Here is a 57,206-nt window from a genome sequence, read left to right as displayed (position 1 = left end):
CCCTCGGCCTCGCGCGGCAGCAGCGCCCAGGTCTCGGTGTCGCCGTCCTGGAGGGCGAGGGTGAGGGTGCAGCGGTCGTCGGTGTCGCCGGTGCTCACCTTGATCGTGACGCCGGCCAGGTCGACGCCCGCGTCCCGGGCGGTGAGCAGGACCGTCGTCCCGTCGGAGGCGGCGACCGTCTTCGTCGACCGGTCGATGTTGGTGTTGTAGAACAGGCCCGTCAGCCGGTCCTGGTCATCGCGGTAGTAGAGCCCCAGATGGCCCGTGCCGCTCTCGGCGAGGTGGGGCGAGTCGCTGGTCACGGCGAAGTCGAGCAAGGCCCCCGACCAGCCCAGGCCCAGCCGGTCCTGGCCGATCCGGGCCATCGGCAGCGTGCGGTCGCTGCGCCCCGTGGTGTAGGCGGAGAGCCGGCCGAGTTCGTCCTCGTTCTTCTTGACGGCGGTGGTCAGGGAGGTGATCTGCGCGTTCCAGGCCCCGAACGCGGCATCGGCGTTGTTGACGGCATCGACCCGGGCGAGGGCCGCGGCGACCTCGGCGACGTTCTTGACCTGGTCGGCCCCGGCCGGGCTGACCGGGATCGCGTAGAGGTAGAAGGCGCCCCTGAGTCGGCGGTGCCCCCACTTCAGCCGCCCGTTCGACCACGCCGCCACCAGGGGGATCTCCTGGTGCGGTGAGTGGCTGTACAGCAATGCCCCGCTCGGTCGTTTCTTCGCCGGCTTCGGCGGCTTCGGCGCGGAGTCCCTGAGGACCAGAGAGTTCGGCTGCGAGCTGGGGCGCGGCCACAGCCCTGCCCCGTCGCCCAGCACGATGTCCTTGTCCGGGCCCTGACCGGTCAGGCTCTTGCCGGCCTTGACGCTCTTCAGCGTCTTGCCGTTGAACACCCACTGCGTGGCGGTGTTCCCGGCCGCCGGCGCGCCCTTCGACAGCGAGGGGCGGTAGCCGCCCTTCCCGTCGGGCACGACGGTCAGCACCGACACGACGTCACTGCGCCTGCTGGCGGTGTACTCGCGGCCGACGTAGGCGTAGGCGTAGGCGTAGGCGTCGGCGTAGGCGGTGGCGAAGTAGGTGGCGTAGAGCACGCAGGTGGTTCCCTGCGGGTCGGCGGTTTTCCCCGTCACCGCGGCCCTGCGCAGGGCGGCGGACAACGCCTTCTCCGCGTTATCCGGGTTGGCCCGGTCCTTCTTCAGCTGGGCCTTGCCCTGCCGGGCCGCCTTCAGCAGCGCCTTGTCGCGGAGGATGTCCGCCTTCAGCTGGTTCTGCCGGGCCGGATCGACCGCCTCGACGCTCGTGCCGATCACCGGCAGGTCGACCACATCGGTCAGCTGGGCCAGGCGGCCGTCCCGGCCGACCGCCACGTCCAGGGCCGCGATCCGCCCCTTGGTGTCACCGGCCGCGCTCGCGGTCCAGGTCAGCAGCACCCGGGCCTGGCGCTTGAGGGGCCGCACCGAACCGCTGCCGACGAGCCCCTCCTCCTGCTGGTGGTGCAGCACCGCCGACAGTCCGCCCACGACGGTACGCCCGGTGACCCGGAACGCGTCACGCCGGATGCCGGGGTGGTCGGCGACCGGGGCGTCGGAGGCCACCCAGCTGGTGGTGCCCTTCAGCGCGGCGTGGGCGGCACTGGGACTCTGGTCGTACGCGGTGCTCCCGAGGCCCTCGTCGAAGCGGTAGTACGCCACGAGCTCGGGCTCGTCGCCGACCAGACGCTCGCCGCGGGTCTGCGCCACGCGCGGCAGGCGCCGGGCCCGGGACCACACCCTGACCTCGTCCAGCACGCCCGCGAAGTGCCCGGCCGTCGTACTCGTCGTACTCGTCGTACTCGGCTCGCTCGCCGCGTCCGCCTCGCTCGCCGCATCCACCTCACTCGCCTCGCTCGCCGCATCCGTCGCGCCGAGCAGCAGCCTGCCGTCCTGGCCGGGCGCGGCGGCGACGGCCAGATCGCCGGTGGCGACGCGCGCGCCGTCGACGAGCAGGGTGGCCTGGGTGCCGTCGTACACGGCGGCGACATGGGTGAACACGCCGGCGCCGACCAGTCCGTCGTCCGTGTCCAGCGTGTCGGTGCCGTGCGCGAGGACCAGTGCCCCCTCGGCGCTCACCGACAGCGTCACACCGTCGGCACCGGTCGACAGGACCGTCCCGCCGGCCGCCTGCGGCTCGACCCACGCCTCGACCGTGTACGCAGCGGCGCCGAACCTGCTCGGTGCGGCGGCCTCGCCGTAGCCCTGCCCGGACGCGCCCGGCAGGCCGAGCGCCGATTCGGCGAACTCCGTCCTCGGCGCGACGGGCACGAGCGGCTGCTGCGTGAACGGGCAGGTGCCCGGGGCGCGTTCGAGGACCGAATCGCGGTACTGCGGGTCCGGGCTGGTCCACAGCCGGCTGCCCTGCGTGTGGAAGAGGCCGTCCTCGCCCTGCTCGACGTTGATCGCCTCGATGCTCCGCGACTGCGCGTTGTGGACGAACAGCTGCCAGCGGCTCGTCCCCGCGATCCCGGTCGGCACGAGCAGCACCGCGAACCGGCCCGCCTCGGGGCGGCCCGCGAAGCCCAGTTCCAGTGTCGGCTCGTGGAACGGGACGCCGTTCATGTCCTTGATGCCGAGGCCGTCCTTGGCCGAATCCGGCCGGGTCCGGTGCCGGCTGCGCCGGTAGCGCACCTCGACGACCGGCCGCAGCTCCCCGCCCGCGAGGACGAACCGGTCGCACAGCAGCGCCCCCGGCGCGACGGCGGTGACCTCGCCGGACGCGCCGGCTCCGGTCAGCGCGCCCGCACGGGTGCGGACCAGCGCGTCGGGGTCCCCTGCGGCGACGGCCTGACGGAAGACGAAGACGTGCTTGCCGTCCGACACGGCCTGAACGGCACCGCGGCGGTGAGCCGGGCCGTGCTCGACAGGAACGGGTCGATCTCGTCGCCCCGGAAGACGTCGTCGGGGCCCTCCTCGGCCCGCCCGCCCTGCCGCACCCGGGGCAGCCGGTCCGCGCCCAGCAGCGCGAACCCGGCGCGCGTCAGCTCGCGCGGGAAGGCCAGCTCCTTGGGGTCCTCGGACCAGTGCTGCACATCGAGGTCGGCCGCACCGCCCTCCGTGCCGCGCTGCGACGCGGTGACAGCGGAGTTCAGGTCGAGGACGCTGTAGAAGACGCGGCGGGTGTCGTCGAGCGCGAGGGCGACCGTGGTGCCCTGGTGCCGCACGAGGGTGGTGTGCAGGTAGGTGCGGTCGCTGTAGGTCTTGAGCCTGCCGCCGGCCGGGCGTTCTGCGGACACGTGGGAGTCTTCCTTCCGGCGAGGGCGCCTTCGGCCCGTCGCGCCCGGATCACTCCCCGACGGGTCCGTCCCGAACCCCCGAAGTGATCATATTGGCGGGATGTGGATCACGACGTGGGCCACTCCCCGTGGAGAAGGAGCAGGCGGGGAGGTTCGCGGACGACGGGACGCGGGAAACCGTCCGCTCACCTCTCGGCCGAAACACCCGTCACCCGAAAGAGTGAATGGTGAGCGCTGGCACGCCCGTCGGCCTCCGCCATGTACCGCGCCGCCAGGCCCAGGGCCGGCATTCCGCCGTGCCACCGCCTGCCGTGCCACCACCTCGTGCCACCGCCTGCCGCACCACCGAACCGCGCACCGGCCGGCGTCAGAGCGGGTTGGCTGTGAGCAGCCCGGTCCCGAGGGAGGTGAGGGCGTGGGCGACGCGTTGGCCGTCGCGGATCGAGGTGATCATTCCGGCCGCGCGCAGACTGGAGGCGTGCTGAGAAGCGGCAGGGGCGCTCACCCCGAGGCGGAGGGCGAGTTCGGTGGTGGTGCATCCCGTGCCGATCGCCCGCAGCGCGGCGGCCTTTCCTCTGCCGATGAGCGCGGTCAGGCCGTCGACGCCGGCGGGCGGCGGCAGGAGGGTCTCGGAAGCGGTGTAGGCGAAGAGGGGCTGCTGCCACGGGCTGGCGATCGCGGGGGAGAGCATGCCGCCGAGGAACAGGTTGGGGGACAGGACGAGCCCGGCGTCGGCGGTGCGTTCCAGATGCTCCGGAACGGTCGGGGCGAGGCCCAAGAGGGTGAGTTCGAAGCGGGTGGGGTCGCTGAAGGCCCTGTGGATGCCGGCCAGCATCCTGCCTGTGCCCTGGTCCCCCAGGATGGTTCGGCGCATGCTGATGTCGGCGTAGAGCAGCTTGTCCATGCCGGGCCAGTCATCGGCCAGGCAGGTGCTGTAGAGGGCGTGGACTGCGCCTAACAGGCGGTTCATCTGCACGGTGCCGCCGTCGAGCAGCTGTGCCACAGGCTTCGGTAGGGGGCCCAACTCGGCGTACCGGGCCAGCTCTCCCTGGACCTGCTCGGTGCTGACCGCGCTGATGGCGTCCAGTTCGTCGGCGATCGACACGCCGCCCGGGACCAGCGGTATCGGGGGAGTGAGGAAGTCCGGGATGCAGAGCCGGTTGGCCGTGACCAGTTCGATCAGGGGCAGGGCACGGGCCGGTACGCGGGAGCGGACCGCGCGCCACCACCGGCGGGCCGGCAGCGGAGCCGCGCCGTCCTGGTGGAGCCCGATCAGCCACCGACAGGCCGGCAGTGGAGCCCCGTTGTCCTGCTGGAGCCCGACCAGCAGGTGCTGAATCGGTGAGATCGCGAACCGTACGTTGGCCAAGTCCCGTGCCCCGAACGCCACAGCCACGCGCATGCTTCCCGATCCCCTCGGTCCGCTTAAGGCCAGGGCTTAATAGCTGTCCGTCCAGGCAAGCGTCAAACAGCATCTATCACAGACGCCACCGAGGCGGACGCCCGCAGGTTTCGCGGGCGAGCGGTGGCGCTCGCACGTTCGCACCGGGCCGCCACCCGGTGCCGCGGGCGTCGCTGCGCGGACAGGCCCGGGAGCCCGTGTGCCCCGGCCGGAGAGGAAGAGAAATGCGGAAGATGAACGCCAGGTCGAAAGCGGCCGCCGCCGTGCTCGCGATCGGAGTCACGGTCGGGGGCGTCGCGATGGCCGCGCCGGCGAACGCGGTCACCAGCGGCACCTACTGCGGGGCCACACAGCAATACGCCGGGGACGTTTACGCCCAGGCCTGCCTCATCGTGAGCGGGTACTCCGTGTACCCGTCGATCCATGTCACCAACCACGGCAACCACACGGTCACCGGGACGACTTGGATCAACCACCTCGGCGCCTACGAGGACTACGCCACCTGTAGCGGCATGACGGCGAGCGACCCCGGAGCCTGGTGCAACGCGGGGTGGGACTGGATCGGCAGCAACGGCTACGCCCAGGCCCAGGGCTCGCTCGTCATCGACGGCGTCACGTACGGCAAGGTGTTCTCTCCGTCCGAGTACATCAACTAGCCAGGAGCTGTCCGGCCGATCGTGCGGTCCGTACTCTTGCCTCGTGATTGATCACGGCATCGCTCTGCCCTACTACCGTCTCCATGTCGTGCCCGCGGTTGTGGCGCTGGCCAGCCCGACATGGCAGCGAGAGGTGTGGCTCGATCCGGATCAGTTCGAGAACCTTGACTACGCCGCGCATGTGCTCTTCGACGACTTCTGCGATGCGAGCAGTCCGCGGCCCTGGCTGGGGCAGTGCCTTCGCAGCGAGGAGGAAGTCGAGCTGATGGCGCGTCTTGGTGCGGCCTACAGCGCGGTACAGGACTCGGTCGGCGCCGCTGCCGGCGACGAGGTCTATCTGGACTCGCCAGGCTGGTCTGCCGTAGTCGCCGCGGCAGACCGGTTGGCCCAGGTGCTGGTGTCCAATGATCACTCGGCGTCGAGCAAGCTGCATGACGCCGGCTATCGCTGGCCGCTCGACACCGAGCCAGTTTCGTCCGGGACGGACGACGTGCACGTCGATTCATGACCGCAGCCAGATGACCAGGGCAGCGGCGGTGACCGTGCCGAGGAAGACGTACACGCGCCTGCCATACCTGGTCGGTGCGCCACGAGGCGTCATGGAGTCGAGTGAGGTGAGAGACCATCACCGCCGGGTTGTCGCAGCGACCTGGTTGAAGCTGGGGGCAGTTCGTCTCGGGGGATGCCGGGACGGGCGGTAAGCAGCCCTGACAATGTCGGGACGGACTGGCACTGCCAGACGGTTCGGGTTCGGCTATGAGCTTTGCAGACAGCTCAGAGCCGTAGCCGGCCAGGTGCGGGACGGCGGGTCAGCACTCCTCCTGGAGTTTCAGAAGGTCGTGAAACAGGCCCGGGTTGGTGGAGAGTTCGTTCCAGGATCCGACCTGTACCACTTGACCGTCCTGGAGGACGACGATCAGGTCCGCGGCGCGCGCGTTCGACAGCCGGTGCGTGACGAACACGGTGGTCCGGCCCGCCGCGAGGGATTTGAGGCGGTCGAACACCCTGCGCTCTGCCCTGGCGTCCATGGCGGCTGTCGGCTCGTCCAGGACGAGTACCGGGGCGTCGCGGTGGAAGGCGCGGGCGACCGCAAGGCGCTGCCACTGGCCGCCCGAGAGGTCGTGCCCGCCCCACCAGGAGCGGGCGAGGGAGGTGTCCAGGCCGTGGGGGAGCCGGGCGAGGACTTCGTCCGCCCCGGCGGCTTCGGCGGCGGCGAGGACCGCGGCGTCTCCGGTGGACATCGCCTGGCCGAGGGTGATGTTCTCCCGCGCGGCCAGCGGCCAGCGGGTGTAGTCCTGTGGGACAACGGCGAGTTGGCCGAACACGGTATCAGGGGTGACCCCGGCGAGGTCCTGGCCGTCCCAGGTGACGGTGCCCGCCGTCGGCAGGTACAGGCCGGTGAGGACCTTCGCGAGGGTGGTCTTCCCGGAACCGTTCTCGCCGATCAAGGCGACCATCTCGCCCCGGTGGACGGTGAGGTCGATGCCGTCGAGGGCGGGGCGACCTGTGCCGGGGTAGGTGAACTGGACGTTGGTGGCGGTGATGGCCGCCGGGGCTGCGGTGATCCGGGCGGCGCCGCGCCGGTTCGCCCAGGCAGCGGCGATCCGCAGGAAGGTGACCCAGTCGTCCAAGGCCAGGCAGGTGCGGAACAGCCCGGCCCCGGCGGCGAGCAGACCGGCGGAGGCCGCCGAGGCGGTGCGCAGGGCGAGCGCGGCGGCGCCGACGGCGGCCGGGTCGGTGCGACCGGTGGTGGCCAGCCACAGCAGCACGACCCAGGTCGCGAGAGTGGCCGCCGCAGTGAGTGTGTCACCAGCTCCCCTGGCCAGCAGGGCCCGGCGGGCTCCGGCGAGCTGTTCGGCCTCCAGCCGTGCGGAGACGGTGCGGTACTGCTCGGTGAGGTAGGGGCCCATTCCGTTGGCCCGGACCTCGTCGGCGGTGTTCCGGTCGGTGGTGTAGCCGCGGAAGACGCCGCGCAGCCGCGCATCGGCGAGGGTGCGGTGGTGCGCGGCGTGTTCGACCCGGGCGGCCCGCACTGCGCCCCACGCCGCGGGCAGAGAGGATACGAGCAGCAGCGGCAGCAACGCGGCGTGCAGGTAGGCGATGAACGCGGCGCCGGCGGCCAGACGGGCGGCGGCCGCAGTGAGACGCTGGGCGTCGATGATCAGGTCGCGGGCGCGGTCGGTGCTGTCGGCGGCGGCCTCGTACGCGTTCGAGAACGCCGGGTCCTCATAGGCGATCAGCTCCGCGCGGGTGGCGGCGGCGATCACCTGGAGGTCGGCTTCGCGGACGACCTTCGGGGCAAGGCGGGCGGCGGCGCCTTGGGCGGCGGCGTCCGCGAGGTAGCGCCCGCCAGTGGCCGCGCCGAGCAAGGCCGGCGGCCAGACGTTCGCGGCCAGCGCGGCGCCGAGGCCTCCGACGGCGAACAGGGCGGACAGGAGGCGGGTGGTGGCGCCGAGGGCGGTGACGGTCAGGGCGGCCGTCACCGCCTGTGCGGTGAGTAGCAGCAGAGCGGCGGGGCGGTCGGTGCGCCAGCCCAGGACCAGGGCCTGGCGCAGGGCGGCCGGCAGGCGGCGGACGATGGAGCCGGTGCTGACGGTGCGCGCGACGGCGTCGTGGCAGTCGGCCTCCAGCGCCATGTGCGGGACCTGGCCGGTCGGGGCCAGCGGGAGAGCGGGAGCGGTCACCCGCCCATCAGGGCCCGGAACCAGGCAAGCGGGCAACTGAATTCCCCAAGAGGCCAGGGAAACAAGCGAGTTCAGCGCACACCCGCGTCAGCTCTGCTATATGGGATTCACTCGATCGGGGAATCGCGCGACGGGTGTCCACGGCCGGTCGCCCGCGTCCCCGGTGTCCCGGCCCGCTGCTCCTCCCGGAACCTCGGCCCAGGCGTGCGCGGCGTCGGGGAGGAACCGGGCGCCGTAGACCAGGTCGGCTCGGCGGCCGGCCAGCGCACACGCCAGCACGGTGGCCAGGCCCACCTCCGTGCACGCGATCCGGCCCGGCCACCACCGGGGCACCACCGCGAGGACCGCGTCGTGCCGCTCCTGCAGCACGGCCGGGCTCGCGTACCGGGCGCGCCTCAGCGGGCGAAGTACCGCCACGCGGTGGCGCAGCGGCAGCCGGTGCAGTACCAGCGACGCGGCCAGCGCCAACACGGCAGTGAGCCGGGCACCCCGACGGGCGGCGGGCCTGGCGGCCGGTGTCATCACGGTCATCGCGGGCTCCCGATCCGGCGCCACCACGGCCGCCTGGGCAACGGCCTGTTCAGGTCGGTGAGCAGGCCGCGCTCGACCATGCCGACGAGGGCCGCCGCGATCTTCTCCCGGACGGCAGCCGGGTCCGCGCCGACGGGGACGGCGATCTCCTCGGCAAGCCCTTCGGTACCGCCGCGATGCACGATCGCCTGCCAGATCCGGGAGGCCGCCGGGTCGAGCATCACCCACCTCCCGACCCGTACGTCCAGGATGGCGGTCCGGCCTCCGACGGTGGCGTGCCGCACGTGCGGCGTGACGGTCAGCACGTCTCCGCCAACGGCACCGAGGCGGACACCGAACCGCGCAGCCACTGGCACATCACGACCAGGTGGTGGAGATCGGCGATCGCGTCGGCCGTGCGCCCTGCCACGGCCTCGGCGAGCGCGGAGCACACCGACCCCGCGTCGACCAACCCGGATGCGGCCAGGGCGCTGTCGGCCACCAGCTCCTCCAGCGCGCGGCGATGGCAGGCCAGACCCTGGATGCGCTGCGCCGTGAACGAGCCCTTCGAGCGGCGCCCGATCAGCCAGTCCGGTAGCTCCACCGCGGCGGCCAGAACCGGCTTGTAGGTGTAGGTGCCCCGGCGGCGGTACGCGGGGATCGCGAAGGCGGCGCGCACCACCTCGTTGTCGAGGAACGGGTGCACCGGCCGGACGCCGATGGCGTCGTACAGCGGGGCGGCGCGGGCATCGTCCCCGACCGCCCACAACGCCGCCCACTGGTCCACGTCGTCGGCGAAACCGTCGTGCACCGGCTCGCCCCACGCGCCATCCAGCAGGCGGGCGACGGCATGCCGCCCCGGGGCGGTCAGCCATCCGGCCCCCCGCCTCGGGCGGCACCATGCCCACCCGGGGGACGTCGGCGGCAGCCCTCCGGCCCGCAGCTGCCGCGCCGCCTCCGTTGCCGCCCGGGAGGGCGTGGAGGCCGCCGCCTGCTTGAGCGCCCGCCAGTACGGGCCGGGTGCCACGTTGCGCAGCCGCGCGAAGTCGTGCGCGCCGCGCCGGGCCTCGCCCGACATGCGGCGCTGGATCTGTCCGACCCAGCACGCCGCCGACGAGTCCAGCACCACATCCCCGCCGTGCCCGGTCAGGTGCACGGGCAGGCCTGCCACGGGCTCCAGGTAGCAGCGGTCCATCCCCAGGTTCACCACGGCCGCGGCGGGCTCCCCCGTGACCGGTGCGCCGTCCAGGCCGAACGGCAGCTCGCCCGTCCCGCCCTCCGCGATCTTGTGCCTGACCCCGGTGTGGGCCGCCACCCGCACCGCGTAGTGTGCGTCCTCCGCGCTGGTGAGGGCATCGGTGTAGGTGACCGCGTGCACCGGGCCGACCTCGGCGGCGAGCAGCACGGCCGCCGACGAGTCCAGCCCCCCGGACAGATCCGCCCCGACCAGCCCACCCGCCATCCGCACCCTACGTTGCACCGCCACGCGCAGCGCCTCACCGAGCCGTGCCGCCCCGGCCGCCAAGTCCTCCTCCGGCTCCACATCCCGCACGTCGACCAGGCGCACCCCGTTCCGGTCGAGGACCAGACCCCACCCGCCCGGCACCCGCTGAACCCCGGCCCACGGACTGCGGGCCGGCCAGTGCTGACCGCCAACCGCCAAGCGGGCGGCCAGCAACTCCAGGTCCACGGAGGCCCCGGTCCGGGCGGCCAGCCGGGCCGGGTCACTCGCCCACACCACCCCGGCAACCCGGTCCCGGGCGTGCCACAGCGCCCTCACGCCGGCCAGGTCCCCGCACGCGAAGCGGCTTCCGCCCACCTGCTCGGCCACCACCCAGTACGAACCCGACCAGCCCGTCAGCTCCGCCCAGCGTCCGGCGGCAACTGCATCCAGCGCGGCGCGCAGCTGCGTCTGTTCCGCTCCGCAGTCTCCGGCGACCGCCAACCGCCCCCGGTCGTCGCCGACCTCGCGCACCGCGACGCCGCCGCCGAACACCGGACGGCTGGACAGCCCCTGTCGGCCGTCTTCGACCCACTCGATCACAACGCCTCCTCCACCGATGACCGTTGCTGACGACCCGGGGGTCCGGCACGGCTTCCTGCCGTGCCGGACCCCCTGCTTGCCACTTGTCCCGGGCGCCCCGCGCGGGACGCCGGCGGTTACTCGAAGTAGTTGTCCTTGTCGGAGTCGTTCGACCGCTGGCGGCCGTTGGTCAGAGCATCGGCCTCGTGCTCGCCGAACTGCGGGTCGAAGACCTCGTCCGTCACCAGGTTCTCCATCGTGATCTCCTCTGGAAGGTGGACCGTCCGGCGCTCGCCGGCTGACCACCACGACACCGCATCCGGCTGCTGCGATGACAGGTGCGCGACTGCTGCACTCCCGTGCGGACCAGCACCGCGGCACCCGCCGCGGGCTGCTGCGTTTTGCTGCGAACAGCCGTTCAGTGCCACGTGGTTGACGGCCCGGGGCGTACGCTGATGACCCTGAACTGCACGGCACAGCGCCACCGAGCAGAGGGGGAGCCCCCGGTGCCCGCATCCGGACGACGCCCGAACAACGCCCTGGCCCACTGGGTCGCCCGCACCGGGGCGAGCCACGAGAGAGTCGTTCGGGAAGTCGGCAAGGTCGCCCGCGAGCACGGCCGGAACGACATCCAGCCCGACCGCTCCCGCGTGCCCCGGTGGATCACGGGCGAGGAGCCACGGGCACCCATCCCCGAGTACCTGGCCAAGGCGCTCGGACGCCTCAGCACTCCCCAGGTTCTCCTTGCCCCGGCCGACATCGGCATGACGGGCCGACCGACGGTCGGCATCGCCTCGGCCTGGTCGGGAGCGGCGGTCGTCGCAGCGATCATCGACACCACCCGGAGCGACGCCATGACCGACGACACCACCCCCAGCCGCGCCCGCCTCCTCGCCGGCCCAGAACTCCTCTCCGCCGTGCAGCCCTGGCTCCATCTCCCGGACGCCGAACTCCCCGCCCCCACCAGGCCGGGTCGTCTCGGCATGTCCGACGTCCAGAGAATCCGCGCCACCACTGATGCATTCCGCACGCTCGACAACGCGCACGGCGGCGGCCTCAGCAGGAGAGCCGTCGTCGGCCAGCTCCACGACGTCACCGAGCTCGCCAAGCAGGGACGCGGCAGCGACAAGGTCGGACGCGAGCTGTTCGTCGCCGTCGCCGACCTCGCCTCCGTCGCCGGTTGGATGACGCACGACACCGGACGGCACGCCGAGGCTCAGGAATACCTGCTGCTCGGCCTCCAAGCGGCCAAAGCCGCAGGGCCGGCGGGCGCCGGAATCGCCGGCCACCTCCTGAACTGCCTCGCCAGGCAGGCCAACCACCTGGGCCGGACGGCCGACGCCCTCGACCTCGTCCAGGCCGGGCTGTACGGAACCCGCAAACGGCCCGCCGACCGGCTGCGCGCAGTCCTCGCCACCCTGGAAGCCCGCTGCCACGCCACCCTTGGCGACCTGCCCGCCGTCGAGCGATCCATCGCGGTCGCCGAACACGCCCTCGACTCCGACACCGAGATCCCCACATGGGTGGCGTGGTTCGACCAGGCCGAGTACGAGGTCACCGTCGGCGTGTGCGAGCTGATCGCCGCCGAGCACGACAACGACCGGGCCCGACGGGCGATCACCGGCATCCAAGCGGGCACCGTGCTCCGACCGGCCGAGCGAACCCGCAGCAGGGCCTTCGATCAGATCGCCCTGGCACGCGCTTACGTCCGCGCCCGAGACCTCGACGGCGCTGACACCGCAACCGCAGAGGCCCTACACCTGTTCGGCCACGTCAACTCCACCCGGATCACCGACCGCCTCCACGAGCTCGACGAAGAACTCGCCGCTGTACCGGGGTCCAGCGCAGCCCGCTCCGCGCGCGACCGAATCCGCTCCGCAATCGCAGCCTGACCCTGTCACCGTGTGTTTTCGTCCGTTATGCGCTTGGTGAGGTTGTCGATCGAGGCGATGTGGATCACGGCTTCGGAGCTGGCCGGGAGGGTCTCGTAGTCGTGGGCGAGGCGCCGCTGTAGCATGATCCACCCGAGACTCCGTTCGACCACCCACCGCCTTTTCACAACATGGGATCCGGGGATGTCGGACTTCCGGTGGACGACTTCGACGTCGATTCCGAGGCCGGCTCCATGCTCGACCACGGCGTTCTTGAAGCCGGTGTCGACCCATGTCTTGGAGATGTTCGGATAGACCTTCTCGGCCTGATCAAGGAGCTGTATTCCCACGGCGTTCTCGGACAGACTCGCGGCGGTGACGACCACGGCGAGGATCAGGCCGATCGTGTCAGTGAGGATCCCCCGCTTCCGACCGACGATCTTCTTCGCGGCGTCGGTTCCCTGGCTGGTCACTCCGCCCTCGACTACATCCCGCCCGACGAATACGAACAGGCCTACTGGGCGCAACTGGAGCAAGTCCCACAGACCGCTTGATCACACGATTGCGGACTCCATGAAACTCGGGGCAGCTCACTTCTTCGATGCGCCGAGACTCGGCGTCGCTCATGCCGGGCTCAACCTCGCAACAGTCAGCGGTGGCGAGCAGATGCGCGGCCTCCGCCCCGAGTTCTGTTCCCTCAAGTGCCGTCACACCTCGAACAGCAGCTTTCCGAGGTCTTGGCGGTCAGGTGAATATCGAGGGCCTGTCACCTGGCACGAGGCCGACTCGGTGCGGCTCTGCGCCGTAGGTGGGCGAATGTCCGGCTCCGGGACCGCCTGCGGTCGGGACTGCGACACCTGGCCGGCAAGCGTCGGCTCGGCCGGTGGGTGGTGCGTCGGGGGCGGCGGCCGGGGGTGTCAGTTGTTGGGGAGGGTGAGTGCCAGTTTGCCGGTGGTGCGGGCGTCGAGGAGGTGGCGGACGGCTGTGGCGGTCTCGGTGAGGGGGTAGACGCGGGCCACGACGGGGCTGAGGGTGCCCGCGTCGATGAGTGCGGTCAGGTCGCGGAGGCCGTCGGCGTGTTCGGAGGCGATGAAGGTGCCCAGGCGCTGGCCGGTGAACGGGGAGAGGATCTGCGCGCGGAGCTGCCGGTCGGTGCCGCCGAGCCAGCGGCCGTTCGTCTCGCCGCCGGTGATGACCAGCCTTCCCCGGGGGGTGAGGGCGCGGCGCAGGTCGCGCAGGCTGCGGTTGCCCGCGATGTCGATGATGGTGTCGTAGCGTCGCGGGCCGGCGAGGAAGTCCTCGCGGGTGTAGTCGATCACGTGGTCGGCGCCCAGGGCTCGTACGGCGTCGAGCTTGGGGCTGCTCGCGACGGCCGTGACCAGGGCGCCGAGGGCGTGGGCGAGTTGGACGGCGAAGGTGCCCACGCCGCCGGCGGCTCCCGTGATCAGGACCTGCTGGCCCGGCTGGATCTCGCCCTTGTCGCGTACCGCCTGGAGTGCGGTGAGCGCGCTGACGGGCACCGTCGCCGCTTGCTCGAAGGTGAGCGCGGCCGGCTTGGGGGCGATCCGGTCGGGGCGGGCGACGGCGTATTCGGCGAACGCGGCGGCCGCCGTCCCGTACACCTCGTCGCCGGGGGCGAACCCGGTCACGCCGTGGCCGACCGCCTCGACGACACCGGCGAGATTGCGGCCGGGATTGGGGAGCTTCGGCCTGCGCAGCCCGCTGACGGGCCGGACCGCGTACGGCAGTCCGGCCATCAGGTGCCAGGTGCCCCGGTCGATGCTGGAGGCGCGCACCCGGACCAGTACCTCGCCGGGGCCGGCGCCGGGCCGGGGGAGGCGAGCCGTGCGCAGCACGGCTTCCGGCTGGGCGCCGTAGCGCTCCTGGACGACGGCCGCCATCGTCCCGGCCCCGCTGCTGCCTCCGCTGGTAGTCGCGGCCGGCTCACCCATGTCCCGCATCGTCGCTGCTCCCGCCCTCTGCCGACACTCACTTACGCTGTAAGTACAACACTTACGGCGTAAGCTCGCAACGATGGCAGGCCACCAGAGGAAGCGACCGTCCACCGTGCCCCGACGTACCGACCCGAAGCCGACCCCGACTCCGCCGTCGACTCCGCCGTCGACCCCTCCGCCGATCCGCCCGACCCTCACCCGCCAGCGGGTGCTCCGGGCCGCCATCGAACTGGCCGACGCCGGCGGCCTGGAGACGCTCAGCATGCGCAAGCTCGGCGAGGCCGTCGGAGTCGAGGCGATGTCCCTCTACAATCACGTGGCCAACAAGGAGGACCTGCTCGACGGCATGGTCGACCTGGTCTTCGACGAGGTCGAACCGCCCGCGCCCGGCGACGACTGGCGACGAGCGATGCGGCAGCGGGCGATCTCGCTGCGCCTCGCGCTGTCCCGCCACCGCTGGGCCATCGGGCTGATGGAGTCACGCTCCACTCCGGGCCCGGCCACCCTGCGCCACCACGACGCCGTCCTCGGCTGCCTGCGTCACGGCGGGTTCTCCCTCGCCCTGACCGCCCACGCCGTCTCGGTGCTCGACAGCTACATCTACGGGTTCGCCTTGCAGGAGAAGACCCTGCCCTTCGACTCCCCGGAGGAGACCGCCGAACTGGCAGAGTCCATCGTGAGCGGCTTCGGCGCCGGCGAATACCCGTACCTGGCCGAGATCGCGACCGCCCACGTCATGCGCCCCGGATACTCCTACGGCGACGAGTTCACCTTCGGACTGGACCTCATCCTCGACGGCCTCGGGCAAGCAGCACGCTGACGGGCCGACCGGCGACGCACGTCCTGCGCGCCCTCGCCGCGCGCCGCCCGCACCCTCTGCCGCGCACGCCCCACCACCTCTGTGCCATCGGCGAGTTGAAGCGGTTTGACGGTTGGTCAGACGAGATCTAGCTTCGATCTCGCACCGATCATCGCTCACTCGTTCGATGGCCCGGAGGGGTTTTCGCATGCCTCCTTATGAGCAGACTTTTGCCGGCATATCAGGAATTTTCGAGAATCAGTCGAAAACCTCCTACAAGGCGGGTGTCGACTCGGTCTCCCCTCCGGACCGGCGGGCCGGACTGGCGGATCAGGGGCAGTGCTTCCTCGGCGTCAGCCTGGAGAACGGCAACTTCGCTCCGGGCAAACTCGCCGCGATGCTCCGCTGGATAGCCGGCCGGTTCCCCCGTTGCACGGTGCTGGTCGGGGACAGCATCCACCGGATCACCCTGGCGTCCACCCGGGGCCTGTCGGAGGACGAGGCGCTCTCCCGGGCGTTGGCCCTGGGTGACCGTTTCATCGCCGACACCCGGGCCCTGTTCGCGGCCGAACGCGAGCAGGCCGAATTCACGTTCCTGCGCTGCTCCGAAGTGCAGCGATGGGATTCCTACGCGAAGCACCATCGAAGCCTCACCGACTACCACCGGGCCGACCGGAACTTCCGGGAGTCCGTCGATGCGTTCGGGCGGCGCTTTCACGCCAGGCATTCCGGTCGGCGCGCCGAGGTCGACCTGGAGAGGCGGGTCGAAATGTCCGCACAGTACTTTCTGGAGGAGTCCGCGATATTCGCGTGTCTTGTCCAGCAAGGCCTTTCTGTCATGGTCTACCCCGGTTCGTTCGGCACCCTTTCGGAGATCACCGACGGGAGGCACCCGGACGCGCCGGAGGAGCTGCGCCGGCTGACCGTCCTCTCGCTCGATCTGCGGAGGCGTTGACGGCGTCCCTCGTTCCGCCGAGCGCTCCGCCGAGCGCTCCGCCGAGCGCTCCGCCGGACCGCCGGACCGGCACGTCCAGGCCCGGGTGCCGTCGGCGTGACCGGTGGTCAATGGCCGGTTCTTAAGGACTTCTTAGGAGTCCTCCGTATCACTGTGTCATGCACACCGGTACTCATACGTCTTCCCTTGCGGGCCCCGCCCGCCGGTACGCTCCGCGCGCCGTTCTCGTCCTCGCCGTGGCCACCGCGCTGGTGTCCGCAACCGTGGCGAGCGCCACCGGCAGCTCCGCCTCGCCGATGCCGATGCCGATGAAGGTGCGGGTCCACGACGGGCGCGTCGACGTGCCGGTACGCGGCGGCACCGCCACCATCGACGCGGCCACGCTGCGGGCCGAGGCCCGGACCGAGGACGGGCGGGTGGTCCTGCTGTCCGCTCCGGCCGACCAGGCGCTGGGCAGGGCGAGCGCCCCGGTCAGGACGGCGAGCGGCGCCGCCTGGTCGTATCCGGAGAAGGGCCTGCGGGCCGAAGTCCGCGCCGACCACGGCCGGTTGCTGGTCACCCTCACCGGGACCGCCCTCACCGGGACCGCCCCCACCGGGACCGCCCCCACCGGGAGCGGCGGCACCTCGGTGCGGTGGCCGGTGACCGCCACCGATCCGGCCGCCGCCGAGGTCCAGCTCCCGCGCGGCGAGGGGCTGTCCCTTCCCGTCGACGACCCGTTCTGGAACTCCTCCGACGGGGCGCTGGTCGGCGAGGAACAGGAGCTCGGCTCGCAGCTGTCCATGCCGATGTGGGGCTACACGCTCCGCTCCGGCCGGGCAGGCGTCAGCTACATCGTCCCCACCGACATCGGCACGTCGCTGACGTTCGCCTCCCAGGACGGCCGGCTGCGGGCCACGGCCGAGCACGGATTCGCCGCCGGGAACGGCACCGGCGCGTACACCGTGGCCTTCTCCCTGACCGACGGCTCCCCGGTGGCCCCGGCCGTGGACTACCGCAACTGGCTCTCGGAGCACGGGCAGTTGGGCAGCCTGAGCGAGAAGATCAAGCAGAACCCGCAGACCGCGAAGCTGCTCGGCGCCTTCCACGCCTACGCCTGGGGCGGCGCCCGCCGGCCCGCCTACCTCGACCGTCTCAAGGAACTGGGCGTCTCCCGGCTCTGGCTCGGCTACGACTCCGACGACTCCCCGATGACGGGCGAGGACGTCAAGGCCGCCGAGGCCGCCGGCTACCTGGTCGGACCGTACGACTCCTTCGCCAACGGCCAGCAGAAGACGGACGACTCGTCCCCCAACTCCGTCTGGCCGGACGACGTCTACCCCCGGTTCTGCGTCCTCAGGGCCGACGGGACGCCGCAACCCGGCTTCCACAAGAAGGGCTGCTACCTCAGCTCGCAGGCGTTCGAGCAGGCCGAGCCGCAGCAGCACTACCTCGCCGACCGCACCCGCTCGCTGGTCGCCAACGGGGCCGACAGCTACTTCCTGGACGTGGACGCGGCGGGCGAGCTCTTCCGGGACTACGACCCCGGCCACGCGATGACCATGGACGAGGACCGCGCCAACCGGCTCGCCCGGATGCGGCGCCTGACGGACGACTCGTACGACGCGTCCACGGGCCGGCCCGCCCCGCTGGTCCTGGGCTCGGAGTCCGCCGGCGCCTGGGCCAACCAGGTGCTGGCCTTCGACCACGGCTCGGGCACCCCGGTGGACGGGCGGCTGTGGGCGATGGAGTCCGGGCACTTCGACAACGGGCCGCAGGACCCCAAGGACGACGGCGCCTGGGGCGGCTACGCCCCGGAACAGGCCGCCGCCACCTTCTTCAAGCCGGTGCGCACCACGGACTTCAAGCCCGAGCACCAGGCCCGGGTGGCCGCCGCCCTGAAGGCGATGTACGACCCGCGGTACCGGGTGCCGCTGTACGAGACGGCGCTGCACGGTTCGCTGGTCAACGTCGAACGCTGGGAACTGCCCTTCGGCAAGCTGCCGGAGCAGAAGACCACGCGTGCGCTGCTGGCGATGCTCTACAACACCCCGCTCAACTTCGTGCTCAGCGACAAGGACCCGCACGACGGGCAGAACATGCACGAACTGGCCGCGCTGCAGCAGTACTTCGCGCCGCTGCACCAGGCGGCCGGCACCCGGCAGCTGACCTCCTTCCGCTGGCTGACCGACGACCACCTGGTGCAGCGGACCGTCTTCGGCGACGGCACGCTGACCGTCACCGCCAACTTCGGCACCACCGTCCACGACGGCCTGCCGGGCGGCTGCGTGGACGCCGCAGTGCGCGGGCGCCCGGGCACCCAGCGGCTCTGCCCGGCTGACGTGGTCTCCTGACGACCGCAGCTGACGGGCTGACGGGCTGACGAGCCGGCGGGACAGGCGGCCTCGCCCGTCCCGCCTGGCCCCGCCTCGCCGCCGCGCCGCCTCGCCGCCGGTGTCGGGCGGACGCGGCGTGGTGGGTTAGCCTGCGCGGTGGGCCAGGTGCACGGGGGACGACCACGGGGTGTGCACGGACCGGCCGACGAACGACTACGGGGGGTTTCACATGTCCAGGATCATCACTGCCGCCATGCCCGCGCACGGGCACACCGCGCCGATGCTGGCGATCACCGCCGACCTGGTGGCGCGCGGGCACGAGGTGGTCTTCCTCGGCGGGGCGAGGTTCGCCGGGGCCGCCGAGGAGACCGGGGCACGTTTCACCGCCCTGCCGCCGGAGGCGGATTTCGACGACCGCCGGATCAACGACTCCTTCCCGGGGCGGGCCGAACTGCCGCCCGGGCCACAGCGGTTGGCCTTCGACGCCCGTAACATCTTCATCGATCCGGTGCCCGCGCAGTACCGGGCGCTGCGCGCGTTGCTGGCGGAGTTCCCGGCCACGGTGGTGCTCGGTGACTGCTTCTTCCACGGCGCGGTGGCTCTGGCGCTGGCCCATCCGCGCGGCGAGCGGCCGGCCGTGGTGGGCATCGGGGTGTCCCCGCCGATGCTGCAGAGTGTCGACACCGCGCCCTTCGGTCTCGCGCTGGCGCCCCAGGCGGGACCGGAAGGGCTGGCCCGCAACCGGGAGTTGAACGCCGAGGCGGCGCTGCGCGGCGAGCCGCTGCGGCGGTACGCGGCCGAGGTCTTCGCCGGGGTCGGGGTCGAACTGCCGCCGGGGCCGCGGGCGAACGCCGCCGTCACCGGGCCCGACCACTACCTGCAGCTGACCGTCCCGGGGTTCGAGTACCCGCGCAGCGACGCGCCGGCCTCGCTGCGCTACATCGGCGCGCTGGCGCCGCAGAACCATGGCAAGGTGGAACTGCCGCAATGGTGGCCGGAGTTGGAGTCCAGCCGCCCGGTCGTGGTGGTCACCCAGGGCACCCTGGCCAATGACGACCTGACCGAGCTGCTGGTCCCCGCGGTGCGGGCGCTGGCCGACCGCCCCGACCTGCTGGTGGTCGCGGCCACGGTCCGCCCGGACGGGCCCGAGCTGCTGGCACGGGCGCTCGGCGGCCTGCCGGACAACGTGCGGGCCGCCGGTTACCTGCCGTTCGACCGGCTCCTGCCGCACGCCGACGTGCTGATCAGCAACGGCGGCTACGGAGGTGTCCACACCGCGCTGGCCTTCGGGGTGCCGCTGGTGGTCGCGGGCGGCAGCGAGGACAAGCCCGAGGTCGCCGCCCGGGTGGCCTGGCGCGGTGTCGGCATCGACCTGCGCACCGGGCGCCCGGGTGAACCGGAGCTGCGCGAGGCCGTCGACCGGGTCCTGGCCGACCCGGCCTACCGCGCCAACGCCGCCGACCTGGCCGCCGAACTCGCGGCCCACCGGCCGCTGACGGCGATCGCCGAACTGGTGGACTCGCTCGGCTGACCGCCGCGGGCTGCGGGGCTCAGCGGATGCGACGGCCACGGCGAGCGCGAAGCCGATTTCCTTGATCTCCGGCTTGTCGTCCTATCGCCTGCCGGGTCGATTCCACCTCGGAAAGGAACGGGCTCGTCCGGAAACGGGCCCGATGAGCGGGAAGTGGACGAAGTGGCTTGATCATGCGTCAATTATCTTTCCCCACTGGCAATTTACGCGATGCAGCCCAGGGCATTTCCTGCCCGGCCATGCGCTAACCTCCTCCTGGCGTGCTCACATGCCGATCCCGAATTGGGGGAATCACATGGCAATCGGACGACGGCAACTCCTCACCTCCGTCGCGCTCACCGCCCTCGCCGCGCCCGTCCTGGCCAAGGGGACCGCGATCCGCGCGGCCGCGGCCGTGGGGGCGGCCCCGGCCGCCGACTCCGGGCCGCTGTTCATGCAGGTCGTCGCGCACGAGGACGACGACATCCTGTTCATGAACCCGGACCTGTCCAACGCGCTCGCCAACGGCACCCCGTCCGTCACGGTGTTCGTCACCGCGGGCAACGCGACCGGCGACCCGTGCGCCACGGTCTGTTGGGACACCGCCGGCGAGCCGCTGCGTACCTGGAACCGCCAGATGGGCGCCATCAACGCCTATTCCCGGATGACCGGGGTCGGCGACACCGATCCGGCGACCGACGAGGTCGGGCACTGGACGGCCGAGGCGTGGACGGTCGGGGGCAAGCAGGTCGAACGGTACGTTCTCAAGGGCCGCCCGGTGCACCTGATCTTCCTCAACCTGCACGACGCCGGGCTCGGCGGCGTCCTGGCCGGCGGCACCGACACCACGGTCGTCCCGAAGGACAGCCCGCTGTCCGGGCCGTCGACCTACACGGCGGCGGACGTCGTCGAGGTGCTGCGGCAGCTCATGGTGACGTACCGGCCGACCGTGCTCCGGGCCCAGGACGAACTCCCGGACAGCCGCTACTCGGGCGACCACTCGGACCACGTCTGCGCCGCGAAGTTCGCCGGCCAGGCGGCCCTGCTCTACGGCGGCCCGCTGATCCAGGTGAACTACCGGGACTACAACATCAGCGACTCCCCGGTGAACCTCGACCCGGCGACGACCGGCGCCAAGGGCGTGTTCGTCTCCGAGTACGCCGGCCACGACCACTCGGGGAACTACTCCGACGCCTGGTTCTCCCGGATGTACTACCGCTGGTCGCGGGGCACCTCCTGGGCCGGGCTGAACCAGGACGGCCGGCCGCAGGTCTTCGTCGTCCGGGCCGGCGCCCTCTACACGTACTGGCGTCAGGGGGACGGCAGTTGGGGCGGTCCGGTGCGGATGGCGGACCCGGGCGGGCGACTGGCGCCGGGCATCGCGGTCGGGACCAACGCCGACGGCCGGCTGGAGGTCTTCGCCCGCCGCCTGACCGATCACCACATCATCTCCCTGCCCCAGGGCGCGCCCAACGGCTGGTGGTGGAACAGCTGGGCCGACCACGGCAACCCCAACGCCGGGCTCGGCAACGAGGACCAGGTCGGCGTGCCCGTGGTGGCCGGCAACCAGGACGGGCGGCTGCAACTGTTCGTCAAGAACGGCGGGGGCGGCCTCAGCAGCATCTGGCAGACCACCCCGGGCGGGGTGTGGACGGGCACCTGGACGGATCTGGGCGGCACCGACCTCCAGGACCCGGTCACCGCGATCCGCAACGGCGTCGGGAGGATCGAGGTGTTCGCCAGCACCCGCACCGGGATCGTCAACTGGTGGCAGAGCGCTCCGAACGGCGCCATCGCCGGCCCCGCCCCGATCCCGGGCGCCCAGCCGGCCAGTCCGCCCAAGGCCGCGCTCGACCAGGACGGCCGCATCGAACTCGCCTACCGCGAGGTCGGCACCGGCGCGATGCTGGTCAGCTACCAGACCCGGCCCGGCGGGCCGTGGAGCCAGTCCCCGGGCAACCTCGGCGGCCACGCGGGAGTGGGCGAGCCGGCGGCGGCCACCGTCGGCGGACGGGTCGTCCTGTTCGAGCGCAACCGCGGCGGCGGCGTGAGCACCACCGCCCAGACCGCCCCGAACGCCGGCTACGGCACCTGGCAGGACCTCGGCGGCACCGTCCTGGACCACCCGGCCGCGCTCGTCGACGGCGGCGGCGTCCTCCACGTGTTCGCGATCGGTACGGACGCCCGCGTCTACTACCGCGCGGGCACGACGCCCACCGACCTCGGCGGCTGGCAGGGCCTGCCGCGCTGACCGTCCTGCTCGGGGCCCGGCTCCGGCTGGGCCCCGAGCAGGCCGCAGCCGGGCCCGAGCCGCCGCCTCTGCCCGTGGCGAATCTGCGGCGGGCAGAGAAAACGCATCCGGAGGTCTCCCGGGGTCGAGAGTGGAGTCGAGGGCAAGCCCGCCTCAGCACCTCGACACCTCGACACCTCAGCACCTCGACACCTCGGTGTCTCGACAAGGAGACCGGATGAATCCCCTCACCACCCTCGCGCCCCGCGCGGAGGAGGGCGGCACGCCGCCCAGCCGCTTCGACGACCACCTCGCGGCGCAGCTGCTCGCCCAGCGGATCGTCCTCCTCGGCACCCAGGTCGACGACGTGTCGGCCAACCGGGTGTGCGCGCAGCTGCTCCTGCTGTCGGCGGAGGACCCGCGTACCGACATCAGCCTGTACGTCAACAGCCCCGGCGGGTCGGTCACCGCGGGGCTCGCCATCTACGACACCATGCGGCTCATCCCGAACGACGTCTCGACGCTGGTGATGGGGTTCGCCGCCAGCATGGGCCAGTTCCTGGTCACCGTGGGGGCGCCCGGCAAGCGGCTCGCGCTGCCGAACGCGCGGATCATGATGCACCAGCCCTCGGCGGGCATCGGCGGCACCGCCGCCGACATCGAGATCCAGGCGGAGAACCTCCAGTTCACCAAGAAGGCCATCGAGCGGATCACCGCCGAGCACACCGGCCAGAGCGAGGAGACGATCGCGCGGGACGGCGACCGGGACCGCTGGTTCACGGCCGAGCAGGCCAGGGAGTACGGGATCGTGGACCGGGTGGTGGAGTCGGTCGCCGACATCCGCCCGGCCGCGTCGCGCCGACGGATGGGGCTGTGACATGGGGTCGTACACGGTTCCCTACGTGATCGAGCGGACCGCGCAGGGCGAGCGCTCCTACGACGTCTTCAGCCGGCTGCTGAACGAGCGGATCATCTTCCTCGGCACCGAGATCGACGACGGGGTCGCCAACGTGGTCATCGCGCAGCTCCTGCACCTGGAGTCGGAGAGCCCGGAACGCGAGATCGCGATCTACCTCAACTCGCCCGGTGGAGCGTTCACTTCGCTGATGGCGATCTACGACACGATGACGTTCGTGCAGGCGCCGATCTCCACGTTCTGCGTCGGTCAGGCGGCGTCGACGGCGGCGGTGCTGCTGGCCGGCGGAGACCCCGGGCGGCGGTTCGTGCTCCAGCACGCGCGGGTGCTGCTCGGCCAGCCGGCCAGCGGCGGCCGGCAGGGGACGGTGTCCGACCTCAGCCTCGCGGCGAAGGAGATGGTCCGCACCCGCTCGCAGGTGGAGGAGGTGCTGTCCCGGCACACCCGGCACGACGTGGCGACGTTGCGTGCGGACATGGACCGGGACAAGGTGTTCACCGCCGAGGAGGCCGTCGCCTACGGGCTCGCCGACGAGGTGCTGAGCCGACGGCTCGCCTTCGGCTGACTCCGCGCGGCCGTGGCCGGTACGGCGGGGCACACCACCGTCGTACCGGCCTTCGGTCGGGCCAGGTCAGGTCAGGTCCGATCAGGCCAGGTCAGGCGGCGAGGCAGAGCCCGTCGTACCGCGCCGTGGGCGACGTGCGGCTCCGGCCCATCCCACCCGGGCCCACCCCACCCCGGCCCACCCCACCCCGGCCCACCTGGCTCCGGGTGTGCCGGGTCAGCTCGTCCTGGGCGAGCGAGAGCAGGTCGGCGAGGCCGAGTCCGAGGGCCCGGGCGGCGGCCGCGAGGACCTCGGAGGAGGCCTCCTTGCGCCCGCGCTCCAGCTCCGACAGGTACGGGATCGAGATCCGGGCCGCCTCCGCCACGTCCTTCAACGTCCTTTCCTGGGCGAGCCGTTCGCGGCGCAGCGCGTCGCCGACGAGGTCGCGCCACAGGGGTTCCCTCGGCGCGGACGCGGGCGCGGGCGCAGGCGGCGCTCCCGCCGGCCGCTGCGGGGCGCGGGTCGCCCCGCCGGAATCGGGCGACGAGGTGTGCGGGCGCAGGGGGATGACGCGGGCTTCGTTCGGCGCATGAGTGCTCACCCCTCCAGCCTAGGGATCCGGGGCACCGGGGGAAGGGAGTGGCGTTCTGCCCTGGGTGAAGCCGTACGGGCCGCCCGGCCGGGCCCGTGGCCGTCGGACTCGCCACGGGCCCGGCCGGGTTCCGCTACGCGTGCCGCGCCCCGCGCCTGCGCGCGACCACGACCAGCACGCCGCCCGCACCCAGCAGCGCCGCCGCACCGGTCACGCCGAGCGGCAGCACGCTGCCCGCGCCGGTGGTCGGCAGCGTGCCGCCGGGCCGCTCATCGGGCCGGGACGGCCTCGCGCCCGGCGGCGGCGGGGATGCCACCGCCGCCACCGCGACCGCCGAGGACGACGGGCTCGGCGACGGTGCCGGGGTCGGAGTCGGGGTCGAGACCGCATCCGGCGACGACGGGCCCGCGCCCGAACCCACCGACGGGAGCAGCCGGTTGACGACCGTCACCGTGATCCCGTCGTCCAGGGTCTCGCAGGTGAGCACCAGCGGCCCGAAGACCGCGATGGCCGGCGCCGCGTAGCCGTCGGGCGGGCTCACCTCCACCCAGTAGTACGTGCCCGGCCCGACGACGATCCGGCAGATGCCGTCCGCCCCGGTGACGCAGGGATCACCGACCGGCGAATCCTTGGGCCCGCCGGTGGTCTGCGGCCAGCTGGGCCCGCCGTTCCAGCGCCACAGCTGGAACGTCGCCCCGGCCAGCGGTCTGCCGTCCTGGTCGTGCTTGACCAGGGTCAGCGTGCCGTCCTGCGGCCGGAAGCCGAAGTCGAAGGTGTGGTCGTCCTGGCCCGGCCCGCCGGTGGTCAGTTCCCGCTCGGCGAACGTTGCGCCCGGCGGGACGACGCCCTTGGAGTTGATGAACGGGTTGTCGCCGACGTCGTGCCGGGTGGGCACCCACTGGTACAGCGGGCCGCCCTGGGCGAAGTCGGCGGGGTTGTCCAGCCGGATCGTGTACTTGGTGTGCGGCTTGAGCCCGCCGTCCACGTTCGAGTCGTCGAAGTAGTACTCGCCGCGCGCCGTCGTCCGCGCCGTGCCGACGAGCTTCCCCGGCCCGTCGTACAGGTGGACGGTGGCGCCCTCCACCGGGCGCTGGCCCGGCTTCTGGATGCCCTTGTGCTGGGCGTCGTACCAGACCCGGTTGCCGATCTGCAGCGGCGCCTGGTCGCAGAGCACCTCCAGGTCGCCCATCGAGGCGCCCTTGCCGAACGGCGCGGGCACGTTCGCCGGGTTGAGCCGCAGGCCGAACGCCGGGTCCTGCCTGCCGTCGCGCTGGACGAACGACGTGCCGTAGCCGAAGGCCGTGCTGTTGGGGTCGAACCCGGAGGTCCCGATGGTGTTCTCGACCTTGGACAGCGCCATCCCGGCGTAGGCCGCGTTGTGGTGGACGCCCATCCGGCTGGTGTCGAAGAAGCGGGTGCCCCGGGGCGAGAGCCCGCAGCCGGTGTTGGCGTCCAGCACGTAGGTGCCGCCGCTCAGGCAGGCCTTGTTCAGGTCACCGCCCGACAGCACCTCGCCCACCGCTGCGCCCGACGCCGACTGGCCCGTCGCCCGGTCGGCCATGCGGTCGCGGAAGGCCAGCAGCATCGAGCCGTCCGTCTCGAAGCCGACCTCGCCCAGCTCCGGCTCCGGCTGGGCGCGGTAACCGGCGCAGGTCTGGCCGTTCTGCGTGGTCGGGTAGGTGTTCGTCCACGGGAACCAGCCCGCGCCGTCGCACGGGCCCGAGCCGACGGTCGACTGGCGCGGGTAGTCCAGCGGCTGGTCCAGCACGGCCGCGCGGAACCGGCCGGTGGCCAGGTCGAAGGGCAGCACGACCGCCCGCAGGTCCGACGCCTTGCCCGTCGACTCGCCCGAGCAGACTCCGCCGAGGTAGCCGACGCCGTCCTGGAGGCCCAGGCCGAACGGCCGCCAGTCCCCGGCCGAGGCGCAGCCCGGGTCCGGGATCGGGTAGACGCCCTTCGGCTGCGCGGCCGTCGGCGCGGTGGCGTCGTAGCGGTACAGCGTGCGGGTGTTGAGGTTGACGACGAACAGGTCCCGGCCGTCGTTCGTCACCTTGAGCCCGCCGAGGCTCTCCTTGCCCGGAGCGACGAGGAACGCGTCGTCCGTCCCCGGTCCGTGCGCCGTGCTGCCGGCGTCCGGGACGGTGGTGAACAGCGTGGTCCGCCCCTGCGCCGGGTCGGTCACGTAGATGCCGCCGGCGCCGCCGGGGCCGTAGTCCGTGGTGCGCTTGGCCGACGCCGAGGAGAAGATCCGCCGGTCGGCCTTGTTCCACGCGATGCCGTAGAGCGTGCCCGTCTGCGCGTCGGTGGCGAGGTTCGTGACGTTGACGTCCACGCCGTCCTGGCCGCGCGCGCGGTACGGGAACGACACCAGCGTGCGCTGCGCGCCGCCTCCCCAGGTGGTGTTCTGGCAGGTCGTCACCAGCGGCGCGTTCTGCTGGCAGTAGTCCCCCGGGTACCACAGCCCGGTGGTGTACGAGACGTTCTTGCCGCCGGAGAGGTCGACGAACTCCTCGTTGGAGCTCAGCTGGTTCGGCGCGCCGTCCAGCCCCTGCCGCGAGGCGAACGCCGGGAACAGCACGCCCGGCTTCGGATTCACCACCTGTACCCGGTACGCGCCGCCGCCGTGCTCCCGGCTCCGCGGCGGCGCCAGCGTCACCGTCCCGTCGGCCCCGGTGGTGCCCTCGACGTAGGCCCGCGCGTCACCGGTGAGCGTCACCTTCACGCCCGCCAGCCCCGGCTCCAGCGCGGGCGTCCACACCCCGGAGGAGTCCACGGCCCGGATCACCCGGACCGTCACCGTCCCGTCCTCCGTCTGCGAGAACGCCGTCGGTGCCGTCAGCGCCCCGCCGCCGCACAACGCGGCGGCGAGCACCGCGGCCCGCGCGACGCCCTTCCTTCTCCTTCTCGTCCCCACCTGATCCCCACTCTCATGGTCGGCGGACATCTGCCCGATCCGGACAGGACCCCAGGAGAGCGACAACCGGTCGTCCACGTCCTGGTTTCGGGACGCATTCACCGGTGTGTGTGACAGGTGAAGGGCAGGAAATCGCATCAAGTTCGGATACGACCGCACAAGTTCGCATACCGCAGGAGAAATCCCGACGCCCGAAGCGCCCGGACCCCTGCGGCGCCGACGTTCCGGCACCCGGGCGCCGTCCTGCCCGGGGGGCCTTCAGGTCGGCGCCGTTGGTGGATCAGCTTTCGGACAGGTGCTCGCGCAGCACCGTGCGCAGGGTGACGGGTTCGCGGCCGAGCAGGTCGGCCAGGGTGGGGTCGGTGGTGGCGAACTCGCCGGCGCGGCTGGCGGCGAAGATGCCGAGCAGTTGGTCGGCGGTTTCCGCGGGGACGCCTTGGCCTGTCAGCCGCGTGCGGAACCGGTCGTCGGGGGCGATGGCCCGGGTGACGGTGCGGCCGGTGAGCTCGGTGGCGATGGCGGCGATGTCGTCGAAGGTGAGCGTCTGTCGGCCCGTGAGCGGCGGCGTGGGGCCGTCGAAGCGGCCCTCGTCGGCCAGGACGGCGGCGGTCGCGTCCGCGAGGTCGGCGTGCGCGGTCCAGGCGACCGGCCCGTCCGCGGGGAGCGCGAGCCGGCCGGACTCGCCGCGTCGCCGAGGAACTCGCGGCCCAGATCATCCACGCCACGGCGCGCGGCGCCGTGCTCACCTGGCTGTCCCTGCCCCAGGACCGGCGCGACCCGGCCCTGTTGACCACCCTCCGGGAGTGCATGGTCGCCGCCGTCACCAACGACCAGCCGGCCGTGAACGAACCGGGCCCGGCCGGCGCCGCCCGCGCCCTGCGTGCCGCGCTGCCCGAACAGACGAAGCTCAGCAGCGCCGAGCAGCACTTGCTGGGGGAGTGGCTGAACCGCCTCGCCGCCGACGGCTGACCACCGGCGGCTCGTGTCGGCCCGCCCGGGTGAGGCGCCCGCGGAGATTCCGGGGCACGGTCGCCGGCGTGCACGCACCGGTCGCGACGAGGACGGGACGAGCAGCCCGTGGCCCCGAACGCTCGGGACCGGCTCAGCCGCGCAGGTGGTTCAGCAGCGCGTCGCCCGCCGGATAGGGGCGCTCGGCGGGAAGGAGCTGCCGGGCGGCCTCCAGGGCCCCGTCCCTCACCTGGGCCTGGATCGTGTGCGCGAGTGCGGTGACGTCGTCGATCGAGACGATCCACTGCTCCGCGTAGCGCTCGGCGGCCTCGCCGGCGAGGCCGAGTTGGAGGGAGCGGTGGGGGAGCGGCTGTAGGTGCAGATCGCGTTCGGGATCCCACTGCACCCGGGCCGGGGCCCGCTTCAGCCGGCGCTTCCAGGTGGCGCGGTCGGGGTGCAGCCCGTGTTCGTAGTGGGCCAGGCAGGCGTTTGCCAGGGCCCATTCGAAGCCCTCACGGGTGATCTCGATGGCGAGGACGGTTTCCTGGCCCTCCTTGCCCGCCCAGCCGCAGCGGTACATCATCCACAGGAACGACGGTTTGATCCACGTCATTCGGTCCCTCTTCCAGGCAGCCGGGAAGTGGCCGTCCTGCGCGGCGGGCAGGCCGATCTCCGGAGCGTACGCCTGGTAGACGGTCACGGTGGTGGCCGTGTGGAGGGCGCGGATCCGATGCTTGGGTTCTGACACGGTGACCAGGGTCGGGGTTCGGCGCGCATCATGCCATCGAATTACCGGGCCGGAGGGTGCCGAACGGCCCGGGCCGTTCGGCACCCAATGGCGGGCACCGTCTTGTCGTGCTTGTCGTGCTTGTCGTGCTTTTCATGCTTGTCATGCGGCGGCGTGCGGCGAGCGGCGCGGCGGTACAGGCGCCGGATCACCCGACACAGGCGCCGGGGGGCGGGGGCGGGCGCCGGACAGATCCTGGACTATCTGGCGGCGCTTGCCCGACCCCGGCGGTGCCCGACGGCCGGGATCAGTTCTTCCACACGCCCCAGTAGACGTCGGCGTTGTCGCCGGAGCCGCTCTCACGGGTGGTGCGGAAGACGCTGCTGGTGCCGTTCTCGTCGTAGCTGTTGGAACCGGTGTAGGGGTTGGCCCAGTGCAGCGCGACGGTGTTGTTGTTGCGCCAGCCTTCCTCGCAGCCGTACGTGGTGAACGTCGCCCAGCCCTCGGTGCCGGTCAGGAACCCGTTGCTCTCCGACTGGAAGGTGGTGTCGCCGGTGTTCCCCAGGATCTGCGGCGGCTCCTGGCCCTGCGTCCAGATGCCGTGGGCCAGAGCGTAGCCGGTCCGGTAGAGCGAGCAGCCGGTCCCGTTGTGCAGGTGGACCGTGGTGCTCCGGGCGGCCTGGGTGGTGGCCTGGGCGGTGGCCGGGGCGGCCTGGGCGGTGCCGGTGGCGATGGTGCCGAGCCCGATGGCGCTGACCGCTGCCAGCGCCGCGAAGCGTGCGGAGGTACGCATGGTTCCCTCGATTCCGTGTGCCTTCGGTGGGTGGCGCGGGCGGTGTCCCGCGCCGTGGTGAACGATGCGCCGCACCGACAGACAAACGATGGACGAGGCTGCCCGCGCCGTTCACCGCACCGTTCGCCACGCCTGGCCATCGTCTGTCTGCTGGCGTGGTGTACGAGCACCCGGGCGGCCGCCCGTCCCGGCGAAGACCTCGGAGACGTCCTCCCTCACAGCGGAGTGAGGATGTCCTGGTCCGCCCCGTCGAGGACGAAGCCGTTGTCCAGCCGGACCCGGACCGTCACCCGGCTCCCCCGTTCCCGGTGCGCGGTCCACTGCGGCTCCAGCGCGGCGATCTCCGCCTCCAGGCGCTCGCGGCTCGCCGCCGGCATGGTGTGCCCGTAGTCCTCGAACAGCGCCTTGAGCCGCTGGTACTCGCGAACCTCATGGCTCTCCGGGAGTTCCCCGTCCACCCGCTCGACGGTGCCCTCCATCCCGGATCCCAGCGAGAGGAACCCGACGACGGCCCCGGGCTCCCCGGCGACCGCCTCACCGATCCCGAGATCCTCGGCCAACCTGACGCGCCGGCCTTCCTTCAGGGTCATCCGTCCGCTGCCTCTCCATCGATCGGGGCCGCCGGCGCCGCCGGCCTGCGGCCAACGGCCATTATCCGGGGTCGCTGCACGGTGTACGGCCCGCGCGACGTCGACGGCGGTGACGTCCCAGCCGAGGCCGGCGAGCCAGAGCGCGTCGCCGCCGTGTCCGCAGCCCAGGTCCAGCGCCCTGCCGGGGGCGGGCGCGAGGGCGGTGACGAGTTCTTCCAGGACGGCGTTGGGCCTGGTGCCCCACCGCGCGTCGAGGCGGGAGTCGTGGCTCTCCCGGAAGGTCGCGGAGTCGCTGTCGGTGGTGGCGTCTCTGCTGGCGCTGGATGTCGTCCTGTTCGCGGCCGTCCTTCAGGCCGCGCTCGGGCATGGACTCCGCCCGGCCCTCGGCGGGCGTCAATGCGGCGCCCGTACTGCTGTCCCTCGGCTGGTCGTCGCGTTCACGGTGACGCTGGTCACCGGCGGTCTGTGCCTCTGGCGGCGGCGCCCGGCATCCGCAACCCTCCAGCTCGCCCTGGCCGTCCTGTTCGCCCTGGCCGTCCTGTTCGGCCGTCAGTACCCACTGAGGGATATTCGGTGTTCTGTCTGTCCGAGAGGACACAAGATGGTGCGCATGACTCTGGCCACCCCCGTTCTGCAGACGGCTCGCCTGCGACTGCGGCCCTTCACCGACGCCGACGCGGACTCCCTCTTCGCGCTGCACAGCAGCACCCATGTGATGCGCTACTGGGACTCCCCGCCGTGGACCGAACAGGCCCGCGCCGAGCGCTTCATCGCGATGTGCCGGAAGATGGCGGACGAAGGCACCGGGGCGCGGGTGGCCATCGACCGTGCTTCCGACGGGGCCTTCGTCGGCTGGTGCGGCCTGACCGGATGGAACCCGGACTACCGCAGCGCGTCGTTGGGCTACTGCCTCGACGAGGCGATGTGGGGCCACGGCTTCGCGACGGAGACCGCAACCGCCGTGCTGCAGTGGGCATTCGACGCACTGGACCTGAATCGGGTTCAGGCCGAGACCGATACGCGCAACGTGGCATCCGCCCGGGTCCTGGAGAAGGTCGGATTCGTGCGTGAAGGGACGTTGCGGGAAGACTGCGTCGTGAACGGCGAGGTGTCCGACTCGTGGGTGTTCGGGTTGATCCGGCGAGAGTGGCGGCCGTCGGCTGTGCCGATTCCGGTCCACGAAGTGTGACGTTAGTCCGTTTCCGGTGGCGGCCGCGTCCGGGTTGGTCGAGGAGTCCCTGCCCCTGGTGCGGCCGGCGTCTGCCGGAGTCGCAGCGGGACCGGTGGTTCGACGAGTTGGAACGCCGGGGATCGATTCGTGGGAGGACGGAGGACGAGGTCCCTGCCGAGTTTCTGGACGGCAGTTGGATCGCCGCACTGTCTCAAGCGGGATGAACCGACCCTCTCCCACCCCGCTTGAGTCTCGGCCGGGCGATGTCCGGCCGGTCAACAAGGCATCGGCCGCTCGCCGTTCGCGCCGTCGGCATCCGCGGCGCCGTCCGGTGCCAGGGAGCGGACGCGGGGTATCGGTGAGGGCAGCAGCCAGAGCAGTGACAGGGCTCCGCCGATGGCGGCGACGAGGAGCGTCGCCCTCAGGCCGACGGAGGACGCGAGCAGCCCTCCGACGATGGCGCCGACGGGGCGTGTGCCGTAGTTGATCGTGCTGTACGCGCCGGCCACGCGGCTGCGCATGCCGTCGGGGATCACCGTGGCCTGGAGGGAGTTGAGGTTGATGTCGAACAGCATGACGCCGAAGCCGGACAGGAATTCGACTGCGGCCAAGGCGCCGGCACGGAGCCAGAGCGGGCCGCCTGCGACGGCGGCTATGGCGATCGGCGCCGGGAACAGCACCGCGCCGACGACGATGCTGCGCCCCACACCGAACCGTCGCGAGATCTTCGGGGCGGACACCGCGCCGAGGAGGGAACCGGTCGCGCCGATCCCGAACGCGATGCCGATCGCTCCCGCCGACAGCCCGAGGCCCCGGCTGGCGAACAGGACGATCAGCCCACTGCCCGCGACGAAGGTGAAGAAGTTGACGGTCGCCGCGCAGCCGAGAGCCGCCCGCAGTACCGGGTGGTGGACCACGAACGACAACCCCTCTCGGGCACGCGGCAACAGCGGGGGTGCCGCTGCAGCGCCGGAGACGGCAGGCGGTTCGTCCACCGAGGCGCGACCGACCAGGAGCGCCGACACCAGGAAGGTCAGGGCATCCACGACGACGGCGACGGGTGCGGTCAGCGCCTGGACCAGAACGCCGCCGATGGCCGGGCCGGCGACGTACGACGCCGACCGGCTGGCGCTGAGCTTGCTGTTCGCGTCGACGTAGGACGCTTGTGGCACGAGGCGCACGAAGAACGGCGGATAGGCGGTGTTGAACAGCACCCCTGCTGCGCCCGTCAGCAGCGCCACCGCATACAACTGTCCCAGCGTCACCGACCCTGACAGGTAGGCCGCCGGGACACTGAGTAGTACTGCGGCGCGCATCAGGTCGGCAAAGATCATCAGACGGCGCTTGTGGGCGCGGTGGTCGACCCATGCCCCCAGGAAGATTGCGAGCAGGTTCGGCGTCCAGGCCAGTGCGGTCAGCCACGCCACCTGGTTGGCCGAGGCGTCCAGGGTGCTGACGGCGATCAGGGGCAGGGCCAGTTCGGTGATCCTGTCGCCGAACTGTGAGGCCGACTGACCGGCCCAGAAGCGGCGGAACCGCCGATCCCGCCACAGCGATATCGCGGCGCCCTGGTCAGGGTCGCTCACGACGTCTGCCCGGTCTGCTCCGCGGCGCCTTCCGGCAGGACGTAGCGCATCAGCCGGACGCCGCGGGCCTGCGTGGGCCGCTCGGCCGGGTCGCGAGTCACGTACGGCGCGAGAAGGCGCTCGATCCCGTCCTCGATGGCGGCGAGTTCCTCAGCCGAGACGACGACGCGGGTGCTGGCCAGCCCGGCCAACCTGCCCCATTCTGAATCGAGTCCGGGTTCGACCTCGGCGGCCCACTGGCTCGGGAGGTCTGCGTGGCGCAGGAACATCTGCTGCGACAGCACCCGCGCGGCTGACCGGCCTTCTTCATCGGCCGGGTCCTGCGGCGCCTCGAATCGGAAGCCGCGTGCCACGGCCTCCCACCGCCGCTGGCGTCGGTCCGGGCCGGGCTCACTGTCGCGGACCAGCCCGAAGCTCGCCAAGTGGCGCAGGTGCCAACTGGTCACCGACGGCGTCGCTCCCACGTCAGGCGCGAGTTGTGTCGCGGTCGAGGGCCCGTGTCGGTGGAGGTGGTCGAGGATCGCCAGCCGCACCGGGTGCGCCAAGGCCCGCATGGCTTGGGGGTCGGTGATCTCGATATCGCCCAGGCGATTATTGGAGGCCATGGCGTGAGAGTTTCCTCTCATAATTCGTGAGAGTCAACTCTCACGTCGACGGTTTCGTCTGTGGTCCTGCCGTCAGCGCCCATCTCCGGTCCTGGCCACGACGGGGTTCCGTGCCCGCGTCCAGCCCTTCTGTCCCCCGACCGCGTCGAGGCGGTGACACGCGGGGGCATTGCTGCCACCCTGGGCGTATGAGTACGGGCCAGGCCCAGCCGCTGTGCACGGACGTTGCTCCACGGCCCCGGGAGGGCGAGGCCGCCTCCGCCTCCCTGGCCCAACTGCCCACGCCCGTAACCTCCGTGGTCCGGTCCCGCCGATCGTTGTTTCTCCGGGAGGTACGGTGACCGGCCGGGTGATCTACGCGTCGTTCGAGTTCCAGTTCCCGCTGGGCGGCATTCGGGTGCTGAACCAGCAGGTCGCGCTGCTGCGGGCGGTCGGCGTCGAGGCGTTCCGCTGGACGCCCACGCCGGGATTCCGTTACACGTGGTTCGACGACGACGTGCCGACGCTGTCCGGCATGACCTTGGACCTCGGGCCCGAGGACGTGCTCGTGCTGCACGAGGTCAGCGTCGTCCCGGGCCACGACCCGGCGCCCGGCGGCCACAAGGTGATCTACTCGCAGGGGCACTACGTCAACTTCCTGACCTGCCCCGACCCCGGCCCGTATCCGGGCTGGTCGGACCGGCCGGCTCTGTGGACGATCTCGAAGGCGGGCGTCGACATGTTCCGCCGCGCCCTGCCCGAGTTCGAACCGCACCTGGTGCCGAACGTCATCGACACCGAAGTGTTCCGACCGGCGTCGACCGGGCGGGTTCGGCGCATCGCGTGGATGTCCCGCAAGCGCCCGATCGAGACCACGCTGCTGCGCCGTCTGCTGCACGCCGACCCGCGGTCCGAGGGTGTGGACCTGTACGACATCCACGCGGTCCCCCACGAGGAGGTCGCTCGCGTCCTGTCCGACACGTCGGTGTTCATCGCGTTGGGAGCGCCCGAGGGCGAGGGCTTCGGATTGCCGCCGGCCGAGGCGATGGCCAGCGGCTGTCTGGTGACGGGTTACGCCGCCGGCGGCGGAGCGGAGCTGTTCGACTCGCCGTCCGCGTGGCGGATCCCGGAGCTCGAAACGGATCGGTTGGCGGACAAGGCCCTTGAGCTGCTCGACCTGCCCGGCCAGGATGAGGTGCGGCGGGCGGGCCGTCAGTGGGTCGCCGACCGGTATACCGCCGAGGCCGCCGTCGAGGCGCTGATCGAGGGCATCCGCAAAGCGCGTGCCCTCCCCGGTGGCGCGGCCACGGCCACCCATCCGGCCGCCTGGATGGAGGAGTTGTTGAGGCGCTTCCCGGTGCCGCCGGAGACACATGCCCGGGTGGAACCACCGGCCGCTTCGTAGTGCTTCAGCCGGACTGCTCCATTCCCGCCGGCCACCGCATCGAAAGGCCCGAAAGATCTGAAAAGCCCGAAAGACCCGAAAGACCCGAAAACGGGGAGCGACGGCCCGCACCAGCGTGGTGCAGGCCGTCGCCACCTCGCACGAACCCGTCCCCGGCGGGTGGGAGCAGCAGGTCGGGCCGGACGTCGGCCTGCTCACCCACGGCCCGCCGCGACAGGCTTCAGCGGGAGTGTTGCGGCACGGGCGAGAGGTGCAGGTGCTGCGGGGCGGAGTGCAGGTGTGTCGAGAGGTCCGGCAGGGGGGCGGTGTCGCCGGTGGTGAACCACACCAGGACGTCCTCGCCGACCCGTACGGGCAGGGCGGGGAAGTCGTTCTCCGCGTGTTCGGTGCGGTGAACCGCCAACGGTGGGGTCCGGTCGGCCAGTTCCGGGCGCAGATGCCGCTCGAAGTGGTCGCTGAAGGCGGCGGGGTCCAGGGGGTGGCAGATGGTCGCGACGACCCGCCCGGCGTCGGCCGGGGCGGTGAAGCCCGGGCCGCGCAGCAGCAGGACGTCGTCCGAGTCCACCATCGTCGCGTTGGCGGCGTCCCGGTGCTCCTGCCAGACCGGCCCGTAGTAGAAGGCGTGCAGTGCTCGTGCCCGCGACGCCATGTCAGGGAAGCTGCGCAGCCAGACGAAGCGGTCCGGGTCGTCCAGGTCCCGGAACCGGCCGTCGACGGTGATGCCCACCGCCTGCTGTCCGGTCACGAACTCCCGCTCGAAGAGGGCGATCAGTGTGTCGCGGGTGCCTGGGTGCAGGGTGTACTGGCGCAGTTCGACGATGTTCACGAGGCGCCCTGCGACTGGACACGGCTGAGCTCCGCGACCCGGTCGAGCGCCCGGCTGCGTCCGCCGTTCACGGGGAACTCCTGCCCCCGGCCGTCACCGTCGGCCGGCATCCCGGTGAGTCTGCGGACGGCCATGCCCCGGGAACGGTGGAGGAAGTCGGAATCGATCATGGCCGCAGGCTAGAACCGGTCCACTGACACCTCCTGTCAGTGGATACTGGCAGCCGTGCGCGCCAGCCGACTGATCTCACTGCTCCTGCTCCTCCAGAACCGGGGAAGGATGACGGCGCGGCAGCTCGCCGACGAGCTGGAGGTGTCGGTCCGCACGGTCTACCGAGACCTTGAAGCGCTCGGCGCCGCCGGGATCCCGCTGTTCGGCGAGGCCGGTCACGGCGGCGGCTACCAGCTGCTCGACGGGTACCGCACCCGGCTGACGGGCCTGACCGCCGACGAGTCGCAGGCCCTGTTCCTGGCCGGGCTGCCAGGCCAGGCGGCCGAGTTGGGCCTGGGCGAGGTACTGGCGGCCGCCCAGCTCAAGCTGCGGGCCGCCCTGCCGGCGGAGCTCCGCGAGCGGGCCGGGCGGATCCAGGAGCGCTTCCACCTCGATGCGCCCGGCTGGTACGGGGACGTGGACGAGACGCCGCACCTGGCGGCCGTCGCGGCCGCGCTCTGGGACCGGCGCAGGGTGTGGGTCCGCTACCGGCGGTGGAAGGCGCCCACCGAGGTGGAACGGCGACTGGAGCCGTACGGACTGGTCCTCAAGGCCGGCCGCTGGTATCTGGTCGCCGCCGCGGACGGTGCCACCCCGCGTACGTACCGGGTCGACCAGATCCTCGAACTGCGGGAGCTGGGAGAGGAGTTCGAGATGCCCGCGGGCTTCGACCTGGTCGCACACTGGCGGGACGGGCTCGCTGACTTCCATGCCCGACTGCACACCGCGGAGGCGACGGTGCGACTGTCGTCGCGCGGTGTCGCCCGGGGCCGAGAGCAGTTCGGCCGCGCGTTCGACCGCGCGGTCGCGGATTCGGGGGTGGCCGAGGCGGACGGCTGGACCAGGGCGTCCGTGCCCATCGAGTCCCTCGGCCACGCCCACGACGGGTTCCTGGGACTGGGCACCGACGTGGAGGTCCTCGAACCACCGGAACTGCGTGCCCGGCTGGCCGCGACCGCCCGCGCACTCGCCGACCGGTACGGGGCCTGACGTGGGTGAAGTCCCGTCCCTGCATTCCGACCTGACGGGACCGCACGGTGCGATGTAGTGCATCGAGAAAATCCGCTTGACCGTCCCGACGGGTCCATTCGATAGTGGCTTGAACAGTCTGCGCACGTGCTCGGATTCCTCACGGGAAGCCTTGGTGGCGTGGATGTCGTCATCGACAGGGAAGCGGTGATGCAGTCGCCGGAACCGTCCGCTCGTCCGAGTCGCCTGCCGTCGCTGACCGGTATGCGCTTCATCGCGGCGTTCGCCGTGCTGGTATCCCACCTGGCCGGTCAGATCGTCGGATCGATACACCCCGGGCTGCCGTACGTGATCACGACCCTCGGACCGGTCGGGGTGGCGTTCTTCTTCGTGCTCAGCGGCTTCATCCTCACCTGGGTCGCCGACCCGAACGACACCGCCCTCCTGTTCTGGCGCCGACGCCTGGTGAAGATCCTTCCGAATCACCTGACGACCTTCACGGCCACCGTGGCGTTGATGGCCGCCGCGGGCGTGCCGATCATGCTGATCAACACGATTCCGCCGCTGCTGCTGATCGAGCCCTGGATTCCCGACTTCGACGCCCTCGGCGGGCTGACCGGGATCAACGTGCCGAGTTGGACCCTCGGCTGCGAGTTGGTCTTCTATCTCGCGTTCCCCTGGCTCATCCGCCTCATCGGGCGCATCCGGCCGGCGCGGCTGTGGCCGTGGGCGGCGGGCGTCGCCATCGCGATCATCGCCGTCCCGTTCGCCGCCCAGGTGCTGCCGACGCGGCCGGCCACCTCATGGGACCCTGCGATCGCCGAGTTGCAGTCCTGGTTCGCCTACAGCCTGCCCTTCACCAGGATGCTCGAATTCGTCCTCGGCATCCTGATGGCGCGCATCGTGATCTCGGGGAGGTGGATCCGCCTGGGCATGACGCCGGCGTTCCTCCTGACGACCGCCTGCGTGGTGCTCCAGTCCAACCTGCCCGGCGTGTTCCGGCTCTGCGCCGGACCGACCGCGTCCGCACTCGCCCTGCTGATCGCGGCGGGTGCCGCCGCCGACGTGCGCACCGCACGCACGCCCTTCAGCGGCAGGACCATGGTGTGGCTCGGCGAGATCTCGTTCGCCCTCTACCTCGTGCACTACCTCGTCATCCAGTACGGCCCGATCGACGGCGTGCACGCCACGGGCGAAGCGGCGACCGCCACCCCGTCGACGAGGCTGGTGCACATCCTGCTCACCGTCGCGATCAGCCTCGCCCTGGCAGCGGCCCTCTACACGCTGGTCGAGCGCCCGGCGGTCCGACGCTTCAGCCGGCCGCGCGGCCGCCGCGCCGGACCCACCCCGGTCCGCGAGGACGGCCTGCCCCCTACGGGCTGGCCCCGTACGCGTCGGCGCGACGCGCGCGCCCTCCGTCATCCTGGAGCCGTCACCCATGACGAAACCCGGCCCTGACCCGGCCTCCGAACCGCTCGAAGCCCCCGAAGCCCCCGAAGCCCCTGAATTCCCGGTCACCCGGCCGGATTCCCGCCCCTTCGACCCCGACGAGACCTACGCTCGGCTGCGCGCCCACGCGCCCGTGTCACCGGTGCGCTGCCCGGCCGGGATGGACGCATGGCTGGTCAGCCGCCACGAGGACATCCGGAGCGTGCTCACGGATCCCCGGCTGAGCTCCCGCGGCGCGGGATCGATGCACATGCTGCCCTCCTACGACCGGCGCGACCCGGCCCCTGGCTCGATGATCCAGCTGGACGGCGAAGAGCACGCACGGCTGCGACGGCTGCTGATCGGCGAGTTCACCATGCGGCGGATGGAGGCGCTGCGTCCGTCCGTCCAGCGGATCACCGACCGGCACGTCGATGCGATGCTCGCCGGGTCGAGCGCCGACCTGGTACGGGACTTCGCGCTGCCGATCCCGTCGCTGGTGATCTGCGAGCTGCTCGGCGTGCCCTACGGCGACCACGAGTCCTTCCAGCGCGACAGCGAGGTGCTGATCGGCTTCGAGGCCGACGCGGACACCCGCGACGCGGCCACCCGACGACTGGTGGACTACCTGGGCGAGCTGATCGTTCGGCGCCGGGCCGAGCCGCAGGACGACCTGCTGAGCAGGCTGATCATCCGCGGCGAGGCGACCGAACGACCGCCGACCGCAACGGAGTTGGCCACGCTCGGGGTACTGCTGCTGGTCGCCGGGCACGAGTCGACCGCCAACATGATCGCGCTCAGCGCCCTGGTGCTGATGGCGGACGGGGAGCTGGCGGCCGCGCTACGGGCCGCCCCGGACACCATCGGCACCGCCGTGGAGGAACTGCTGCGCTACCTGTCCGTGATCCAGTTCGGGCTGCTGCGGTACGCCACCGAGGACGTCACCGTCGGCGGTGTCGAGGCGGAGGCGGGGAGCTGGCTGGTCGCCGCGATTCCGTCCGGCAACCGGGACGAGGACGTGTTCCCGGCCCCGGACACCGTCGACCTGCGCCGACCGCCCCGCGCGCACCTGGCGTTCGGGTTCGGTCCGCACCAGTGCATCGGCCAGCAGCTGGCCCGGATCGAGCTGCAGGTCGCGCTGACCACCCTGCTGCGCCGCGTGCCGGGGCTACGGCTGGCCGAGCCGTTGGCGCAGTCCGCGTTCAAGCACAACGACATCGTCTTCGGCCTGCGGAGCATGCCGGTCCTCTGGTGACGTCCGCGGCTCCGAGGGCCTGGCAGCGCGCCCGCCGGCGGCCACGACAGCGGCGGGCCAGCCGTTCTCCCGCCTTCCCCACTGGCCGGATCCAGCCCCTCCGCCCTCCGTGCGCGCGGACCGGCACCCACGTGCGCGGCAGCCCCGGGAGCGGCACCGGCCCCCCAGGTGGAGGACCGTCAGGTTCCGGCCGAAGCCTCCGGCACCGCTTGTCCATCGGGGAGTCGGCAGAGAAGAGTTGTACTCGACCGGCCGGTGATCGCGTCCCATTCCTTGTGAACGAGAGGACATCGTCATGACCGACGTGTACGAGCCCCCGACGCTGGACGTGTACGAGCCCCCGATGCTGATCGAACTCGGCGACTTCGCGGACCTCACCCGGGGCTTCGACATCGGCAACCAGTCCGATGTCCACGGCTACTACCTCGCCCCCTGAGGAACCGGTCGATGAGCGGTCACCCGCGGACCTGGTTCGTGGTCCTTCCGGACACCGAAGCCGGGGCCGCGACGGCCGCGGTGCGGGGCACGGCCGAGTGCCGTGCCCTGCACCACCCCAGCGGGCGTCCCTGGATCCTCGGCCACTGGCCGGGCGACGAGCCGGTCACCGTCCAGGCCGGACCGGTCGCGCTGGCCGTGTTCGGCACCTCCGACGCCGACCCGCACCGCCTGCGCCGCCACGCCGAACGCGTTCGCGACCCGCGGGACGTGCTCGCCCTCGGGGGCGACCTCGCGGGCAGCTTCCACCTCCTTGCCACCGTGTACGGCACCGTGGCCGCGCGCGGCTCGCTGTCCGGACTGCGCCGTCTCCACCTGGCCGAGGTCGACGGCGTCCCCGTGCTGTCCGACCGGGCTGACGTCCTGGCCGCCGCGGCCGGCCTCAGCCCGTCCCGCGACCGGCTCGCCCTCAGGCTCGCCGACCCGCTGCCGCACCCCGTCGACGCGCTGCCCCTGTGGCCGGGAGTCACCGCCGTGCCGCCGAACCACGCGGCCGTGCTCGCCCCCGGGCGCCCCGCCCGCACCCTCGCCCACTGGCACCCGCCCGCCCCGCGGCGAACCCCGCCCGACGCCGCGACGGTGCTCGGCCAGGCCCTGCACCGGGCCGTCGACACCCGGACCAGGGACGGCGGGCTGATCGCCGCCGACCTCTCCGGCGGGCTGGACTCCACACCCCTGTGCTTCCTGGCCGCCACCGGCCCGGCCGAACTGCTCACCGTCACCATCGGCTCCGTCGACCCCCACCACGAGGACGCCGCCTGGGCGCAGCGAGCCGCGCGCCACCTGCCCGGCCGGCGACTCGTGCTGCCGGCCGAGGACATCCCCGCGATGTTCGCGGACATCGACACACCCGGACCGCAGGGCGACGAACCGTTCGCCTGGACCCGGACCAGGGCCCGCGACGAAGCCGTCGCCCGGCTGCTCGCGACGCACGGCGCCCGGCTGCGGATCAGCGGCGAGGGCGGCGACGAGGTGCTGCAGGCCCTGCCGGCCTACCTGCGCACCGTCCTGCCACGGCACCCGGCCACCGCCGCCCGCCACCTGCGCGGACACCGGGCCCGTCTGCGCTGGACGCTGTCCGACGCCCTGAGCGCCCTCACCGACCCCCGGCCGTACCCGGCCTGGCTCGCCCGCGCCGCCGACCGCCTCACCCACCCCGACCCGCCGCGCACCACCCAACTGCTCGGCTGGGGGCTGGCACCCCGGCTGCCGCCCTGGGCCACCGCCAAACCGCCGAACTGGTGCGCGACCAGCTGCGGGCCGCCCAGGGCTCCGAACCGCTGGCGCCGGAGCACTCCCAGCACCAGGCGCTGCGCATGGTCCGGCACAGCGCGGCGGCCATGCGGCAGCTGATCGACGCCACCGCCCGCGCGGGAACGCCGTACAGCGTGCCCTTCCTGGACGACCAGGTCCTGGACGCCTGCCTGGCGGCCGACCCCGCCACCCGCGGAACGCCCTTCGCGTACAAGCCGCTGCTCACCGCGGCCGTCGCGCCCGACGTGCCGGCCGACCTCCTCCGGCGTACCGGCAAGGGCGACTTCAGCCCGGACACCCACCAGGGGCTCGCCCGCCACCGCGCCGAACTCGCCGCGCTCATCGACGACAGCGCTCTGGCCCGCGCCGGACTCGTCGACCCCGACGCCCTCCGGCAGGCCTGCCTCGGGCTGTACCCGCCCGGCACCTCCTACGCGGCCCTGGACGCGACGCTCGCCTGCGAGCACTGGCTGCGCGCCCACGGGACGAGCCCCCACCCCGCTTCCCCGACCACCGCCCAAGGAGCCTGAATGGCCACTCGGTTGCGCCCCGACGTGACGCTCACCGCGACCGACGACGGCGCCGTCGTCCTGGACGAACGCTCCGGCCGCTACTTCCAGTTGAACCGCACCGGGCTGCTCATCCTGCGGTCCCTGCTGGAGGGTCGGACCGCCGACGAGATCGCCGCCGACCTCGGTGGCCGGTTCCCGGTGACGGCGGCCCGGGCACGTTCCGACGTCGACCGGCTGCACGAGAGCCTGCGCACCGCCGGGCTGGTCACCGGATGAGCCTGCACGCGCACGCCGACCACGTGGGCCGGCCGCGCTGGCACCTGCGGCCGGTCGTGCTCGCGGCGATCGGCGCGGCGCGGCTGGTCGAACGGCTCCCGCCGGCCCGGATCCGTCGGCTGTTGAGCGCACTGCGGCGCGGTGCCCGCCCCGCCGCTCGGGCCGAGGCGCTGGCCGCCCGGCAGGCCGTGGTGGCCCTCAGCATGCGCTGCGCCGGCCAGGGGTGTCTCCAACGCTCGATCGCCGCAGCGCTGTTGTGCCGCGCGCGCGGTACCTGGCCGACCTGGCGCACGGGCGTTCGAACCGCCCCGTTCCGCGCCCACGCGTGGATCGAGGCCGACGGCGAACCCGTCGACGAGCCCGCCGAACTCGCCCACTTCCACCCGCTGATCACCGTCGCACCGGAACACCGTCGCACCGGAACACCGACCGGGCCCGTGAGCGACGGGCACCCCCATGGTGGTGGTGCCGGGGTTACTTGCCGGCGGCTGCCATGGAGGTGACGGCCTCGGCGATGGTGGCGCGGTAGTTGCCCATGTGGGGGTTGAGGACGCGGGTGTCGGGGGTGAGCGGGAAGTTGTGGGTGGCGGCGAGGGGCATGTTGGTGTCGTCCTGGTCGGCGAGGACGTTGATCTCGTTGATGTCGGGGGTGGTGCCGGTGGTGGCGCTGGTGGGGTTGAGGTCGATGACGACGTAGGCGTTCTGGCCTGCGGGGACGGGGAAGCGCAGGGTGCCGCTGGCGAGTACGGGCCGGATGTTGTTGCTCTGGTCGCGGGCGGTGGAGTTGCCGAGGTTGACGCCGGGGGAGGAGCTGAGGCTGCAGGCCTTGGCGCCGGTGTTCTGGACGTCGATGACGCGTTGGCCGGGTGCTCCGGGGCGGGTGGTGACGTGGATGGAGAGGTTGCCGATGTCGCAGGGGGTGGCGTCGGTGGGGGCGTTGCCGGCGCTGGGCCGGGTGCTGGTGGAGGCGGACGACGTGTGGGGTGCGCTCGTGGGGGCGTGTGACGCGCCCGCGGTGGCGGGTGCGGTCGGTGACCCCGCCGCGGGGGCCGCGCCCGTGGGGGCGGGCGTGACGGCCGCGGTGGTGGAGGAGGTCTTCGGGCCGGCGGCCTGGTCGGCGTTGTCGGGCCCGCAGGCGGTCAGGACGAGTCCGGCGCCGACGGCGAGGACGGTGGTGACGAGCAGCGGGCGACGGCGGCGGACGGACATGGTGGCTCCTCGATGGCGGTGCGTGCTGGCCTGCCGGACACCCACCATGACGGTCGGTCAGCGACTTTTGGTGGCACGCACGGCGTCACAATCACCAGGACATCGCGAGGACCGGACTGTGACAATCCATCGGGGAGCTGCGGGTTGACACGGCGCACCTCGGGCCGGTCAGAGCCAGCCGTGCTGGGCGGCCTTGATGCCGGCCTGGCGGCCCACACCACCTTCTCGTACTACTCCTTCGGGTCTACCCCGGTGAAGCACGTCACCGGCGCCTCCATCAACGGCACCCTCGACTCGCACCCCAACAGCGAGTACAAGGCCCTGCGCTACAAGAACATCGTCGACGACGTCCAGACCCGGGCCACGAAGGCCGGCGTGTACCACCCGTCCCCGCAGACCTTCTACGAAGGCGACAACTCGGGTTCCACGCTGGGCTCGGCGAAGTTCGGCAATCCGGGCTGGACCCCGCTGGTCGGCGACTGCCCGAGAACCTACGGAGCGTCACCGCTCCACAGGAGCTCCAGGAGCTGGACCAGAACCGATTCTTTTGTGAACAAATCCACCCAACGCCCGTCGCGTGGCGGTGGCGAGGACCGTGACGGGGTCCGGGGCGGCGTGGGCGGTGCGCCAGGCGATCACGTGGTCGGGGCGGACCAGCAGGGCGCCGTGGTCGCCGGTGCCGCAGGTGTCGGCGGGCCGTTCCGTTGCCGGGGTGTTCCGGCGGGGCAGGAGTGCCGTGTCGAGGAAGGCGTTGTGCGGATCCAGCTCGCGTGCGGCCCGGATCCAGGGGTGTCCTTCGGGTCCGGCGAGAACCAGGTAGCGGCCGTCGCGGACCAGGTCGAGCGTGGAGCGGGGCCGGTCCGCGCCGGGGAGGGGCAGGTGCGGCAGCCGGGTGCCGGGCTCGCCGTGCCAGCGTTCCGGCTCGTCGGCCGCCGGGAGGGCGGCGGCCGGGTCGTCGCCGGGCATGGGGTAGCGGTAGCCGATGGCCACGGCCGCCTCGCTGAGCAGCGGGCGGTCCTCGATCGGGGCCCAGGCGCGGTCGCGGGCGCGCAGGAGTGCCTGGTCCACGGTGATCCGGCCCACTGCGCGGCGCTCGGTTTCGTAGTCGTCCAGCAGCCGCGCGTCGGCGTGGCCGCGCAGGACCGAGACGAGTTTGGTGGTGAGGTTCCAGGCGTCCTGGATGCCGGCGTTGGCGCCGAATCCGCCAGTCGGCGGGGTGACGTGGGCCGCGTCGCCGAGCAGGAAGACGCGGCCGGCGCGGTAGGAGTCGGCCAGCCAGCCGCCCATCTGCCAGGGCCGGTGTCCGGTGAGCGTGACGTGCGACGGCGCCAGGCCGAGCGCGCGCGAGACGATGGCGCGGCAGCGCTGGACGTCGAACGCGGCTGGATCCGTGGTGTCGGGGTCGTAGGTCACCGACACCGTCCCGCGGTCCTGTGCCGTGTTCCAGCTCAGGAACGCGTGCTCGGGCGGGCCGGTGAAGGCCAGGGCGAGCCGGCGGCCGTCGAGCACCTGGCGCAGGTCGGCTTCGAAGCCGATCTCCATGACGTGCGCGACCACCTCGGTGCCGCTGCGGCCGATGCCCAGATGCTCGCGGACGCCGCTGCCGTTCCCGTCCGCGGCCAGCAGGTAGTCGGCGGCGATGGTGTAGGTGGCGCCGTCGGCGCCGCGGATCCGGGCCAGGGTGTGGTCGTCGTGGTGGCGCAGTTCGAGAAGGCGGTGGCCGAGGCGCAGGTCGGCGCCGGCCGCAAGGGCGTGAGCGCGGACGACCTCCTCCAGGTCGGCCTGTTTGACGAAGGCGCTGGGGCAGGGCGAGAGGCGGCTGAAGTCCGCCGCGGCCGGTAGCCGCCAGCGCCGCAGCTCGGGGCCGTTGAGCGAGGCGACCACCGCGGCGTGGTCGGCCGGTGGGAGTCCGTGCTGGACGGCGTAGACGTCCTGGTCGGCCCCGACCGAGCGGTAGGCCTCCATTGTTCGCGGATAGAACAGCTTGGCGCGCAGCCTGGTCGAGACCGCGGAGTGCTTCTCGACGAGGACGGGGGTGATGCCCCGGGCCGCGAGGAACAGGGCGGCCGACGCCCCGACGATGCTGCCGCCCACGATCAGGACGGGGACGCGTGCGGGCGGTGGCGTCGGGGCGGCAGCGGGCTGGCTGCCGGCCTTGGTGGCGGGAGCGATGGGACCGGGCATGGACATGGACCCCTCCAAAGGAAACAGAACAGCTCTGTTCCATTATTGCCAGCTGCCGACCCTCTAGCGCAACAGGGCTGTATCGTTACCGGCGTGACCACGGAACTCCCCGGCCGCCGCGGCGGCCGGCAGCGCGACCCCGCCACCGACACGGCCATCATCGAGGCGGTCCTCGGCATGGTCGCCTCGGGCGCCACCCTCACCGGCCTGTCGCTGGTGACCATCGCCAAGCAGGCCGGGGTCTCGCGCAACAGCGTCTACCGGCGCTGGAAGACCAAGGACGAGCTCTACCTAGACGTGCTGGAGGCGATCAACGAACCGCGGCCCCTGCCGGCTGGCGCGGACGCCCGCGCCGACACCCGCGCCGACCTCGCGGTCCTTCTCCAGGCCCTGGCCGAGCGCGTCGTCGACGAACGGGCCAGCAGCATGCTGCGCGCTCTCAACGCCGAGGCCGCAACCTTTCCGCGGCTGCACAGCCGTTACTTCGAGGAGATCGTCACTCCCCGCCGCAGCGCCATGAACCAGGTCCTGCGGCGCGGCGTGGAGCGAGGAGAGATCCGCCCCGACATCGACCTCGACCTGGTCTCCGAACTCCTCGTCTCCCCCCTCCTCGCCCGCATGGCATCGGGCAGCACCGACCGACTGGACCCGGAACAGGCGAGCCGGAGGATCATCGACCTCGTCCTCGACGGTGCGGCGCCCGCGCCGAGCTGAGGAGAGGAGCGGACTGGGCCGCGACCTCCGTCGCGCCGGCACCGCCAGCACGCCGGCACCGCCACCGCCACCACGCGTGCACGGGCGCGCCCGTCCGGCACCGCGCCGCTCACCGGCATCGGGTGCCGCCGGGCCCGGGCGAGGCATTGCGCGCCAACTGCCTTGCTGACATCCTCAGTTGGCCGCGCCGGTCCCGGCGGTCGGGCAGACCCTGCACCACGGGCGCGGCTCGTGCGGCTCGTACGGCAACTACGGGAGGCGGCGTGTGGGGTGTGGCGGCGCGGGTGGCGGTGCGTGTGGTGGCGGGGATGCTGGTGGTGGTGCTCCTGACCGGGGCAGTGTGGCTGGCCTGGTGGCTGAGCGCGGAGCGGATGGGCGCGGCCATGGGGCTGGGCCCGCCGGACGGCGTGGTGCTGGTGGATCGCTGTTACGAGGTGTCCGACAGCGAGGGCAACAGCGACGGCACCGACTGCCAGGGACGGTTCACGCCGGCCGGCGCCTCCGCGGACGAGGCCCGCCCGATCGTGGTGAACGGCACGAACGGCAAGCACCGGGCCGGCACCCGGCTTGCGGTGCGGCTGGTGCGGGGAGTGGCCTACGAGCCGTCGTCGGCGCCCGCCGTGAAGTACGGCATCGGCGCGGGCATGGTCCTTGTCATGGGCGCGGTGCCGGCGGGCTGGCTGCTGGTCGGAGTCCGGCGTGGCCAGGCCCCGGAGTTCATGACCCTGCTGGTCGGCCTCCTCATCGGGCTCACGACCGTGGCGGTCCTGGGTATCGCCGTCAGCTTGCTCGCAGGCCTTGTCGAACTGGTCCTCTGAATGGGGCCGGCGGGTGCCCCGTGCCGCCGGAGGCCGGGCCCGCGCCCCGGTGGCCGGTGCCCCGTCGGCTCGTTCTCCTCGGAGGCCATGGCGCGCGGGCGGTGGTCATTCCCCTCGCGTACGGGGCCGGGCCGTCGCCGCGGTGCTCACCTGATGATGTCGCCGTCCGGCACGTCCCGGACGGTGACCTCCTTGGCCTGCCGGCCCAGGATCTTGGCCACGACGTCACCGATCCCCTTCGCGTCGCCCGTCGGCTCGGGGACCGACCCGTCGGTGTACCGCTCGATGGCCTTCCGAAGGTACGAGGGGTTCCAGGCCCCGACGGCCCCGCTGACGTCGACGGCCGCCACCCGTCGGCTACCGACGGCACGCCTGATGGCCGGCAGGACCTCGTCCGAGTAGTACTTCCCCGGGACCTGGAACAGGCTGACATGGCCGCCGACCTTGCCGCCGTCCCGCAGGTAGACGGTGACGACCAGGCAGCTGGTCACCGAGGGGTAGGTGATCGTCCCGTGCGGACCCACCTCGCCGACCTCGCCCTCCGTGATCGAGAGGGTGGTGGCGGGCGCACCGGCCTGCCGAACCACGGCCACCGGGCCGGCCGCAGCGCCGAACCCGGTGAGGTCCTCGGTCCCGACAGCCCCGCCGAACGCGGCCCTGACGGCCCTGACGGCCCTGGCGGAGTCAACGGAGTCGACGGAGTTGACGGAGTCGACCGCCTCGGTGGGGGCCGGGCCGTGCGCCGGCCCGCCGGCACTCGACCAACCGGCCGACCCTCCGTCGCCCCCGCCTGCCGCGCAGGCCGCCAACACCAGTGCCGCGCCGACGGCCAGCCCGATCCTTCCCACGCACCGCTCGGACACCACGAACCTCATGACCCCACACCCCACGAATCCGGTCTGCACACACCCGCGCACGCACGCGGCGACACATGCTCCCGAGTACGAACGATCTCGTCAACCCAACCCCAACCCGAACCCCAACCCGAACCCCAACCCCAACACCCGACGGCCGGCCGCCGGGAGGGGTCCACTGGTGCCGGTCGCCGTGGTCGACCCGTCCGGGGAAGGGGAGCCGGCTCCGATCGTCGCCAGGTCAGGTGTTGGCCGAGTCGGTGATCCACCGCAGGACGTCCTCGGCGACCTCCACCGGGGCGCGGCCGGAGCTGGTGAAGGCCGTGGGGACGAGTTCGCGCAGTTCGTCGGCGTCCCGGAGGGCTTCCTCGACCTGCTCCGCGCTCCAGCCGCGGGCGGCCAAACGCGCGCGGCGGTCGTGGTCCGCGCAGTCCAGCCGTGCCCAGACGACCTCCGGGGCGTCCGGCACATCGGCCGCGGCAGCCTCCCACTCGGCCGGGGTGAGGGGGCAGGACACCAGGACGGGTCCGCCTCCCCGCGCGAGCATGCCTGCGATCCGCACCCACAGGCGGTTGTAGTCGGGCCAGCTGCCGGACGCGTCCGGGGAGGTGATGTCGATACCGAGCAACCGGCCGTCGTCGTCGGGCAGTTCGTCGAAGTCGACCACCGTGACGGACCGTTCCCGCAGTCGGCCCAGAAGTGTCGACTTGCCCGCCCCCGGTGCCCCGGTGATCAACCGCACCACAGACCTGACCATGACGATTCCGGCCCCGCTTCCGTCGATGACCGGCACCCCGGATCCCGAGTGCCCAGCCGACCATAGCGGGACACCTGCCCTTCGTCCCCCAGGATCCGGCCGGGCGCGCCGCCCTTCGGTGCCGCAACACCCGTGTTCTGTCGGCGAGTTCGCGTCGATCCGGCGACGAACCGGTCGGGGGCAAATCGCCGATCGGGCTGCGCCTCCCGGCCGGGCTGACGGAGACTGGTGCGCGGCACGGGGGCGGGGAAGCGGCGTGCCATCGGCTCGGCGGTGCCTCCGTGACGTCAACGAGAGACAGGAGCTGCACATCCCATGAGCAAGCGCACCTCTCGCACAGTCGCGGCGGCCGTCGCCGCCGCCACGGCCGCGGCCCTGGCCGTGGGTTCGGCACCGGCTGCGGTCGCCAACCCCTACCCCGGGGGTATCTCGGTGGGGTCGCCGCCCATCGAGCCCGGCACCTACTCCAGTGAGCTCAAGGCCGCCAACGGCAACGGGGACAGCGTCTCCTTCGTCATCGTGGGGGACCTCACCCGTGGCGAGAACATCAGGACGTACATGCTCCTCTGGAGGGCGGACTGGTCGACCGAATCACTCGCGCTGCTGCCGGGGGATGCCGGCGGCAGTCCGGTCGGGATCAACAACGCCCGTACCGTGGTGGGGACTTCCACCGCACAGGTCGGGGGCCGGCAGCACGCGGTGCGATGGGCTTCCCCGTCCACGCCGACCGAAATGCCTCCGCTGCCCGGCGACACGACGGCGGCCCCTGCCGCGATCGGTGACAACGGCACCGCGGTGGGGTCCTCCTGGGGCGAGGCGGGCGAGGCGGGCGAGGCGGGCGAGGCGGGCGAGGCGGGCACGGCGGGCACGGCGGGCGCGGCGGCCGCGAAACACGCCGTCGCGTGGCCGGCGAGCGGTGCACCCGTCGTCCTGCCGCCGTTGCCGGGTGACACCGAGAGCGAGGCCGTCGCCGTCAACAGCTCGGGTACGGCGGTCGGCTACTCGTACCCGGCCGGCGGTCCCGCCTCCCGTCGGGCGGTGGCGTGGAGCCCCGATGGGACCGTCACCGCGCTCGACGTGCCGGCGGGCTACGTGACCAGCAGCGCGGCCCGCATCACCGACTCCGGTGTCGTGATCGGGGCCGGCCGGCCGGGCGGTGAGCCGAGCGTGGACCACGCCCTCGTCTGGAACGCCGCCGGCGCCGTCTCCGACCTGGGGGCGGGCAGCCAGGCGACGGCCGTGAACAACGCGGGCACGGTGGTGGGCGGCGTGGGAGGACAGGCAGCGCGCTGGGCCGTCGACGGCACGCCTCTGCCGCTCGCGCCGACCACGCTCACGAGCGTCGCCACCGGTATCAACGACCAGGGCGTCATCGTCGGGTACACCAGCGACCCTTGGCCGGCCCGCGCCCAGCTCCGCGCGCGGCGCTGGAACCCCGACGGGTCCGTCATCGCGCTTCCCGAGTGGTCGAAGGACTTCCCGTACGCCATGCCGCTCTTCGTCACCGACAGCGGAATCGTCCTGGGTGAACTCCTCCTTCGAGGCCTCGCGGGCTACGGCAAGCCGTTGACCATGCGCTGGACCATGTAGCTTGCACGGCCCGGTGCCGTCCTGACCTGACCCGACCGCGGTGGGGCGTCACCCCGCTACCGGGGGAGCGCGTATCGGTGGGATGACCGATGTGCGAGGGGCGGGTGCGCGGACATAGTCCTCGGGAGAGCATTCCCGGGCGGCCGTGATGCGCCCGGTCTTCGAAAGGGGCCATTCTGTGCACACGTATGCGGACCTGGTGTTTCTCGACGGGCAGGTGGTCACGGTCGACGCGGAGTTCTCCGTCGCCTCGGCCCTGGCGGTGACCGGCGGGCTCATCAGTGCCGTCGGCGGGCGCGACGACGTCGCACCGCTCATCGGACCGGGCACCCGGGTCGTCGATCTGCGGAGGGCGACGCTGCTTCCCGGTATCAACGACTCGCATCTGCACGGATGTGCCTTCGGCATGGCGTCGCCGCCGCTCTCCCTCCACCTCGGCCACCCCACCGTGTCCTCTCTCGCGGACGTGGCCGAGGCGGTGCGGGAGGCCGTCGGCCGAGCCCCGGGCGGGCAGTGGATCACGGGGCACGGCTGGGACACCGGCTACCTCGACGAGTGCGTCGCCGATCCGGCGCGGATGCCCTCGCGGCGCGACCTCGACGCCGTGAGCCCGGACCACCCGGTCGTCCTGTACTCCTTCTCCGGGCACGCCACCTGGGTCAACTCCAAGGCGCTGGAGCTGATCGGGATCGACCGGCACACCGCCGCGCCGCCCGGCGGGGCCATCGTCGTGGACGAGGCGGGGGAGCCCACCGGACTGCTCCACGAGGGCGCCCAGGACCTCGTCCAGAACGCGCTGCCGGCGCTCAGCCGACAGGAACGGACCGACGCGGTCAGGTCGGCCCTCGCCACGCTCGCCCGGCTCGGCGTGACCAGTTACACCGAGCCCGGGCTCGGCCCCGGCGGCGACGGCATCATGCGGGGCGCGCTCGGCACGGAGACCCTCGACGTCTACCGCCGGCTGCTGGCCGACGGTGAACTGACCGCCCGCGTCGGCGTCCTGCTCCTGCCCACCGGAATGGCCAGTACCACCGAGGAGTTCACCCGCGGCCTCGCCGTGCTCACGGCCCTCGGCGAACCCTGCGAACCCGGCGAGCCCTGCGAACCCGGCGGGTCCGGTGGGTCAGGCGGGTCCGGCGAACCCCTCGAACCCGCCGCCCCCATGGGCGCCGATCCACGCCGCCTCGCGATCCACGGCGTCAAGGTCTTCGCCGACGGTGTCGTGCCCAACAAGACGGCCTGGATGCACGAGCCGTACGTCGGTGGCGGCTGCGGTTCGCTGTGCGTCGGCGGCCGCAGCGACACCGAGCGCAGCGCCGAGATCGCCGCCATCATCCGCCACGCCCACGCCGCCGGGCACCAGTTGGGCGTCCACGTCACCGGTGACCGGGCCATCGACACCGTCGCGGACGCCTTCGCCGCGGCCATGGCCGAGCACCCGCGGCCCGACGCCCGCCACTACGTCATCCACGGCGACTTCCTCACCGCGTACAGCATGAAGACGCTGGCCGCGCACGGCTTCGGCGTCAACATGAACCCCACCATCAAGTGGACCGTCGCCGACATGGAGGAGGACTTCGTCGGCGCCGAGCGGGCCGCCTACGCCTGGCCCTACCGGGACGCCATCGACGCCGGGGTGCGGGTCGCGAGCGGGTCGGACGCCCCGGTCACGTTCCCGGACTGGCGCCAGGGCGTGGCGACCATGGTGCTGCGCGAGTCGAAGGCCGACGGCCGGGTCAGCGGTCCCGAGCAGCGCATCGGCCTGGCCGAGGCGATCCGCACCTACACCATCGACGCGGCCTGGCAGGACTTCGCCGACGACTGGAAGGGCTCCCTGGAGGTGGGCAAGGTCGCCGACCTCTGTGTGCTGGACGGGGACCTGCTCGCCGCCGATGCCCACGACATCCCGGCGATGCCCGTCGTCCTGACCGTCGTGGACGGGCGGATCGTGCACGACACCCTGCGCGATTGACGCGACCCGGGCACATGATCATCCTTGGATGATGGCAACACGGCGCGGCGGTGCGGACATCCTGGAGGCGGCCCTGCGCGTGCGCGAGGCCGCCAGGAGCGCCACGAGCGGTGCGGGCGGCGTCGACGCGGTCCTGGCGGCGCTGTCGGAGGTGGTGGAGTACGACCACGCCTCCCTGACCGGGTGGGATCCGCTGCGCCGGCGCCACACCACCCTGGCCGGGAGCTACCCGGACGACGCCACGGCCTACATCGAGACCCGTCTGCACCGCGACCCGGTGTTCCCGGTGCTCCGCAGGCCGGCCCGGGGCGCCCTGTGGCTCGGGGACGTTCCCGGGCAACTCCTGGCGGCATCCCCGGGCTTCCGGGAGGTGCTGCGTCCCCTCGGCATCGAGGACGGCGTGGCCCAGTGCCTCTTCGCCGCCGACGGCCGGTACGTCGGCATGCTGAACGTCAGCACCCGCCGGCCTCGGCGCGCGCCCGATCCGGCGCGCGCCGTGGTCACCCTCCTCACCGAGGCCCTCGCCGCCGCCGTCACCGCCCACGCAGGCCCGCCGCCCGAGGCGTTCGCCGCGTCCGGCCCGGCCGCGAACGCACCCCGGCCCGGCGGGCTCTCGCCGCGCGAACTCCAGGTGCTGGCCGAACTGACCGCCGGCCGCACCAACCGGCAGATCGCCGGGCGCCTGCACATCACGCCCCGCACCGTCGGAACCCACATCGAGCACATCCTCGCCAAACTCGACGTGCCCAACCGCGCGGCCGCGGCCGCCCGGGCCGCCGCCTGGGGCATCGGCCCCGCCCGCTGACCCGGACCCACCGGCACGAACCGCCTCACCCGCCCCGTAGGCACACGCCCGCCCCGGCCCTGCCCGCCCCGGCCGGGCGGACGTGTGCCTACGGCCGGTACTGCTCGGCGAGGTCGCCGTAACCGCCGGCCGTCCAGACCGCCTTGCGGAAGTCCGCGAGGACGAGCGCCCGGGCGCCCTGCCCGGCGGTGGGCGGGAAGTGCGCGGTGCCGCACCGGGCGCAGTACCAGGCCTGGTTCCAGAGCCGCTCGGCCTGCGGCCGGCCCGCCAGACGCCGCCGCCGGCTGAGGAACAGCGCGGTCGCGCCCGCCAGCAGGGCGATCGCGGCGGCCAGGATCAGGTACGACCCCCAGAGCGGGACCAGGGCGTCGTTCGCGTCGGCGAGCGGGGCCGCCACGTGAGTGGCCGGGGAAGCCGGAGCGGCCTTCGGAAGGTAGCCCGGGAGGTCGGTGGGGAAGTCGTTCGGGAACCCCGGGTGCTTGGTCACCCAGTCCGGCGGCGAGAAATCGGGCCCCTGGTGGACGGGCGCGTCGCGCGCCATGGTGCCCTGGATGAACGTGAAGACCGCCCCGACCAGCGCCACGAAGCCGAGAGCCGCCAGCGCCTGGATCGCGGTGCTGGTCTTCGGCGGCGCGGGCGCCAGGGCCCGGCCGAGGACGGAGACCTCCTCGCGGGTCTCGGTGCGGCCGTCGCTGCCGGAGCTGCGCACGGCGACGTTGCGCCGCTCGCTCATGTGGACCGCCGGCACGCTGCGGACCTGGTCGGTCAGCCCGCAGCCGGGGCAGGGCGACAGGGTGCCGTGCGGCGGTGGTACAGGTACGGCGTCATTGATCGGCATATGTGGAAATCCCCCCATGAGTACGGCGGTTGGGTGACCGTCCGTATCCGGGTGGACGCCGCCGCACGGCTTCCGGTTGCGGCCCGCCCCACGATCTCTCCGCTCGGCCGCCCAGGCCGGACCACACCTGGTCGAAGCCCCGTCTCCAGCCGACCGCGGTGCCAAGCCGGCCGGCCGGGTCGGCGAGGATCCGCCCGTCGTCCTCGTGGCGGCAGCGAACGGCAAGGCTCGCAGCGCAGGGCGTGCATCCCGGTCTCGGCGTGCCGGCCCCACCACCGACGCCACCGTTCGTGACACCGCGCTGGCCGCGGCCTCCTTCTCACCACCGACAAGCGATGGCGCCGTCACCAAGGCCATCGACGCCCTGTACGACACCACCGGCCTCACCGTCCCGGCCGACGACGACCGCAGCCTCTGGACCACCGGACATCCCTGGCCCGGCCCGTACGGCGATCCAGGCAACCCGCCCTTGAGGTCACGTTCTTGACGCCTTGCTCCAGCCGCACCGGAGTTCGTCGGCGACGGCGAACATGCCGACAACGACAAGGCCGGCTTCGCGAGGGAACCGCGTACGCCGTCGCCACAGGCCCGTTCGACTGGGCTAGCCGTGCTCGGGTTCGTCGTGGATGGTCAGTGCTCCGGCGAGGTCGAGGTCGGCGACGGTGCCGTGTGCCCCGGCGCGGACGAGCAGCACTGCGCCGAGCGCGGTGCTCCAGAACGTCCTGGCTTCCACGTCGAGCGGTCGACGGACGCTCCAGCCGCGACCGTCGATGAGCTGGCTCACGAAGCGCTCGGATTGCCGGAACAGCAACTGGAGGTGCCGGTCGACGACGGGGGAGAGCTCGGGCTTGGAGATCCCGGCGGCGAGTGCCCGCGCGACCGACGGGAGCGAGGGCATGGCCAGGACGGCGCGGGCGATGTTGCGCCGAAAGGTCGTCGCATCGGGGGCCTGGCGGCCGATGCGCTCGATCCGTCGGGCGTCGTGCAGCAAGCCGAGAAAGGCGGCGTGCACGAGCAGCGAGTCCTTGGAGCCGAAGTAGTAGGTGACCTGGTTGGGGAAGGCGCCTGCCGCGTTCGCGATCTCCGCGACGCTCACCTCGGCCCCGGGCCGCTCCTTGCACAGCCGTGCGGTTGCCTCGATCAGCTGGCGTCTCGTCGCGCGACCGCGGTCACGCGACCGGGCCGGCGTTGGTCGGGCTTCGGTTCGCTTCTTCTCCACACCCTAATTGTATGTGATACAACTTGGACCGTTCGCTTGTATCGCATACAAGAAAGGTTGAAGGGCATGCACAGGACCGAAGTCGTCATCACCGGACTCGGCGCGATCACCCCACTCGGCGCAGACGTGGAGTCCACCTGGAAAGCCCTGCTCGCCGGCCGGTCGGGCATCCGCGGCGGCGCCCTGCGCGGCCACGAGGACACCGGCCTTCCCGACGCCGCCGCAGGAACGATGGCGATCGACCCCGCCGAGTCGCTGCCGCCGGTGCAGGCCAGGCGGCTCGACCGCTCGCAGCAGGCAGCCTTCATCGCAGCGGCCGAAGCCTGGGCCGACGCCGGCGCCCCGCAGGTGGACCAGGACCGGCTCGCGTCAGCGATCGGCACGGGCATCGGGGGCGTACGGACACTGCTGAAGGAAGACGACGTACTGGAGACGGCCGGGACGCGGCGCGTCTCGCCACGCACGGTACCGATGCTCATGCCCAACGCGGCAGCGGCGCTGATCAGCATCGAATACGGCGCACGGGCCGGGGCCTACACCCCTGTCTCGGCATGCTCCTCCGGCGCCGAGGCGATCGCCCTGGGGGCCAGACTCATCCGCGCCGGCGAAGCCGACGTGGTCATCGCGGGCGGCACCGAGGCCGCGATCACCCCGATCACCGTCGCCGGCTTCGCCCAGGCACAAGCACTCTCACGGCACACCGCCGACCCCGCCTCAGCCTCCCGCCCCTTCGCCGCGGACCGCAGCGGATTCGTCCTCAGCGAAGGCGCCGCCGTCCTGGTACTCGAAAGCGCCGAGCACGCCGGTCGCCGACACGCACACGTCCACGCCGTACTCGCAGGAGCCGGCATCGCCGCCGACGCCCACCACATCACGGCACCCGCCCCCGACGGCTCCGGCCAGGTCGCCGCCATGCGCAAGGCCCTCACCCAAGCCGGTTTGACTCCCGAACAGATCAGCCACCTCAACGCCCACGCCACCGGGACTCCGGCCGGCGACATCGCCGAGGCACGCGCGATCAGGGAGGTCTTCGGCCGCGCCACCGTGACAGCCCCCAAGGCGGCACTCGGTCATCTCTTCGGCGCGGCCGGTGCGATCGAGGCGCTCATCGCCGTCCTCAGCGTGGAGCACGGCGTCATCCCGCCGACCCGCAACCTCACCGAGGCCGGTGTCGGACCCGACATCGATCTCGATGTCGTCACAGCGCGACGAGATGTCCCCCAGGAGGCCGTGCTCAGCAATTCATTCGGTTTCGGCGGACAGAACGTCTCACTCATCGTCACCCGCGCACAACCCCGAACGTCCCGTACGGCCTTGACGACACCATGACCACGCGGGCCCACCACTGTCCGTTAGAGGGCCGCCACCGATTGATCGAACGTCGAAGGACTCGTCCGATCGCGCATGTCACCGCAGAGCTGGGGATTTCCCGAGCAACGGCGCCGAAGCGGGTGAACCGGCCCCGGCGACACGGCGAACACCATCAGCCGAGCACGACGCCAGCCGACGTGGTCCGGACATCCTGGCAGCGTGACGGTCACGGATGAGCGGCCCGCCCCTCTTCCCCGGCCGGGGGCCTGGCCTGCAAGCAGCAGGGGCGGGCACAGTGATATCAACGCAACTGGGCCAAACGGGTCACGTGCGACAACCGCAAGCTGTGGACCACGTTGTCGCCGACGATCAGGCTGCCCGGCCGGGTCAGCCGCAGGGCCCACTCCGGGTACTCCGGATCGGACGGCTTGTCGGCGTCGATGAAGACCAGATCGAACGGCTCCTGGCCCTCCTCCTGCATCTCCTTCGCCAGCAGCGGCAGGGTCCGCGCCGCCAGGCAGGCCCTCGCGCACCTGGACGACGCCGTCGAGCCTGGCGCGGGCACGCCTACGCTCCCGCGCGGCCCTGGCCCCGACCGCGCGGATCGTGGCCGTGCGTGGCCGCGTATGCGAGGACCGGCATCACCCGTTGCGTGCCGCCGCCGCCGCCGACGACGATGACGGCGTGCGGTCGCCGGCGGTGATGTCGGAGTACGGTCATCCGAGCATGACGAACGCCCCGCACCAGGCCGGTACGGGGCGTCGTGCTGAGAAA

The 57,206-nt window shown here is 72.4% G+C and carries 50 protein-coding genes and 4 pseudogenes (1 of these 54 only partly in view); 28 read left to right on the top strand and 26 right to left on the bottom strand.

From position 1 onward, the window contains the following. The 3 genes from ABT015_RS12115 to ABT015_RS12105 all read right to left on the bottom strand — a co-directional run. Positions 1-2,843: the 5' portion of a LamG domain-containing protein gene (locus ABT015_RS12115; RefSeq protein ID WP_350878688.1), read on the bottom strand. It extends 79 nt beyond the left edge of the window; the window shows 2,843 of its 2,922 coding nt (coding positions 1-2,843); it begins with the start codon at positions 2,841-2,843; the stop codon falls past the left edge of the window. Beyond that, the gene (locus tag ABT015_RS12110; RefSeq protein WP_350878687.1) at positions 2,753-3,256 is read right to left on the bottom strand and encodes a hypothetical protein; all 504 of its coding nucleotides are present in this window, start codon (positions 3,254-3,256) and stop codon (positions 2,753-2,755) included. The genes ABT015_RS12115 and ABT015_RS12110 overlap by 91 nt, the downstream gene beginning before the upstream one ends. 367 nt (positions 3,257-3,623) lie before the next feature. Beyond that, on the bottom strand, positions 3,624-4,658 hold the full coding sequence (locus ABT015_RS12105; protein ID WP_350878685.1) for a helix-turn-helix domain-containing protein: 1,035 nt from the start codon (positions 4,656-4,658) through the stop codon (positions 3,624-3,626). A 224-nt stretch (positions 4,659-4,882) separates the two neighbouring features. Between ABT015_RS12105 and ABT015_RS12100 the strand changes: the two genes are divergently transcribed. Both ABT015_RS12100 and ABT015_RS12095 read left to right on the top strand, forming a co-directional pair. After that, entirely contained in the window at positions 4,883-5,314 is a 432-nt protein-coding gene (locus tag ABT015_RS12100; RefSeq protein WP_350878683.1) for a hypothetical protein, read from the top strand. A gap of 43 nt (positions 5,315-5,357) precedes the next feature. Then, positions 5,358-5,822 carry an SCO4402 family protein gene (locus ABT015_RS12095; RefSeq protein WP_350878682.1) on the top strand — a complete coding sequence of 155 codons (465 nt, stop codon included), beginning with the start codon at positions 5,358-5,360 and terminating at the stop codon, positions 5,820-5,822. Positions 5,823-6,123: 301 nt separating this feature from the next. Here the strand turns inward: ABT015_RS12095 and ABT015_RS12090 are convergent, their stop codons facing one another. From ABT015_RS12090 to ABT015_RS12075, 4 genes are all read right to left on the bottom strand, one after another. Beyond that, positions 6,124-7,998 (bottom strand): ATP-binding cassette domain-containing protein, encoded by a 1,875-nt coding sequence (locus tag ABT015_RS12090; RefSeq protein ID WP_350878680.1) that lies wholly within the window; start codon positions 7,996-7,998, stop codon positions 6,124-6,126. Positions 7,999-8,094: 96 nt separating this feature from the next. Further along, positions 8,095-8,529, bottom strand: a complete 435-nt coding sequence (locus ABT015_RS12085) for a lasso peptide biosynthesis B2 protein (RefSeq protein ID WP_350878679.1) — start codon at positions 8,527-8,529, stop codon at positions 8,095-8,097. Continuing rightward, on the bottom strand, positions 8,526-8,834 hold the full coding sequence (locus ABT015_RS12080) for a PqqD family protein (RefSeq protein WP_350878677.1): 309 nt from the start codon (positions 8,832-8,834) through the stop codon (positions 8,526-8,528). Before ABT015_RS12080 ends, ABT015_RS12085 begins: the two co-directional genes overlap by 4 nt. Beyond that, entirely contained in the window at positions 8,828-10,552 is a 1,725-nt protein-coding gene (locus tag ABT015_RS12075) for an asparagine synthase-related protein (RefSeq protein WP_350878675.1), read from the bottom strand. Before ABT015_RS12075 ends, ABT015_RS12080 begins: the two co-directional genes overlap by 7 nt. Positions 10,553-11,037: 485 nt before the next feature. Between ABT015_RS12075 and ABT015_RS12070 the strand changes: the two genes are divergently transcribed. Next, positions 11,038-12,423: an NsdA family TPR-like regulatory protein gene (locus tag ABT015_RS12070; protein WP_350878674.1), complete on the top strand. Its 1,386-nt coding sequence runs from the start codon at positions 11,038-11,040 to the stop codon at positions 12,421-12,423. A 5-nt stretch (positions 12,424-12,428) separates the two neighbouring features. On the opposite strand, the pseudogene ABT015_RS12065 reads toward ABT015_RS12070, so the two are convergent. Next, a pseudogene (locus ABT015_RS12065) lies at positions 12,429-12,875 on the bottom strand (transposase); the annotation flags it as partial. Positions 12,876-13,319: 444 nt separating this feature from the next. Then, complete coding sequence (locus ABT015_RS12060) at positions 13,320-14,354, bottom strand: NAD(P)-dependent alcohol dehydrogenase (protein ID WP_350878673.1); 1,035 nt, start codon at positions 14,352-14,354, stop codon at positions 13,320-13,322. Between the two features lie 115 nt (positions 14,355-14,469). Between ABT015_RS12060 and ABT015_RS12055 the strand changes: the two genes are divergently transcribed. The 7 genes from ABT015_RS12055 (at position 14,470) to ABT015_RS12025 (ending at position 23,647) form a co-directional block, all read left to right on the top strand. Further along, on the top strand, positions 14,470-15,177 hold the full coding sequence (locus tag ABT015_RS12055) for a TetR/AcrR family transcriptional regulator (RefSeq protein WP_350878672.1): 708 nt from the start codon (positions 14,470-14,472) through the stop codon (positions 15,175-15,177). Between the two features lie 187 nt (positions 15,178-15,364). Further along, positions 15,365-16,111 (top strand): tRNA-dependent cyclodipeptide synthase, encoded by a 747-nt coding sequence (locus ABT015_RS12050; RefSeq protein WP_350878671.1) that lies wholly within the window; start codon positions 15,365-15,367, stop codon positions 16,109-16,111. Between the two features lie 236 nt (positions 16,112-16,347). Then, entirely contained in the window at positions 16,348-18,444 is a 2,097-nt protein-coding gene (locus tag ABT015_RS12045; protein WP_350878670.1) for a glycoside hydrolase, read from the top strand. A 211-nt stretch (positions 18,445-18,655) separates the two neighbouring features. Then, positions 18,656-19,957 carry a glycosyltransferase gene (locus tag ABT015_RS12040; protein ID WP_350878669.1) on the top strand — a complete coding sequence of 434 codons (1,302 nt, stop codon included), beginning with the start codon at positions 18,656-18,658 and terminating at the stop codon, positions 19,955-19,957. Positions 19,958-20,252: 295 nt separating this feature from the next. Continuing rightward, complete coding sequence (locus ABT015_RS12035) at positions 20,253-22,187, top strand: DUF8189 domain-containing protein (RefSeq protein ID WP_350878668.1); 1,935 nt, start codon at positions 20,253-20,255, stop codon at positions 22,185-22,187. 217 nt (positions 22,188-22,404) lie between these two features. Beyond that, positions 22,405-23,043 (top strand): ATP-dependent Clp protease proteolytic subunit, encoded by a 639-nt coding sequence (locus ABT015_RS12030; protein ID WP_350878667.1) that lies wholly within the window; start codon positions 22,405-22,407, stop codon positions 23,041-23,043. Position 23,044: 1 nt separating this feature from the next. Further along, positions 23,045-23,647: a ClpP family protease gene (locus tag ABT015_RS12025; RefSeq protein ID WP_350878665.1), complete on the top strand. Its 603-nt coding sequence runs from the start codon at positions 23,045-23,047 to the stop codon at positions 23,645-23,647. Between the two features lie 91 nt (positions 23,648-23,738). Here ABT015_RS12025 and ABT015_RS12020 read toward each other — a convergent pair whose 3' ends face one another. Together ABT015_RS12020 and ABT015_RS12015 are read right to left on the bottom strand one after the other, a co-directional pair. Next, complete coding sequence (locus tag ABT015_RS12020; protein ID WP_350878664.1) at positions 23,739-24,227, bottom strand: helix-turn-helix domain-containing protein; 489 nt, start codon at positions 24,225-24,227, stop codon at positions 23,739-23,741. A gap of 124 nt (positions 24,228-24,351) precedes the next feature. After that, on the bottom strand, positions 24,352-27,162 hold the full coding sequence (locus ABT015_RS12015; RefSeq protein WP_350878663.1) for an SdrD B-like domain-containing protein: 2,811 nt from the start codon (positions 27,160-27,162) through the stop codon (positions 24,352-24,354). Between the two features lie 621 nt (positions 27,163-27,783). Here ABT015_RS12015 and ABT015_RS12010 point away from each other — a divergent pair. Beyond that, positions 27,784-28,101: pseudogene (locus ABT015_RS12010) on the top strand (TetR family transcriptional regulator); the annotation flags it as partial. 133 nt (positions 28,102-28,234) lie between these two features. Here ABT015_RS12010 and ABT015_RS12005 read toward each other — a convergent pair. The 4 genes and pseudogenes from ABT015_RS12005 to ABT015_RS37965 form a co-directional block, all read right to left on the bottom strand. Then, a complete protein-coding gene (locus tag ABT015_RS12005; protein WP_350878662.1) occupies positions 28,235-28,828 on the bottom strand; it encodes a DUF4291 domain-containing protein in 594 nt (197 codons plus the stop codon). A gap of 286 nt (positions 28,829-29,114) precedes the next feature. Then, positions 29,115-29,600 carry a hypothetical protein gene (locus tag ABT015_RS12000; RefSeq protein ID WP_350878661.1) on the bottom strand — a complete coding sequence of 162 codons (486 nt, stop codon included), beginning with the start codon at positions 29,598-29,600 and terminating at the stop codon, positions 29,115-29,117. A 215-nt stretch (positions 29,601-29,815) separates the two neighbouring features. Continuing rightward, on the bottom strand, positions 29,816-30,190 hold the full coding sequence (locus ABT015_RS11995) for a hypothetical protein (protein WP_350878659.1): 375 nt from the start codon (positions 30,188-30,190) through the stop codon (positions 29,816-29,818). 72 nt (positions 30,191-30,262) lie between these two features. Further along, positions 30,263-30,514: pseudogene (locus ABT015_RS37965) on the bottom strand (class I SAM-dependent methyltransferase); the annotation flags it as partial. A 286-nt stretch (positions 30,515-30,800) separates the two neighbouring features. Here ABT015_RS37965 and ABT015_RS11985 point away from each other — a divergent pair. Both ABT015_RS11985 and ABT015_RS37960 read left to right on the top strand, forming a co-directional pair. Beyond that, the gene (locus ABT015_RS11985; RefSeq protein WP_350878774.1) at positions 30,801-31,379 is read left to right on the top strand and encodes a GNAT family N-acetyltransferase; all 579 of its coding nucleotides are present in this window, start codon (positions 30,801-30,803) and stop codon (positions 31,377-31,379) included. Continuing rightward, positions 31,310-31,585, top strand: a complete 276-nt coding sequence (locus ABT015_RS37960) for a DUF6980 family protein (protein WP_502897289.1) — start codon at positions 31,310-31,312, stop codon at positions 31,583-31,585. The genes ABT015_RS11985 and ABT015_RS37960 overlap by 70 nt, the downstream gene beginning before the upstream one ends. Positions 31,586-31,636: 51 nt before the next feature. On the opposite strand, the gene ABT015_RS11980 is transcribed toward ABT015_RS37960, so the two are convergent. Both ABT015_RS11980 and ABT015_RS11975 read right to left on the bottom strand, forming a co-directional pair. Next, entirely contained in the window at positions 31,637-32,947 is a 1,311-nt protein-coding gene (locus ABT015_RS11980; protein WP_350878658.1) for an MFS transporter, read from the bottom strand. After that, the gene (locus tag ABT015_RS11975) at positions 32,944-33,552 is read right to left on the bottom strand and encodes an ArsR/SmtB family transcription factor (protein WP_350878657.1); all 609 of its coding nucleotides are present in this window, start codon (positions 33,550-33,552) and stop codon (positions 32,944-32,946) included. Before ABT015_RS11975 ends, ABT015_RS11980 begins: the two co-directional genes overlap by 4 nt. Positions 33,553-33,889: 337 nt before the next feature. Between ABT015_RS11975 and ABT015_RS11970 the strand changes: the two genes are divergently transcribed. Further along, positions 33,890-34,936 carry a glycosyltransferase gene (locus ABT015_RS11970; RefSeq protein WP_350878656.1) on the top strand — a complete coding sequence of 349 codons (1,047 nt, stop codon included), beginning with the start codon at positions 33,890-33,892 and terminating at the stop codon, positions 34,934-34,936. Between the two features lie 220 nt (positions 34,937-35,156). On the opposite strand, the gene ABT015_RS11965 is transcribed toward ABT015_RS11970, so the two are convergent. Then, a complete protein-coding gene (locus tag ABT015_RS11965; RefSeq protein ID WP_350878655.1) occupies positions 35,157-35,762 on the bottom strand; it encodes an NIPSNAP family protein in 606 nt (201 codons plus the stop codon). Further along, positions 35,759-35,932, bottom strand: coding sequence for a hypothetical protein (locus ABT015_RS11960; protein WP_350878654.1), 174 nt, complete (start codon positions 35,930-35,932; stop codon positions 35,759-35,761). The genes ABT015_RS11965 and ABT015_RS11960 overlap by 4 nt, the downstream gene beginning before the upstream one ends. Before the next feature lie 55 nt (positions 35,933-35,987). Between ABT015_RS11960 and ABT015_RS11955 the strand changes: the two genes are divergently transcribed. The 8 genes from ABT015_RS11955 (at position 35,988) to ABT015_RS11920 (ending at position 42,664) form a co-directional block, all read left to right on the top strand. Further along, positions 35,988-36,962: a helix-turn-helix transcriptional regulator gene (locus ABT015_RS11955; RefSeq protein ID WP_350878652.1), complete on the top strand. Its 975-nt coding sequence runs from the start codon at positions 35,988-35,990 to the stop codon at positions 36,960-36,962. A gap of 243 nt (positions 36,963-37,205) precedes the next feature. Next, positions 37,206-38,399 carry an acyltransferase family protein gene (locus tag ABT015_RS11950; RefSeq protein ID WP_350878650.1) on the top strand — a complete coding sequence of 398 codons (1,194 nt, stop codon included), beginning with the start codon at positions 37,206-37,208 and terminating at the stop codon, positions 38,397-38,399. Continuing rightward, a complete protein-coding gene (locus ABT015_RS11945; protein ID WP_350878648.1) occupies positions 38,380-39,624 on the top strand; it encodes a cytochrome P450 in 1,245 nt (414 codons plus the stop codon). Before ABT015_RS11950 ends, ABT015_RS11945 begins: the two co-directional genes overlap by 20 nt. Before the next feature lie 295 nt (positions 39,625-39,919). Then, complete coding sequence (locus tag ABT015_RS11940) at positions 39,920-40,060, top strand: lasso RiPP family leader peptide-containing protein (RefSeq protein WP_350878647.1); 141 nt, start codon at positions 39,920-39,922, stop codon at positions 40,058-40,060. 11 nt (positions 40,061-40,071) lie between these two features. After that, on the top strand, positions 40,072-41,472 hold the full coding sequence (locus ABT015_RS11935) for an asparagine synthase-related protein (protein ID WP_350878646.1): 1,401 nt from the start codon (positions 40,072-40,074) through the stop codon (positions 41,470-41,472). Continuing rightward, positions 41,436-41,903: an asparagine synthase-related protein gene (locus ABT015_RS11930; protein WP_350878645.1), complete on the top strand. Its 468-nt coding sequence runs from the start codon at positions 41,436-41,438 to the stop codon at positions 41,901-41,903. Before ABT015_RS11935 ends, ABT015_RS11930 begins: the two co-directional genes overlap by 37 nt. Further along, on the top strand, positions 41,904-42,161 hold the full coding sequence (locus tag ABT015_RS11925; RefSeq protein WP_350878644.1) for a lasso peptide biosynthesis PqqD family chaperone: 258 nt from the start codon (positions 41,904-41,906) through the stop codon (positions 42,159-42,161). Then, entirely contained in the window at positions 42,158-42,664 is a 507-nt protein-coding gene (locus tag ABT015_RS11920) for a lasso peptide biosynthesis B2 protein (RefSeq protein ID WP_350878643.1), read from the top strand. Before ABT015_RS11925 ends, ABT015_RS11920 begins: the two co-directional genes overlap by 4 nt. On the opposite strand, the gene ABT015_RS11915 is transcribed toward ABT015_RS11920, so the two are convergent. Both ABT015_RS11915 and ABT015_RS11910 read right to left on the bottom strand, forming a co-directional pair. Beyond that, positions 42,636-43,370 (bottom strand): DUF4232 domain-containing protein, encoded by a 735-nt coding sequence (locus tag ABT015_RS11915; protein WP_350878641.1) that lies wholly within the window; start codon positions 43,368-43,370, stop codon positions 42,636-42,638. The two genes, ABT015_RS11920 and ABT015_RS11915, sit on opposite strands and share 29 nt — an antisense overlap. Positions 43,371-43,871: 501 nt before the next feature. After that, positions 43,872-45,554: an FAD-dependent monooxygenase gene (locus ABT015_RS11910; protein ID WP_350878640.1), complete on the bottom strand. Its 1,683-nt coding sequence runs from the start codon at positions 45,552-45,554 to the stop codon at positions 43,872-43,874. 93 nt (positions 45,555-45,647) lie between these two features. Here ABT015_RS11910 and ABT015_RS11905 point away from each other — a divergent pair, with 93 nt between their 5' ends. Together ABT015_RS11905 and ABT015_RS11900 are read left to right on the top strand one after the other, a co-directional pair. Continuing rightward, entirely contained in the window at positions 45,648-46,268 is a 621-nt protein-coding gene (locus ABT015_RS11905) for a TetR/AcrR family transcriptional regulator (protein WP_350878639.1), read from the top strand. A 263-nt stretch (positions 46,269-46,531) separates the two neighbouring features. Next, complete coding sequence (locus ABT015_RS11900) at positions 46,532-47,086, top strand: hypothetical protein (RefSeq protein WP_350878638.1); 555 nt, start codon at positions 46,532-46,534, stop codon at positions 47,084-47,086. Between the two features lie 146 nt (positions 47,087-47,232). Here the strand turns inward: ABT015_RS11900 and ABT015_RS11895 are convergent, their stop codons facing one another. Together ABT015_RS11895 and ABT015_RS11890 are read right to left on the bottom strand one after the other, a co-directional pair. Then, on the bottom strand, positions 47,233-47,961 hold the full coding sequence (locus ABT015_RS11895) for a hypothetical protein (protein WP_350878637.1): 729 nt from the start codon (positions 47,959-47,961) through the stop codon (positions 47,233-47,235). 220 nt (positions 47,962-48,181) lie between these two features. Further along, entirely contained in the window at positions 48,182-48,697 is a 516-nt protein-coding gene (locus ABT015_RS11890; RefSeq protein WP_350878635.1) for an AAA family ATPase, read from the bottom strand. Between the two features lie 315 nt (positions 48,698-49,012). Here ABT015_RS11890 and ABT015_RS11885 point away from each other — a divergent pair, with 315 nt between their 5' ends. The 3 genes from ABT015_RS11885 to ABT015_RS11875 all read left to right on the top strand — a co-directional run bounded on the left by ABT015_RS11885 (position 49,013) and on the right by ABT015_RS11875 (position 53,064). Then, positions 49,013-50,287: a hypothetical protein gene (locus ABT015_RS11885; protein ID WP_350878634.1), complete on the top strand. Its 1,275-nt coding sequence runs from the start codon at positions 49,013-49,015 to the stop codon at positions 50,285-50,287. A 178-nt stretch (positions 50,288-50,465) separates the two neighbouring features. Next, the gene (locus tag ABT015_RS11880) at positions 50,466-52,259 is read left to right on the top strand and encodes an amidohydrolase (protein WP_350878632.1); all 1,794 of its coding nucleotides are present in this window, start codon (positions 50,466-50,468) and stop codon (positions 52,257-52,259) included. Between the two features lie 28 nt (positions 52,260-52,287). After that, positions 52,288-53,064, top strand: a complete 777-nt coding sequence (locus ABT015_RS11875; protein ID WP_350878631.1) for a helix-turn-helix transcriptional regulator — start codon at positions 52,288-52,290, stop codon at positions 53,062-53,064. A gap of 88 nt (positions 53,065-53,152) precedes the next feature. Here ABT015_RS11875 and ABT015_RS11870 read toward each other — a convergent pair whose 3' ends face one another. Together ABT015_RS11870 and ABT015_RS11865 are read right to left on the bottom strand one after the other, a co-directional pair. Continuing rightward, the gene (locus tag ABT015_RS11870; RefSeq protein WP_350878630.1) at positions 53,153-53,902 is read right to left on the bottom strand and encodes a hypothetical protein; all 750 of its coding nucleotides are present in this window, start codon (positions 53,900-53,902) and stop codon (positions 53,153-53,155) included. Between the two features lie 601 nt (positions 53,903-54,503). Beyond that, positions 54,504-55,121, bottom strand: a complete 618-nt coding sequence (locus tag ABT015_RS11865; RefSeq protein ID WP_350878629.1) for a TetR/AcrR family transcriptional regulator — start codon at positions 55,119-55,121, stop codon at positions 54,504-54,506. 66 nt (positions 55,122-55,187) lie between these two features. Here ABT015_RS11865 and ABT015_RS11860 point away from each other — a divergent pair, with 66 nt between their 5' ends. Then, on the top strand, positions 55,188-56,450 hold the full coding sequence (locus tag ABT015_RS11860) for a beta-ketoacyl-[acyl-carrier-protein] synthase family protein (RefSeq protein WP_350878628.1): 1,263 nt from the start codon (positions 55,188-55,190) through the stop codon (positions 56,448-56,450). 331 nt (positions 56,451-56,781) lie between these two features. On the opposite strand, the pseudogene ABT015_RS11850 reads toward ABT015_RS11860, so the two are convergent. Then, positions 56,782-56,946 (bottom strand): annotated as a pseudogene (locus ABT015_RS11850) (methyltransferase); the annotation flags it as partial. Positions 56,947-57,206 lie beyond the last annotated feature (260 nt).

Source organism: Kitasatospora sp. NPDC094016, assembly GCF_040304045.1.
Lineage (GTDB): Bacteria > Actinomycetota > Actinomycetes > Streptomycetales > Streptomycetaceae > Kitasatospora.
Note: the sequence above shows the minus strand (reverse complement) of the source record. Positions and strands in the feature narration are given on the sequence as shown.

Coding starts and splice junctions, on each gene's coding strand:
- ABT015_RS12105 (WP_350878685.1), bottom strand. CDS start 4,658: ATGCGCGTGGCTGTGGCGTTCGGGGCACGGGACTTGGCCAACGTACGG.
- ABT015_RS12100 (WP_350878683.1), top strand. CDS start 4,883: ATGCGGAAGATGAACGCCAGGTCGAAAGCGGCCGCCGCCGTGCTCGCG.
- ABT015_RS12085 (WP_350878679.1), bottom strand. CDS start 8,529: ATGACCGTGATGACACCGGCCGCCAGGCCCGCCGCCCGTCGGGGTGCC.
- ABT015_RS12060 (WP_350878673.1), bottom strand. CDS start 14,354: ATGGGTGAGCCGGCCGCGACTACCAGCGGAGGCAGCAGCGGGGCCGGG.
- ABT015_RS12050 (WP_350878671.1), top strand. CDS start 15,365: ATGCCTCCTTATGAGCAGACTTTTGCCGGCATATCAGGAATTTTCGAG.
- ABT015_RS12040 (WP_350878669.1), top strand. CDS start 18,656: ATGTCCAGGATCATCACTGCCGCCATGCCCGCGCACGGGCACACCGCG.
- ABT015_RS12035 (WP_350878668.1), top strand. CDS start 20,253: ATGGCAATCGGACGACGGCAACTCCTCACCTCCGTCGCGCTCACCGCC.
- ABT015_RS12030 (WP_350878667.1), top strand. CDS start 22,405: ATGAATCCCCTCACCACCCTCGCGCCCCGCGCGGAGGAGGGCGGCACG.
- ABT015_RS12025 (WP_350878665.1), top strand. CDS start 23,045: ATGGGGTCGTACACGGTTCCCTACGTGATCGAGCGGACCGCGCAGGGC.
- ABT015_RS12015 (WP_350878663.1), bottom strand. CDS start 27,162: ATGTCCGCCGACCATGAGAGTGGGGATCAGGTGGGGACGAGAAGGAGA.
- ABT015_RS12000 (WP_350878661.1), bottom strand. CDS start 29,600: ATGCGTACCTCCGCACGCTTCGCGGCGCTGGCAGCGGTCAGCGCCATC.
- ABT015_RS11995 (WP_350878659.1), bottom strand. CDS start 30,190: ATGACCCTGAAGGAAGGCCGGCGCGTCAGGTTGGCCGAGGATCTCGGG.
- ABT015_RS11985 (WP_350878774.1), top strand. CDS start 30,801: ATGACTCTGGCCACCCCCGTTCTGCAGACGGCTCGCCTGCGACTGCGG.
- ABT015_RS11975 (WP_350878657.1), bottom strand. CDS start 33,552: ATGGCCTCCAATAATCGCCTGGGCGATATCGAGATCACCGACCCCCAA.
- ABT015_RS11960 (WP_350878654.1), bottom strand. CDS start 35,932: ATGATCGATTCCGACTTCCTCCACCGTTCCCGGGGCATGGCCGTCCGC.
- ABT015_RS11950 (WP_350878650.1), top strand. CDS start 37,206: ATGCGCTTCATCGCGGCGTTCGCCGTGCTGGTATCCCACCTGGCCGGT.
- ABT015_RS11945 (WP_350878648.1), top strand. CDS start 38,380: ATGACGAAACCCGGCCCTGACCCGGCCTCCGAACCGCTCGAAGCCCCC.
- ABT015_RS11940 (WP_350878647.1), top strand. CDS start 39,920: ATGACCGACGTGTACGAGCCCCCGACGCTGGACGTGTACGAGCCCCCG.
- ABT015_RS11935 (WP_350878646.1), top strand. CDS start 40,072: ATGAGCGGTCACCCGCGGACCTGGTTCGTGGTCCTTCCGGACACCGAA.
- ABT015_RS11930 (WP_350878645.1), top strand. CDS start 41,436: ATGGTCCGGCACAGCGCGGCGGCCATGCGGCAGCTGATCGACGCCACC.
- ABT015_RS11925 (WP_350878644.1), top strand. CDS start 41,904: ATGGCCACTCGGTTGCGCCCCGACGTGACGCTCACCGCGACCGACGAC.
- ABT015_RS11920 (WP_350878643.1), top strand. CDS start 42,158: ATGAGCCTGCACGCGCACGCCGACCACGTGGGCCGGCCGCGCTGGCAC.
- ABT015_RS11915 (WP_350878641.1), bottom strand. CDS start 43,370: ATGTCCGTCCGCCGCCGTCGCCCGCTGCTCGTCACCACCGTCCTCGCC.
- ABT015_RS11910 (WP_350878640.1), bottom strand. CDS start 45,554: ATGCCCGGTCCCATCGCTCCCGCCACCAAGGCCGGCAGCCAGCCCGCT.
- ABT015_RS11895 (WP_350878637.1), bottom strand. CDS start 47,961: ATGAGGTTCGTGGTGTCCGAGCGGTGCGTGGGAAGGATCGGGCTGGCC.
- ABT015_RS11890 (WP_350878635.1), bottom strand. CDS start 48,697: ATGGTCAGGTCTGTGGTGCGGTTGATCACCGGGGCACCGGGGGCGGGC.
- ABT015_RS11885 (WP_350878634.1), top strand. CDS start 49,013: ATGAGCAAGCGCACCTCTCGCACAGTCGCGGCGGCCGTCGCCGCCGCC.
- ABT015_RS11875 (WP_350878631.1), top strand. CDS start 52,288: ATGATGGCAACACGGCGCGGCGGTGCGGACATCCTGGAGGCGGCCCTG.
- ABT015_RS11870 (WP_350878630.1), bottom strand. CDS start 53,902: ATGCCGATCAATGACGCCGTACCTGTACCACCGCCGCACGGCACCCTG.
- ABT015_RS11860 (WP_350878628.1), top strand. CDS start 55,188: ATGCACAGGACCGAAGTCGTCATCACCGGACTCGGCGCGATCACCCCA.